This window comes from Shimia aestuarii (genome assembly GCF_900114635.1).
Classification (GTDB): domain Bacteria; phylum Pseudomonadota; class Alphaproteobacteria; order Rhodobacterales; family Rhodobacteraceae; genus Shimia; species Shimia aestuarii.
The window spans coordinates 113,608-169,933 of record NZ_FOTQ01000008.1 but is presented as its reverse complement, the minus strand read 5'-3'; the positions used below and the strand labels follow the sequence as shown (position 1 = coordinate 169,933).

The window sequence follows — 56,326 nt, the reverse complement described above, 5'->3', positions numbered from 1 at the left end:
GTGCCAAACGAGGTCTCGGCTGTGATATCCATCACAGCATCGTTCGGTGCGTCGTCAAGCCCACCCGGTGCATAGGGAGAATGGATCAGGGCCGTGGGCATGCATTCGGAAATATGGGTGCACCACCAATGGGCGACGTCTCCGCATTCCAGCAGCTTGGGAATCGAGACCTGAGACCGCATGCGGTACGCGTAGTCGGCAGATTGGTCAGACATGTCTTTCTCCAGAGGTTAACGCTGCAGCGTGTTTTTGTGGATCACGCCGTTCTTCATGATCAGGTCCAGGGTCTCAGCGGGACGGGTCAGTATCTCGATGTCATCAAGAGGGTTGCCGTCGATCAGCAGGAGGTCGGCAAAGGCCGCTTCCTCAATCACGCCCAGCTTGCCCTTGTAGGGGTTGCGCGGGCCGCTCATCGCCAGCAGTTCGCCCGACAACGCCGTTGCCTGGCGCATCACTTCGAAGGGCGTGAACCATTTTGTGCGGAGCTTGAATTCATCATTCACCCGGGCCAGCAGCTCGGGGTCGGTGATGATGTCCGAACCAAAGGCGATCTTTTCAAAGCCTAATTTCCTGGCGGCGGTCATCATCCGGTCAATGCCGTCATAGGCCTCGTCATGCTTGGCCTTCTGATCGTCGGTGTAACCCAGAGGGTGCTTGGTGTAGACGATGACTTGGGGCGACAGCCAGATGCCTTGTTCCTGCATCATGCGCAGGGTCGCTTCGGTGGCCAGGTTGGCATGCTCGACGCATTGCACCCCATTCTCAACGGCGCGCCGGATGCCTTCATCATGATATGCATGCGTGCAGACATAGGTGCCCCAATCCTTGGCGGCGGCCACGGCGGCCTGCACTTCGGACGGCAGGAACTGGGTCACGTCCAGCGGATCGGCATATGACCCCGTCCCGCCGGTGGTGCAGATCTTGATCTGGGACGCGCCACGGCGGAATGCCTCGCGCACGGCGAGCAAAACGCCGTCATGACCGTCGGCCACGGCAACCATATGGTATTTCATCGGCACTGACGGTTCGTTCAGGATGGCCGCACATTTGTGACAGTCCTGGCGGTGATCTGAATGGCCTGAGGTTTGCGAAATCATCGGGCCCGACGGATAGATGCGAGGACCGGCCAGCACGCCGGCATCAATGTTCTTCTTGAGCGAGAAGGTGTTGCCACCAACATCCCGGATCGTCGTGAATCCATTCATGAGATAGGTTTCGGCGGCCGCAGTCGCCTTGTAAGCCCAGTAAAACTCGTCAGATCCAAATGCCTCGGGAAAGGACATCTGAAACATGACATGAGCGTGCGCATCTATGAAACCGGGGCTGAGCACCCGGCCTTCTGCGTCGATTTCGCGCCACCCGGCATCGGCGCCGATTCCCTTGGCAAGCTTTGCAATCCGGCCTTGCGCAACCAGCACGTCATACCCTTCCAGCAGGGTCTCGTCCTTGCCGTTAAAAATGCGCGCATTGCGAAAAAGTATGGGCGATCCGCTATCTTGCCCTAGTGTCGGACGGACATTTAGGTTCTTTTCAGGCATGACAGTTACCCCAGTTTGTCTTCAGAAAGGCGCGACCATGTTTCAGTCTATTCTTGTTGTGCGCGTTCAGCCCGGGAAGGGCCCGGCGGCCATGCAGGTTTTCCACGACCGGGGTGTTCTGAGCGAATGCGCCGCGGCGATCCCCGGTTTCATCGAAGGCGCTTTGCATGCCGGCGTCGAGGATCCTGATCGCATCTGTGTTCTTGGCACGTGGCGAGACGCCGAAAGCTACCGGGCGTGGGGCATTCACCCGGCACGCGCTGCGCAATTGGCGGATATCGGGCACCTGATTGCCGAGGTCGAGCTGGCCGAAATTTTCGGCCCGGCGTTCCAAGTTTGACACGGCCGCTCCCATCACAGCAGTCCAAGCGAAAGCCATGGCACCAACGCAATGATCGCAAGGCCAACAATCATCACCGCGATATAGGGAAGAACCCCCATGAGGATGTCGCTGAACTTTTCCTTGAATGTCACCATGGCGACCATCAGATTCATGCCCACGGGCGGCGTCAGGTAGCCGATTTCGAGGTTCACGATCATGATGATCCCGAAATGCACCGGATCAAAACCATAGGCCTGCGCCACCGGCATCAGGATCGGGGCAAGGATCAGGATGGCCTCGTTCGTAGTCATGAAGGCCCCTACGGCCAGCAAGAGCAGGTTCACGACCAGAAGCATCGTCCAGGGGTTGGTCAGGTAGGTCTGGGCGATCTCGACCATCTGTGCGGGCACACGATATTCCGTCAGGATCAAGTTCAGCGACAGCGCCACCGCGATCAGCGGGAACAGCGCGCCGCCAAGCTTGGCAGTTTCGGTGACAACGTTGAAATAGTCACGGATCTTCATCTCCTTGTGGACGAAGAACTCGATGATCAGCGCATAGACCAGGGCAACAGCCGCGCTTTCGGTGGGCGAGTAGTATCCAGAATAGATGCCGCCGAGCAGGATCACCGGGAACATCGCGGCCCAGATTCCGGCACGAAGCGCTGCCCAGAGTTCCGCCCAGTCCATCTTTTGCGCCGGGCGATGGCGGTTCGCCCACACCACGTAGGCGATCATGAGCACGATCAGAACCAGTCCGGGCAAGACTCCGGCAAGGAACAGGTCAACGATCGAAGTTTCTGTGACAAGACCATAAAGAATGAGCGGGATCGACGGCGGAATGATGATGCCGAGCGTGCCCCCCGACACCACGGTGCCAAGGGCGAAACGGTTGGTATAACCCGCTTCCTTCATCGCCGGGTAAAGCACCGAGCCGACAGCGATCATGGTCACGATGGACGAGCCGGAAATGGCGGCGAAGACGGCACAGGAAACGATCGCAGCAACGCCCAGACCGCCACGTGTCGGCGCCGTGATGGCGCGCACGATACGCACCAGACGACGGGCCGCCGTGCCCTCGGTCATGACCGCCCCACATAAAAGGAACAGGGGCACGGACAGGATCAGCTCCTTGTTGAGCGACGTCCACATATCCTCGACGATGTAGTCAAGGTAGCCATGCCCCCAGACAAGGTGCACATAGGCAATCGCGGCCAAAAGGATAACGGTCAGGGTCTGGCGCAGGATGAGCAGACCAAGGACAAGTGCAAGAAGACCAAACGCGCTCATTCCGGGATCTCCTCGCGTGCGGGGGCCGAGCCGGGCCAGATGAAAAAGATGACATAGCGCAGGGCCGCCGAGACGAAGCCGATCGGGATTGCCGCCTGAAAAATCCATACCGGGACGTCGAGACCCGGCATCACGGTGCCGATGTCACGCGAGGCGTTGACAAAAACCCAGCCGTAATAGGCGACGGCCAGAAAAACGGCGGCACTCAGCCCGTTGGAGATGCGGTCAACATACGGCCCCCAGCTTGTGGGCACCCATTTGAAGGCGACGCGGGGCACGATCTGGGTACCGGTCGCGACGCTGACGCCGAGCCCGGCAAAGGCCCCGATGACCAGAAGGAACAGCGAGATCTTGCGGGCGCCATATATGCCGGTCGACCCCATGTCGAAACCCAGCGCCCCACCCACGGGACCGATGAATTCACGGCCGGCGACATCGCCAAAGATCAGCACGCCGATCAGGGTAAATGCGATCACGGCGACCCAGCGTTCCAGCAGGTGCCAGACCTGCAAGAGCCGTGTCACGGGCATGGGAACAGATTGATATGTCATGGGATCAGCTTTCCACGTGGCGCATGCGGCGCCCCGTTCACGCGGGGCAGCGCCTGTTTTCGTGCGGGATCAGGGTTGACGGGGTCAGCCCGAGCAGGCGGCCTTGGCCTCTTCCATCAACTGGAAAATGGCTTCGCCATCTGCGCCGTAATCTGCGGCCATGGCCGACCACCAGGGCGCCAGCTTGCCACGAATACCCGCCACCTGATCGTCGGTCAGGGTCACGATCTTGCCGCCCTGGGATGTGTGGAGCGCCCGCATTTTGTCTTCGAAGGCAAAGATCTCGTCCATGATCGCCTTGGACGCAAATGCATCGCGGGCGAACGCCCGTTTGATCGCGGCCTGGTCCTCGTCGCTCAATCGATCCATCACCCGTTGGCTCACGGCAAACATACCGGGGCCGTTCGAATAGTTGTATTCGTTCACGATCGGGAAAATCTTGCTCAGGCCGGAGGGGATGTAGAAGGTGTAGACCGTCGGGTAGACATCAATCAGACCGGTCGACGCCGAGGACGCCGCTTCGCCGGGGCTGAGCGGAACGGGGTTAGCGCCAAAGACTTTCCAGTGTTCCGTGTTGATCCTGTTGACGGAAATACCAATTTTCAGCCCCTTGAGCTGATCGACATCGGTAATTTCGCGGTCCGACATCAGGTAACCATTGCCGACTTCGGCCCATGATCCAAAATACACCCCCTTGGGCGCAAGGCGCGTGCGGATTTCGTCTGTCAGGTACTTGTCCTGAACACAGGCGCGCTGATCATTGTCGTCAAAATATCCATAAAGCTGCATCAGGCCAACTTCGGGCGCCTGCTGACCGGCGGCGCTCACGGTGAAAAGACCCATCTCGATGCGCCCGCGCGCCAACTGCGCAAGCGTGTCGTTTTCCGTACCCAATTGCGAGTTGAAATAGGGCTCGACCTTGAGCCGGCCTTCGCTTTCTTCGGAAATCGCGGCGGCCAGACGATTGACCTGCGCCCCCCACGGAGTTTTCTCGGGGGCGGCGGTGGCCAGTTTCAGAACGGTTTCGGCTTGGGCAGTTGTCGCGGCGATTGCAACGACCCCAGCGATGACGAGAGATTTGAGAATGGTCATGGTGCTCCTCCTGACGCATGTTGCGTTTTCGGTAGAAACATCAGTGTGAAATTACATTCGCGCAAATTTATTTTTTGATATATAAAATTCATGCTATGAATGCTAATGCGTTTCTGCCCAAAATCAGCCACTTGCACCCCGCCCCGGCAGTGAACCGCCGCAGTACGTTGCCCATACGAACGACGAAAAGGATGGAATTTGCAGAATCTGACGCAGCTCCACCACTTCAAGCTGGTGGCACAGGAAGGGAGTTTTGCCCGTGCGGCCGAACTCGCCCACATCACGCAACCTGCCCTGAGCAATTCGATCAGAAGCCTCGAAACCCGACTGGGAATGACCCTCTTCGAGCGGTCCGAACGCCCGGTCAGGCTGACGGCGGCAGGCCGCAACATCATTGCCCGGGTCGAGGCCATCCTGTTTCAGTCACGCAACCTCGAGCAAACGCTTGCCAACCTGAACGCGGGAACCGGAGGGCATATCCGGCTCGGTGTGCCACCGGTGTTTTCCACGGCACTTGCCGGACCCATCATCGCGGAGTGGCACAATGCCTTTCCCAACGTGACCCTGGACATGATCGTGCGCGAAACGGTCGAACTCAAACCGACGCTGCGGGATGAAATGTGCGACGTCATCGTCGGGGACATGCGCGACATGCGAAGCCATGTGGAAGACATGGACCTGGTCGAACTGTCCCCGCAGTCAGGCGGTGCCTATTGCCGACCGGGCCACCCGATCCTGACAATCCGCAATCCCCTTCCGCGCGACCTGTCCCGGTACAAACTCGCAGGTCCCCAGTTTCCTGAAGACGTTTTGCGCGACCTCGCAAAGTTCCTCGGAATCGAATGGAACGGGGCTGAACCGCTGATTGCTGTCACCAGCCACAACATTGCCGCGTTGCGTGATGCGGTCGCCGAGAGTGACCTCGTATTGCTGACAACCGCGGGGACTGTGCGTAACCAGGTTTCGCTTGGAATCCTGAAGAAAATCCCGATCGACATTGGGGTGTCCGGAGTTTGGACCGTGGCGACATTGAAGGGCAAGGTCCATCATCCCGCCGTGCCGAGGTTGATTGACAAGATCGTCGACATCAGTCGCCGTGAACACGAAAACCGGATTGCCGCCACGCGTCTTCCAAGCGCCTGACGGCGGGGATCAAGGCGGATCGTTCCCCCTGCTCGGCTGCGGAAGGCATCAGCCGGCAGCGGGAGATATTGTCAGCAGCGTGCCCCCCAGTTCTCGGAACGCGCGTTGGCGGCAGGACAGGACGATCACCTGAACGTCCTCGGCTTGCAAAGTCAGGGCATCAAACATCTGCATGATGCGATCGTCATCGGTGTAGACGATCGCATCATCGAGGATGACCGGCGCCGCGCGTCCCTCTCGCGCCAGAATACGCGCAAAGGCAAGGCGCACCAACAGCGACAGCTGTTCGCGCGTCCCGCCCGACAGCATATCGACCTCTTCTTCGATTTCGCGGCGGGTGAGCCGGGTGATCATGCCGGTTTCGGCATCTACCACCGGCGATGCGTCCGGCCAGATCAGACGCAGCAGCGGCACGAGTTCCTTGACCACGGGGGCGACATGGCGGTCACGCGCCCCTGCCCGTGCGGTTTCCAGCGCAGACAAGAGACGCTGGTTGACCTTGATGTCGAATTCGATGGCGGCCAGCGCCGCACGCGCCGACAAGAGCCGTTCCGTGGTCAGCGCCAGTTCTTCCTCGATCCCTTCCGAGCCACGTTGCCCAATGGCCGTATCCAACCGGGCCAGCTCGATTTCGAGCGCCTGCGACCGTTCCCGCGTGGTGTCGATCACCGAACGCGCGCGTTTGTCTGCGGCTTCGGCGGCGCGCAGATCCGGCGCCTCGCGCCTCAGCGCGTCCAGCTCGGCGGTGGCCCCGGCAAGCTCGGCTTGCAGCGTTTGGGCCAAGCTCCGCATCTCGTCCAAGGCCGCCGCCGCATCCGAAAAAGCCGACAACTCTGCCTGCGCGCGCGTGTGGCGCCCTTGGGCGGCAGTGAGCGCCGCTTCGCTTCGGCTCAGCGCGTCGCGCGCCTTTGACAGCGCCTGTCGCGCGGCTTCCAGAGCGATCTTGGCGCCGTTCCGGGCCTCCCGCGCCGTGACTTCCTCGGCCTCTGCTGTGACGAGATCCGGCAGATCAGGATCCGGCCCGGCGGGTTCGGGCAAACGGGCAAGTGTCGCACGCAGCGCCTCCAGCCCGTCCGGGGCCAGTGCCTTGAGATCGGCCAAAAGGTCGCGTCTTTGCGCCTCTAGTGTGACGCGACCCGTTGCGTCGGCGCGCGCGGAGGCCAATTCGGCATGCCCCGTCTCGGCCAGCGCCTTGGACAGGGCGGCTTCGGCCCTGGCGAGGCTGTCGGCGCTACCGCCTTCTCCAGGTCGGAACACGAGCTGCCCGACCCCTTCTATGTCAAAAATTGCGCGATCCGGCAGGGGGTGGGGCGTGTCCGGGGGAACGACCTGTCCGCCCCGGGTGATGCGCGCTTCCGCCCCCTTTGCATAGTGAATGGTCAGGGACGCCGCCGCCGCATCCCGGGCGCGCGTTGCAACCGAAACATCCCCGGCCAGCGCATCGAGCCGACGCAGCGCATCTGCAGACAGCAATTGCGCGATCTGCGCGTCAAGCGCCTCGATGTGATAGCGTGTCTCGTCGGCCAACTTGAGCCTCTTCTCAAGCGCGGCACGTTCGGCGCGGGCGGCTTCGGCGCCCTGGGCGCGCAAGACCTGCTGCAGGGCGGCCGATGCCGCACTGGCCGCCTTCGCCGCGCAGGTATCGGCGGCAAGGGCTGTTTCATGGCGCTGATCCGCGACTTCGTATTCTGCGCGATCCTGCGTCACCTGCGTCGTTGCGGCATCAAGCGCCGCTCTCGCCGCGCTGGCCTCGCCCAGCGCCCGGTCCAGACGGTCAATCCTGTCAGCCGCGTTGTCATGCCTGGCTTTCAGGGTGTCGACCGTGCCGGCTGCGGTCCTGATCTTGTCGGCATGGGCCCGCGCGACAGCGAGCGCCTGCGCAGCGGTGGCGGCGGCCTTTTCGTCGGCCTGGCGGATTTCGGGTGCGCTGATTTCGGCCAATTCCGCACGCGCCTTGCGACGGCGTGCCAGATCATCCTCTTGCGCGCGCACCGAAGTTTCGAGCGCGGCCTGTGCCTCTTCAAGGGTCGCGACCTCGTCGATACGTGCCTTGTAGGTGCTGTCCTTCTTGGGGCCACGCGATGTGATTTCCGCGTCCAGCGCCTTGCGCACAGCAGCGAGCGCCGCTTCCATGCGCCGCCCGCCGGTCATCGCCTCGACCTCTCCCGCGACCGAGTCCATGATGCCGCGCCGCGCGACCTGTTCGGCACCGCCCTCGGACATGTCCACAACACCCTGGCGCACCCATAAAAGCCCTGCAGGACCGCCCTGCGCCTGGGCACCGATCACCCCGGCAAGCTGGTCTTCGGCCTCGCCCGCTTGCGCGACAAGCGTTCCATTGCGATAGAGACGCGCGGCCTTTTCCGAAGCTTTGCGGCCCCAGCTTTTCTCAAGCCGCCACACATCCCCTGCGCTTTCGAAATCAACCATGACAGAGGGGCTGCCCCCGGCATTGGGCACCAACCCCTGCACCACCTTGTCAAACGAGCGGTGGCTGGCAAAGAACGCCGCATGCAGCGCGTCAAAGAAGGTGGATTTGCCGGCCTCGTTCGCGGCCGTCAACACGTTCAGCCCGCCACCAATGCCCGAGATCGCAACCGGGTCGATGAACTGTCGCACATTCTGCAGGGTAATCGTGGTGATCTTCATGGCTCAGACCTCGCGCACCAGTGACCACAGACGATTGAGCGCGGCCTGCGCCAGTTCGGCGGTCTCGGTGTCTCCACCTTCTGCCGTGGCTTCGGCAAAGAGCGCGTCCACCGCCTCGCGCAACGCGCCGGACGGGGCTATCTCGTCGATATCCCCGGCCTCGTACTCGGTCGCCAGTTCCCCCTGTTCCACCTCCAGCAGCGCAAAATCCGGGCACGCCTCGGCAATCGCGGTCTCGAGCGCCGCGCGTTCCGAAAGGCGCAGGAACCCCTGCAATCGCGGCTTGAGAAGCTGGTCGCGCCGCGCACCGCGATCGGAAGGCAAAAGCGCCTCAAAGGCGCTGGTCACGTCCTGCCCCGGCGTCAGCGATAACGTGGGAGCGCCCCAGTGAAACCGCCCCGTGACGACCTGCTCGATCCGGGGCAAGACACCGGGGGCATCGAGCGTGACCACGTGGCACGAGCCGCGCCCGGCATGGCGAAAGCGGTCGCGCTCCGGACTGCCGGAAAACTGCGCGCGCGGACCGATGGACAGGGGACCGTGCCAGTCGCCCAGCGCGAGGTAATCCAGCCGCGCGGTCTTGTCCCGGTCGGGCGGGATCGTGGCGGAACTGTCGAAATTATCGCCAAAATCCACCACGCCACCATGCGCCAGGCCAATCCGCAAGTCCTCGGGCGGGGTTGCACAATCGACCATCCACGCGGTCAGGTCGCGCCCCGGAAAGCGATGAGGCCAGGGCGACGGCAGTAGGTGCACACCGGGCGCCATGGCCACGGGCGCCGCCCTGCTAAGCACATGCACGTTATCCCCCGCCTCGTCTTGGAAACGCGCCCAGAGCTCTTCTCCACCCAAGCTGTCGTGGTTGCCCGGCAGAATCCACCAGTGCAGATCATCCGCTGCGCGCATGGCGGTCGCCGCCTGTCGGCGCACCTGCTCGGACGGACCAGTCGTGTCAAACGTATCCCCGGCCAGAAGCACATGCCCGGCGCCGTGTGCCCGCGCCACCTTGGCGAGCGTAGACAAAACCTCGTGGCGGGCCTCGATCAGCCGCCCCCGAAGGTCCTGGGGCATCCGCCCGAAGCCTTTTCCAAGATGCAGGTCGGAACTATGCAGGAAGGTGAAGGCTGTCATTGGCGGTTCAGATCCCGTTCATCAAGGCGCACTCTGGGGCACCCGTCCAAGTGGTACCCGCCCGCGCGCCCCGCCGCAACGCAGGACCCGTTGTTTCAGCCCCCGACATAGCGTTTCGGCGCCGTGCCTCGGATTTTCTCGGTCAGTTCCTCGGGCACTTCCGACCCGTCCACGAGGAACGGCAAGATGCCCTTGCGACCGGACCGGCCGCGCATGGTCTTGATGTCGTCTTCGGAGCGGGTCACGCGTTGCGACAACCGCCGCCCCCATTGGGCAAGATAGCCGTATAGGCGGTCGATCTCGGCCGCGTGCGCCGTGCCCTTGGCCAGATCGTGGAATTCCTGCGGATCTTCCTGAAGATCAAAAAGCATCGGGCGGAAGCCACCCTCGGCATGGATCAGTTTGAAGCGGCCGTCAAACACCATGAAAAGGCGCGCATCACGCGGTTCGACGCCAAGCTTTACTGCCTGCGGGGTGGCGGAATAGTCATATTCTGAAATCGCGAAGTCACGCCATTCGGGTGTCCTGCCTTCGAGCCATGGCAATAACGAGCGCCCCTCGATGATGTGATCGGGCACCCTGCCCCCGGCAAATTCGACAAAGGTCGCGGCGAGGTCGATCGACTCGACCAGCACGTCACAGGTCGTGCCGCGGGTGGCATCGGCTTCGCCGCGCGGGTCGTAAATGATCATCGGGATCTTGACCGAGGGATCGTGAAACAGGTCTTTTTCGCCCAGCCAGTGATCGCCAAGATAGTCACCGTGATCGGAGGTGAGAACGATCATCGTGCTGTCCATGCGCCCCGTGGCTTCGAGGTGATCCAGCAGCACGCCCAGTTGATCGTCGCATTGCTTGATCAACCCCATATAGGCCGGGATCACCTTCTGACGCACATCCTCACGTTGAAAGGCCTGTGCGATCTTGTTCTCCATATAGGCGCCGTAAACCGGTTGCGGGTCTTCCCGCTCGACATCGCTGCGCACCGCCTGCGGCACATGGTTTGCACCGTACATGGCGTGATAGGGCGCGGGCACGATATAGGGCCAGTGCGGCTTGATGAAGCTGACATGGGCGCACCAGCGCCCCTTGGCTTGGTCGATGAACTCGATGGCGCGTTGGGTCAGCCAGGGTGTCTCGCTGTCTTCCTCGCGAATATTGGCGGGCTTGTCGGCATTCTTGAACATCCAGCCCGAGGCGATGTCGCCATTCTCGTCAATCCCGGCATTGGCGAAATCGGACCACGGGTTTTCGGACGGATAGCCCTTGGACTTGAGATATTCGTTATAGGGCGAGCGTTTCTCGTCGTAGAACCCGTCCGGACCTTCACCCCAGAGCCCATCGTCCCGGATCCAGCTGTCAAAGCCGCATTCCGCCTGCCGTGCGCCGATTTCGCTGTCCGGGCTGAGGCCGAGACGGGCCATGCCCTCGGCATCGGCCTTCATGTGGGTCTTGCCCAGAAGCCAGCAATCCATGCCGATCCGGCGCAGGTGATCCCCGAGTGTCTGCTCGCCCACACGCAGGGGAAACCCGTTCCACTGCGCCCCGTGCGACGAGGTATAGCGCCCGGTGTAGAAACTCATGCGCGACGCGCCGCAGATCGGCGACTGGACGTAGGCGTTGGTAAAACGCACGCCCCTAGCCGCGACCCGGTCAAAGTTGGGCGTGTCCAGATGCGGGTGCCCGGCGCAGCTCAGGTAATCGAACCGTAACTGGTCATACATGATGAACAGGATGTTCATGTCCTTGTCGGACGCGCTGGCGGGGTCGGGCATGTCGGTCTCCTTGGTCTTTGGCCAGAGTGCCACAAAGCCCTCCATGATCCAGCGCAATTTTCGCCGCAAGGGCCGGCAGGTCGGCAAATTTATTAATATGTTCATTACTTTTTCGAATCAACTGTCACGGAGAACCTGCCCGGGGAACCCGGGAAGAGTTGGCTCGACAGACTTCAAAACGGCGACGACGGGCCCCGCTGAATTCGGCACACCGACCCTGACCATGCAAATAGGGTGAATCCAATCCAGTTTCGCGCCATGGTTGATTTCAAGAACTGCGCAAGCAGTTTCGAAAAGCGAAACTATCTGGAAGAGTGGTGGAAAACGATTTGTTTCCCCTGCACACTCGTAACATTCTTGTGGCGAATGACGCCACTGGACAAAACCAGTTTATGCGACGGGGAGATACGCGCATGTTATTTTCAGTAAGCCTGAGGCGACCTGTCCTCGCGGCTGCGTTTCTGATCGGGGGCATTGCCTCGGCAGCGCAGGCGCAGGACAAGCCAAATATTCTCGTGATCTGGGGCGACGATGTCGGCCAATCGAACATTTCGGCCTACACCCGTGGGCTCATGGGGTACCAGACCCCCAACATTGACCGGATTGCCGATGAAGGCATGATGTTCACCGACTATTACGGTGAACAATCCTGTACCGCGGGCCGCTCGTCTTTCATCATGGGCCAGTCGGTGTTCCGCACCGGCCTGTCCAAAGTGGGTTTGCCCGGTGCCAAGGAAGGCATGCAGGTCGAAGATCCCACCATTGCCGGCCTTCTCAAGGCCGAAGGCTATGCCACCGGACAGTTCGGCAAGAACCACCTTGGCGACCGGGACGAACACCTGCCGACCAACCACGGCTTTGACGAGTTCTTCGGCAACCTCTATCACCTCAACGCCGAGGAAGAGCCGGAGAATATCGATTATCCGAATGACGCCGTCCTGCCTGACGGATCGACCTTCCGCGAACGCTTCGGCCCGCGCGGCGTGATCAAGTCGTCGGCGGATGGCACGATCGAGGACACCGGCCCTCTGTCCAAGAAGCGCATGGAAACCGTGGATGACGAAACCGTCGCCGCCGCCATCGACTTCATCAAGCGCAACGAGGACCAGGGCAAGCCGTGGTTTGTCTGGTGGTCAGGCACCCGGATGCATTTCCGCACCCATGTTGCCGAGGATAAGTGGGCCAAGGCCAACGAGATCGTCGGCAAGCAGGTGGACGAGTACACCGCTGGCATGATCGAACACGACATGCATATCGGCGAGTTCCTTGCCCTTCTCGATGAGCTTGGCATTGCCGACAACACCATCGTTTTCTACTCGACCGACAACGGCCCGCACATGAACACGTGGCCGGATGCGGCGATGACTCCGTTCTGGGGTGAAAAGAACACCCAATGGGAAGGCGGATGGCGCGTGCCTGCCATGGTCCGCTGGCCCGGAAAGATTGCGGCCGACACCGTTTCCAACGAAATCGTGCACCACATGGACTGGCTGCCGACCTTCCTCGCCGCAGCTGGCAACGAAACCGTCAAGGAAGACCTGCTCGACGGGATTACCGTTGCCGAAGTGGGAGGCGGGCGTGACTATCGCGTGCATCTCGACGGCTACAACATCCTGCCGATGCTGACCGGTGAAACCGACAAGAGCCCGCGCCGCGAGATTTTCTATTTCACGGATGACGGCGACCTTGCAGCGCTCCGCTTCGGCGACTGGAAAATCACCTTCCTCGAACAAAAGGCTTGGGCAACACTGCGTGCCTGGATGGAACCGCTGACGCCGCTGCGCGTGCCCCTTATCACCAACCTGCGCCGCGATCCCTATGAGCGTGCGTACCGGACCTCCAACACCTACTACGACTGGATGCTGGACCGTGCTTACATGCTTGTCCCGGCGCAAGCCTACGTGGCCCAGTTCCTTGAGACCTTCAAGGAATACCCACCACGCCAGGAGGCTGCGAGCTTCAGCCTCGACAAGGTCATGGAGAAGCTGACAGCGCCCCCGGGTACGCCGTAAGCCTCGGCAGGTCGCGATTTGACGAAACCACGGAGGCGGGCGAAAGTGACTTCGCCCGCCTCTCTTTCTCATTCGACCCTTTTCAGGACCGCTTGCCATGAAACAACTGTTTTTTGCCTTGGCGCTTGTCGCAGCGCCCGCGATTGCAGATCCCCTGCCCTCGTGGAACGACACGGCGGCGAAGGCGCGGATCATCTCCTTTGTCGACAGTGTCACCGACCCGAAAAGCGACGCCTATGTCACCCCCGCCGCCCGGATCGCCACGTTTGACAATGACGGCACGCTCTGGGCCGAACAGCCGGTCTACTTCCAACTCATCTACGCAGTGGATCAAGTCGCCAAGATGGGCGCCGCCGATCCCGCGATCCTGACGTCGGACGCGCTCAAGGCAGCGGCCGCCAAGGATTACAAGGCCCTTCTCGCCACCGGTAAGGAAGGGCTGGTCGAGGTGCTGCGCGCCTCGCATGCGGATATGCCGCTGGAGCAGTTCCACGCCGATGTCGCCGCGTGGCTTGACGAGGCGCGCCACCCCACCACGGGGATGCGCTATGACGAGATGATCTATCAGCCCATGCTGGAACTGCTCACATATCTGCGCGATCAGGGTTTCAAGACCTATATCGTGTCGGGCGGCGGCATTCAGTTCATCCGCGCCTTTGCCGAGGACGCCTATGGCATCCCGCCCGAGCAAGTGATCGGCTCTTCCACGACATCGCGCTATGAAGTGATCGACGGCGTGCCCACGATCATCAAGGGAGGTGAGCTGTTCTTTGTCGACGACAAGGCGGGCAAGCCTGTCGGGATCATGCACCATATCGGACGGCGTCCGATCCTTGCCGGGGGCAATTCCGACGGGGATTTCGAGATGCTGGAATTCAGCACCGCCGGAGATGGCGCACGGCTGGGCCTGATCGTCCATCACACCGACGCAGAGCGCGAGTTTGCCTATGACCGCGAGGGACATATCGGCGTGCTGAACCGAGGTCAGGACGAGGCCGACGCGCGCGGCTGGGTGTTGATCGACATGAAAAACGACTGGGCCAAAGTGTTTCCCAAGACGGCGGAGTAAAGCAACGTGGCAGACATGACTCCTTTGCAGCAGATCGACTCCCTGCGCGCGCGGATCGGCGGATCGATTATCGGACAGCGGGACGTGATCGACCGCCTTCTGATCGGCCTGCTGGCCAATGGCAACCTTCTGATCGAAGGCTTGCCCGGCCTTGCCAAGACCCGCGCGATCAAGGCGCTGGCCAAGAACCTTGAATGCGACTTCAGCCGCATTCAGTTCACGCCCGACCTGCTGCCTGCGGACGTGACCGGCACCGAGATGTACCTGCAAACGCCTGACGGTCCGAGTTTCCAGTTTCAGCAAGGGCCGATCTTTGCCAACGTTGTGCTCGCCGACGAGATCAACCGCGCCCCGGCCAAGGTGCAGGCCGCGCTTCTGGAAGCGATGGAGGAGCGTCAGGTCACGGTAGCCGGGACGACACATAAGATGGCGCCGCTATTCATGGTGATGGCCACGCAGAACCCGATTGAACAGGAAGGCACCTATCCCCTGCCCGAGGCCCAGATGGACCGGTTCCTGATGCACGTCATGATCACTTACCCGCCGCTGGCCGACGAGGTCGAGGTGATCCGGCTGGTCCGGAGCGAGGAGCAGGCCGCGACGACAGACACGTCCAAGGCAGGCGCCGAGAAACCCGCCCCCATCCCGCAAGAGTCCGTGTTTGCTGCACGCCGCGAGATTGCCGCGATCCACACCTCGGATGCGATCGAAACCTACATGGCGACGCTGGTGCAGGCGACGCGCACGCCGGGCGATTTCTCTACCGATCTGGCGCGCTGGATCGAGGTCGGGGCCAGCCCGCGCGCCTCGCTGGCGCTCGACCGCTGTGCGCGGGCGCATGCGTGGATGAAGGGGCGCGACTATGTCGATCCCGAGGATATCCGCGCCATCGCCGGGGACGTATTCCGGCATCGCCTGACCCTGACCTATGAAGCGCAGGGCGAAGGTACCAGCGCGGATGCGGTGGTGGCCGAGATGCTGGCACAGGTGGCCCTGCCCTAAAGGAGCGTCAAGGATGGACCGAGCCGCCAGACTGCGCACCGGCACATTGCCCCGGCCCAAGGCGCCGCAGGAGGATCCGCGCATTCACGTCTCGCTTGCGGGGCTGCGTGCGCTGGAACCGCGGGCACGGGCACTGTCTTTCACGTCGAAACAACCCGCGCGCAGCGCTTTGAATGGCCGCCATGCTTCGCGCATTCGCGGGCGGGGGCTCGATTTTCTGGAACTGCGCGATTACCTGCCCTCGGATGATGTGCGCGCGATTGACTGGAAGGTGACAGCGCGCACCGGCAAACCGCATGTGCGCGTCTTTACCGAGGAACGCGACCGCCCCACGCTGATTGTCGTCGATCAGCGCATGTCGATGTTTTATGGCAGCGTCCACAACATGAAATCCGTGACCGCCGCCGAAGCCGCCGCGATCACCGCATTCCGCGTCCTTTCCCAAGGCGACCGGGTGGGCGGGATCATCTTTGGCGACGACCATATTTCGGAAATCCGCCCCCGGCGCGACGCGGCCACGCTGGACCGGTTCCTGATCGCGCTCACGCGGGCCAACGCCATGCTGCATGCCGAGGCCCCGTCCCGCGCCCCACTGGCGATCAATGACGTGTTGCGATCGGTCCAAAAGATCGCGCCACGCAATCACCTGGTCATCGTGCTCAGCGATTTTGACCAGATCGACGACGACACGCGCCTTTTGATGTCGGGCCTGTCTCTGCATAATGATCTGGTGCTGGGCCTTGTGACCGACCCCTCGGCCAGTGTTTTGCCCAAGGGGGCGCGACTGACCGCGTCGGATGGCGTGCTGCAGGCGGAACTTGATCTCCGCGACGACCACGTGCGCCAGAACCTGATCGAGTATTCGCAGGGACGGCTGGCGGAAATCCTCGACTGGCAGATGAAGATGCGCCTTTCGGTGCTGCCGCTGACCAGTGCCGAGGACACCCTGCCCCAGTTGCAGCGCCTGCTCGGAGTGCCGCCACGATGAGCGAGACCGCAGACACCGTCGAATACGTGACGCTGGTCGATCTGATCAACCAGCTGCAGGAGGTGCCGGACCCGGCGCCGGTGTCGATGGTGCCTCAGACACAAGGCTGGATCGTGCTGGCCGGGTTTCTATTGGCCGCGCTGCTGCTTTTGCTGCGCGCCGTGCTGCGCCGCCATCGGGCCAATGCCTATCGCCGCGCGGCATTGGCGGCGTTGCGTGATGCAGGGGATGACCCCGTTGCGGTGTCTGCCATCCTCAAGCGCGCGGCATTGGCGGCCTTTCCGCGTGCGCAGGTTGCGTCGTTGACGGGGAACGGATGGTTGGCCTTTCTCGAAGACACGAGCCAAGCGGCAGGGTTCAGGGATGGCCCCGGACAGGCGCTTGCCGATGCGGCCTATTCCCCCAATCCCCAGCTGGTACATGGCCTGAACGCGCTGGCTTGTGAATGGGTGCGTGGGCATGTGGTGGGGGGTCGCGCATGATCTCGCTCGCCGCGCCTTGGGTGCTTGCCCTTCTGCCCCTGCCCCTGTTGATCCATCGGCTTGTGCCGCCCTATCGCACGCGGACAAGCGCGCTGCGCCTGCCGTTCTTTCGCCGTCTGAGCGATGCGGCGGGAAGCGCCCCGCGCCCCGGTGCCGCCGTGATTGCCCGCAGTCGGGTCCAGATGGCTACGGCAATCGCGGTCTGGTGTCTGCTAATCCTTGCGCTGGCGCAACCACAGCGCCTTGGCGAACCGGTCGAGATCACCAAGGCCGGGCGCGATGTTGTCTTGGGCATCGACATTTCGGGCTCGATGGACACGGTCGATTTTCCCGGTCCCGATGGCAAACCTCAGCAGCGTCTGGCCGCCGTGCGCGACGTGGTGGCGGGCTTCGTCGAAGGGCGCGAGGGCGACCGTATGGCGCTTATCGTGTTTGGCAGCCGCGCTTTCGTGCAAACCCCGCTGACCGCCGATCTTGAAACGGTGCTGGCCCTTCTGGAACAGACGCAGGTGGGCATGGCCGGGCCGCATACGGCTTTGGGCGACGCCATCGGGCTTGCGATCCGCACCTTCGAGGCCAGCGAGATTGACCAGCGCCTGTTGATCCTTTTGTCCGATGGCAATGACACCGCGAGCCGCATGAGCCCGCTGAATGCCGCCGAAATCGCGGCGGATCGCGGCGTGGAAATCTATGCCGTCGGCGTGGGGGATCGCGCCGCCAGCGGCGAGAACCGGCTGGACATGAACCTGCTCAAAGACCTGGCGCGACGCACGGGCGGCGCGGGGTTCTTCGCAGGCGACAGCGAAGCGCTTTCCCGAGTGTATGACCGTATCGACGCGCTGGCACCGCGCGACATCGAGACACTTTCGCACCGCCCGCGTGTTTCCCTGTCACACTGGCCGCTCCTGCTGGCCGCCCTTCTCGGACTGGGGGTGCTGGCGTGGCTGCATCTTGGAGCCACCCGGCGGAGGGCACCCTCATGACCGGCTTTGAAACCGCACTCTCGGCCTTTCATTTCCTGCGTCCGCTGGTGCTTCTCGGGCTTGTGCCGCTGGCGGTGATCTGGTGGCGCGTGCGGCGCCCCGATGCGCCGCAAAGTCAGGCCAGCAATGTGATGGCACCGCATCTTCAGGCGGCGCTGACCATTGGACTGGGCGACAGGGCGCGCTGGCAGCCAATTGATCTCGTCGCACTTGGCCTGACCCTGATCATATTCGCAGGATCGGGCCCGACATGGTCACGCGTTCCCCAGCCCTTCGCCGCCCAGACCGCGCCGATGGTGATCGCACTCAAGGTGACGCCATCGATGACGGAAACCGACGTGGCCCCCTCGCGGCTGGCGCGTGCCAAGCAGAAAATCCAGGACCTTCTTGAGATGCGCGCCGGGGCGCGCACCGCGCTGATCGCCTATTCCGCCACCGCACATTCCGTCGTGCCGATGACCGAGGATGGCGCCGTGATCCAACCCTATCTCGAAGGGCTGGACCCCGAGGTGATGCCCAGCGAAGGCGACGCGCCAAGCGCGGCCATGGCGCTGGCGCTCGACATGCTCGCCCGTGAAGACACACCGGGTGGCGTGTTATTTTTGCTCGACGACATGAGCCTGCCCGAAGCCAACAGCATTGCGGAACTGGCCGGGTCGACCCCGCTGGCGGTGCTCACGCTTTTGCCCGAGGGTCAGGAGATCGCCGCCCTTTCCGGCCTCTCGGCGCGGGTTGTGGGCGTGACCCCGGATACCAGCGACCTGAGGCGGTTGGAGCGTGGATTCGAAGCCGCCTATCGTCAGGCCCAGCTCGAAGACGCGGCCCAGCCGTGGCAGGATCGCGGGGCGTGGCTGGCGTGGCCCGCTGCGCTTCTGCTGTTGCTCTGGTTCCGGCGTGGGGTGAGCATGGTCTGGGGTCTTTTGCTCGCGGTCTGGCTGACCTTGCCCGCGTCCGAGGCTCAAGCCGAGGGCTGGCGCGATTGGTTCCTCACCCCGGACCAACAGGGCTGGCTGGCGTTCCGCGCCAAGGACTATGCCAGCGCCGCTGAGCATTTTGCCGATCCCTACCTCCGAGGGGTCGCGCAATATCGCAGCGGCCAATATGAAGCCGCCGCGCAAACCTTTGCCAGGATCGAGACGGCCGATGCCGCCTTTGCGCAGGGCATGGCCCATATCAAATCGCGCGGTTATCGCGACGGGGTGCGCGCCTTTGAACGGGCGCTGGAAATTGACCCCGATCATGCCGGCGCAAAGGCCAACCTGCCCGTGGCCAAGGCCATCGTGACCTATGTCGAGGAAACCCGCGAACAGTCGGACACTGGCGAAGAGTCGGGGATCGGGGCCGATGACGTGGTGTTCGACAATGAGTCCGGTCGCGGCGCAGACACCCAGATCGACGCGGCGCAAGAAGACACGCCCCAGCACCTATCCACCGAACAGTGGATGAACTCGGTCGACACCCGTACAAGCGATTTCCTGCGCCAGAGGTTCCGGCTCGAAGCGGCGGAGGCCAATCAATGATGCGCCTGTTGCTCGCCTTCGTTTTCTCGTTCTGCACCACGATCGCAATGGCGCAGGGCACACCGGTTCTCGAGATCGAACTCTCGGACACCGAAACCCTGCCGGGCCAGCCGCTCACGTTGCGGATCACGGTTCTGGTGCCGACATGGATGCCCGAACCACCCGTCTGGCCAAGCTTCGAGGCCCCCAACCTCATGGTGCGCCTGCCCGAACGCGCCAGCACCTCGACCAGCCGCAGGATTGATGGGGAAACCTGGTCGGGGATTTCGCGCCGCTACCAGATCACGCCGATGGTGCCGGGAACGGTGCGCCTGCCCGCCCAGACCCTGACCGTTGTCTATGCCGATCCGCCCAATGCCGCGCCGCTGCGCGCGGAGCTTGCCATCGAGGCGCGCAACATTACCGGCATCTTGCCCAAGGGGGCCGAGGGACTTGATCCCTTCATCGCCGCGCGGGCGCTGCGTCTGACACAAACCATTGAAGGCACGAGTGAGGGCCTGCAGGCGGGGGACAGTTTTTCGCGGGTGATCACGGCGGAAACCGAAGGGCTGTCGGGGATATTTTTGCCCGAGCTGACGCCCGACGCGGTGCTGTCGGGGGTACGGGCCTATCCTGAAACGCCCGAGGTCAGCGACAAGGACAATCGCGGCAAGGTAACGGGCACACGGCGCGAAACGACCGTTTACATGGCCGAGGGGGGCGTTGATGGCACACTGCTGGGCGTGTCGCTTGACTGGTACAATATCGCCAGCGGCAAGGTAGAAACCGCCACCACCGATCCGATCCCGGTCTCGGCCACCGCCCCGCCCGCGCCCCCCGAACCGCGCGACTGGCGCCGGATCGGAGCGCTGGGTGTTGTGGCGGCGCTCGCAGGTCTGCTCGTGACATGGCTGATCCGCCGCCTGACCCCGCCTTTGCGCCGCTGGCGTGCAGCGCACCGACAGCGCTATCTCGATAGTGCGCGGTTTGCTTGGCGGCACCTGCAGGAGGCGCGGCGGCAGCGTGATCTGGGGGCAACCCGCGCCGCGTATGATCTGTGGCGGGCGCGCAGCCCCGTTCAGGATGCCGGTCTGCACACCCGGATCGAAGCGGCCTTTGCCGACATCGGCGCCGCGCGCTATGGAGCGCGCCCTGACGCGCGAGAAGAACGCTATTGGCAATCCCTGTCCGGCCTGTTTCACTTGGCCCGGCGGGTTAGCCCCCGCGCGCCCAAAACAGGCGCCCTGCCTGCCCTGAACCCGACGGCACCACGGCACCATTGAAGAAAGACATTCATGCCCATTTTCCCGACCGCCTCGCCCCGGCCTCTTCCTGTCCTGCTCGCCGCCCTGTTCTGGATCCTGCTGTCCCTTGGCGCGATGGCAGAGCAGGACGGGTATGTCGGCTCGACCATCTGCGCCGACTGTCACGTCGAAGAAACGAACGCCTGGCAATCGTCCCATCATGCGTTGGCATGGCGGATGCCGGGGCGGGACATGCTGGTCGGGGCGTTTGAGGGTGAGGTGTTCGAACATGACGGGATGCGCACCGAGTTCTGGCGCGACGGCGACACCCGGATGGTACGGGTGACCGAAAAGGACGGAGTGACGACCGAATACAAGGTGCATTCCGTCGGTGGCGTCGCTCCGCTGGAACAGCTTCTGCTGGAGACGGAGCCGGGGCGCTTGCAGAGCTTTGACGTGGCCTGGGACGTGGATGAGAAACGCTGGTATCACATCTATCCCGACCTTGACCTGCCGCCCGGCGACGGGCTGCACTGGACCGGCCCCTACAAGAACTGGAACGCGCGTTGCGCGGAATGCCACGCCACCGGCTATGTCAAGAATTTTGACCCGCCTTCGGCCCGCTACAACTCGACCCAGGTCGAGATCGGCGTCGGCTGCGAGGCCTGTCACGGCCCCGGCGCGAAACACCTTGAACTGGTCAAAGGCGGCCACAGCGGCGACATGCCCAAATCCTATGGCTTTGCGGTCGACTTTTCGGACACCGAGGCCGGGATGCAGCAATGCGCCGGGTGCCACGCCCGGCGCGAAGCCTTTGGCGGCGGCAGCCCCGCGCCCGGCACCGCCTTTCACGACGCCTATAACCTCGCCCTGCTGCGCCCCGGCACCTATCACCCGGACGGGCAAATCCTGGACGAAGTCTATGTCTATGGCTCGTTCCTGCAATCGCAGATGTACGCCAAGGGCGTTGGCTGCGGCAACTGTCATGACCCGCATAGCAATGAGCGCGTCGCAGAAGGCAACGCCGTTTGCACACAGTGCCATTCCCCCGCCGGGAACCCCGATTTCCCTTCACTGGCACTCAAGGAGTACGACGCCCCGTCCCATCATCGCCATGCCGCCGACAGCGACGGTGCTCAGTGCAAGAACTGCCACATGATCGAGCGCACCTATATGGGCGTCGATGAACGGCGCGACCACAGTTTCCGGATTCCGCGCCCCGACCTTGCAGACAGCACGGGCGCGCCGGATGCCTGCACCGACTGTCATACCGGCCAATCCCCGAAATGGGCCGCCGATGCCATTGCCGACTGGTACCCCGAGGGGCGCTGGACGCAGTCGCACTTTGGGACCGCGCTGGCCAAGGGGCTGGCCGATCCGGTGGCGGGGGCCAAGGGGCTGATTGATCTGGCCGGGGATAGCGAGGTCAACGCGCTGGCCCGCGCCACCGCGCTCTGGGTGCTGTCCAATGCGGGCGATGCTGTGCATATCGACGACATCGCCCCCCTGTTGAAACACGGCGACCCGTTGATCCGCGCCAATGCCGTGAGCGCGCTGCGCGCCATCCCGGCAACGCTGACCGCCCCATATCTGGTCGCAGCACTGGAAGACCCGTCGCGCAATGTGCGCCTCGCGGCGGCGCGCGCCGTTGTGACCATCCCGCCGGACAGCGCGCCTGCCGCCCTGCGCCCAGCCTATGGGCCGGCCTCGCGCGCGATGGTGCAGTTCCTCAAGAACCAGTTCGATTTCCCCGAAGCCCACCTTCAGATCGCGGGCATCGCGCTGACCCAGCGCGAATTCGCTTCGGCAGAACGCGCCTTCCAGACCGTGGTGGCGCTTGATCCACACCACGGCGATGCTTGGGTCATGCTGGTGCGCATCGCCGGGGCCCTGCGCGGCGAAGACGCGGCACGCAAGGTGCTTGCCGAGGCATTGGAACGCCTGCCCGACAACCCGGCACTACTGGACCTCGCCCGCCAGCTTTGAAGCCGCTTCCTCTGCAGGGAAAGTAGGGGCATCCGTCGATATGTTACGCGCGAAACGAAAATACTTAACTTCTGTAACTTCTCTATTGCGCCGAATCAGATTCCGAGATATCCCAACCGTGCGGTCAGCTAATCGAACAGGACCCGTAGGAGGAATTTTCATGGACGCATTCATCTGCGATGCCACGCGCACCCCGATCGGGCGCTATGGCGGCGCCTTGTCATCCATTCGCACTGACGATCTGGCGGCTTTGCCGATCGCGGCCCTGATGGAACGCAACCCGCAAGTGGACTGGGCCAGCATCGATGACGTGATCTATGGCGATGCCAACCAGGCGGGCGAAAGCAACCGGAACGTGGCCCGCATGGCGGCCCTTCTGGCGGGTTTGCCGACCGATGTACCGGGCACCACGATCAACCGTCTTTGCGCTTCGGGCATGGACGCGGTGGGCATGGCCTCGCGCGGTCTGAAGGCTGGCGATTACGACATGGCCATCGCAGGCGGCGTCGAAAGCATGAGCCGCGCGCCCTTCGTGATGCCCAAGGCCACCAGCGCCTTCACCCGCGCCAACGCGGTCTATGACACCACCATCGGCTGGCGTTTCGTGAACAAGAAGATGCATGCGATGTACGGCACCGACTCGATGCCGCAGACGGCCGACAACGTCGCCGCCGACTACAACATTTCCCGCGAAGATCAGGACAAGTTCGCCGCCAACAGCCAGGCCCGCTGGGCCGCAGCGCATGCGGCCGGCATCTTCAAGGACGAGATCACCCCGGTGTCCGTGCCTCAGCGCAAGGGCGACCCGATCGTGGTCGACACAGACGAGCATCCCCGCCCCGGCACCGACGCCGAGAAACTGGGCAAGCTCAAGGGCGTCAACGGCCCCGATCTCTCGGTGACGGCTGGCAACGCCAGCGGCGTGAATGACGGCGCGGCGGCGATCCTGATGGCCACCGGCGCTGCTGCCGAAAAGAACGGTCTCAAGCCGATGGCCCGCGTGGTCGGCATGGCTGCGGCAGGTGTGGAACCCCGCGTGATGGGCATTGGCCCGGTCCCGGCAACCCGCAAGGTTCTGGCACGCACCGGACTCACCATCGAACAGATGGATGTGATAGAATTGAACGAAGCCTTCGCCAGCCAAGGGCTGGCGACGCTGCGGGAGCTTGGCGTGGCCGATGACGCTCCCCATGTTAACCCCAATGGCGGTGCCATCGCGCTTGGCCACCCGCTCGGTATGTCGGGCGCACGGCTGGTTCTGACCGCCGCCTATCAATTGCAACGCACCGGCGGGCGCTATGCGCTCTGCACCATGTGCGTCGGAGTTGGACAGGGCACCGCCCTGATCCTGGAACGTGTGTAACAGTGTAGCCCGAAAAGTGGGTACCGGTTTTCGGAAGAAGCTGCACGAAGTCATAATGGGAGGAGAACCCAATGTATGCACAGATGATTAAGACCGCCTCGAACAGCGTAAAGTCGCGCGATGAAATGTCGCCCGAGGAAGCCGCGTTTCAGGACAAGATCGACAATGACATCAAGATCGAACCGCGCGACTGGATGCCCGAGGATTATCGCCGCACCCTGATCCGCCAGATCGGCCAGCACGCCCACTCGGAAGTGGTTGGCCAGCTGCCCGAGGGCAACTGGATCACCCGCGCGCCGACGCTGGAACGCAAGATGATCCTGCTTGCCAAGGTACAGGACGAAGCCGGCCACGGTCTCTACCTCTACTCGGCCGCCGAAACGCTGGGTGTGAGCCGCGACGAGATGGTCGAGATGCTGCACGAAGGTCGCATGAAGTATTCGTCGATCTTCAACTACCCGACGCTGAACTGGGCCGATATCGGCGCGGTGGGCTGGCTGGTTGATGGCGCGGCCATCGTGAACCAGGTGGCGCTGCAGCGGACCTCTTATGGTCCCTATTCGCGCGCCATGATCCGGATTTGTAAGGAAGAAAGCTTCCACGCACGTCAGGGCTATCACGCGATCATGAAAATGGCCTTTGGCACCCCCGAACAGAAGAAAATGGCTCAGGACGCGGTCAACCGCCTGTGGTTCCCCGCCATCATGATGTTCGGCCCCAATGACAGTGAATCGACCCACTCGGAACAGTCGATGGCATGGAAGATCAAGGTGAAGTCCAACGACGAGCTGCGCCAGCAATTCGTCGACCAGACCGTGCCGCAGATCGAATATCTCGGCCTCGACCTGCCCGATCCGGGCATCAAGTGGAACGAGGAACGCGGTCACTATGACTTCTCCGATCCCGACTGGTCGGAATTCTTCAACGTGATCAAGGGCAACGGCCCCTGCAACGTCGATCGCATGAACGCCCGTGTGAAGGCATGGGAAGACGGCCAATGGGTCCGCGACGGGCTGATGGAACACGCCCGCAAACGCGCCACCCGCAAAGTTGCCGCAGAATAATCAGAGCTAGGAGGAGATCAGCTCATGAAAAACGAATGGCCCCTCTGGGAAATCTTCATCCGCGGTCAGCATGGCATGAGCCACCGTCACGTGGGTAGCCTGCACGCCCCGGACGCCGATATGGCGATCAAGAACGCCCGCGACGTCTACACCCGCCGCAACGAAGGCGTGTCGATCTGGGTGGTGGAAGCCAAGCACATTTCCGCAACCGCACCGGGCGAAAAAGGCCCGCTGTTTGAACCCTCGGAGTCGAAGGTCTACCGTCACCCGACCTTCTTCGACATCCCCGAAGAAGTGGGGCATATGTAATGGCTGTTGATAAGGATAAGCTGCTCCAGTTCCTGCTGCGCATTGGCGACAGCACGCTGGTTCTGAGCCATCGCGTCTCTGAATGGTGCGGCCACTCGCCGATCCTCGAAGAGGATATCGCTCTGGCCAACACCGCGCTGGACCTGATCGGCCAGTCGCAGATGTGGCTGGGCTACGCCGCCGAAGTCCAGGGCGAAGGCAAGAGCGCCGACGATCTCGCGTTCCTGCGCGACGCCTGGGATTTCCGCAATGTACTGCTGACCGAACTGCCCAACGGCGATTTCGGCCGCACGCTTCTGCGCCAGTTCCTGTTCGATGCCTTCCAGTCGGTCCTGATGGGGCGCCTGATCAAGTCTTCGGACGAAACCGTGGCGGGCATTGCGGCGAAGGCCAGCAAGGAAGTCGCCTATCACGTGGAACGCTCGGCGGACACGGTGGTTGGCCTTGGCGACGGCACCGAGGAAAGCCACAAGCGGATGCAGCAAGCGCTCGAATACCTCTGGCCATACGTGGGCGAGATGTTCGAAAGCGACGAAGTCGACGCGGCCATGGCCGAAGCCGGCATCGCCCCCGACCCCGCAAGCCTGCGCGAAGAATATGACGCGCTGGTGGGCCGAGTTCTGGCCGAAGCCACGCTGACTATCCCCGAGGGCAAATTCGCCCACAAGGGCGGTCGCACCGGCTATATGCACACCGAGCATCTCGGGCATCTTCTGGCCCAGATGCAGTGGCTGCAACGCGCCTATCCGGGTTGCGAATGGTAAGCCAAACGGGGCTCTGACCCTCAGAGCCCCACCCGCGCAAGGACAACAAAAATGACCCAGCCAAGTGTGAAACAGGTCTGGGAATGGTTGGAGACCATCCCGGACCCGGAAATCCCGGTGATCACGATTGTCGATCTCGGCATTATCCGGAACGTGGAATTTGACGGCGACACCTGTGTTGTTTCTGTCACCCCGACCTATTCCGGCTGCCCCGCGACCTCGATGATCAACATGGATATCGAGACCTGCCTGCGCGATCACGGGTTGACCAAGATCGAGCTGAAACAGCAGATCAGCCCGGCCTGGACCACTGACTGGATGTCCGACAGCGCGCGTGCCGCGCTGGAGAAATACGGCATCGCCCCGCCGCAACCGGCGGGCGGGCCAAAACGCTGCCCGCGTTGCGGCGGCGATCACCTCGAAAAGCTGAGCCAGTTCGGCTCGACCCCGTGCAAGGCACAATGGCGCTGCCAGGACTGTCTTGAACCATTCGAATACTTCAAGTGTATCTGAGGGAGGAGCCCCATGGCACGTTTTCACGATCTGGAAGTCACCGACATCCACAAGACCATCCGCGACGCTGTTGTCGTGACCCTGAAGCCCGTCAACGGCGCGGCCGAGGAATTTGATTTCACCCAAGGCCAGTACCTGACCTTCCGCCAGGATTTCGACGGCGAGGAACTGCGCCGCTCGTATTCGATTTGCGCCGGGAAAGATGAAGGTATTCTGCAGGTCGGCATCAAGCGTGTTGACGGCGGGGCGTTTTCGACATGGGCCAACGAAGAGCTCAAGGTCGGCGACACGCTGCAGGCCATGCCCCCCATGGGCGGCTTCTTTACCGCCTTGGACGCGGCCAACGAAAAACAGTACCTCGGCTTTGCCGGTGGTTCCGGCATCACGCCTGTCCTGTCGATCCTGAAAACCACGTTGGCGCAGGAACCGAACAGCACCTTCACGCTGGTCTACGCCAACAAGGGTGTGAATACGATCATGTTCCGCGAGGAACTGGAAGATCTCAAGAACACCTACATGGGCCGTTTCAACGTGATCCACGTTCTTGAAGCGGACGCGCAGGAAATCGACCTTTTCACCGGGCTTGTCACCGAAGAGAAATGCGCCCAGCTGTTCAAGACCGGCTGGATCGACATCACATCAGTCGACACCGCCTTCATCTGTGGCCCCGAGCCGATGATGCTGGGCATCGCCAGCGCCCTGCGCGCCCACGGCCTTGATGATGCACAGATCAAGTTCGAGCTTTTCGCCTCGTCCCAGCCCGGTCGCGCCAAGAAGAAGGCCGTCAGCAAGGATGCCGCTTCGGGCGCCAACCAGGCCACCGCGGCGATCACGCTCGATGGCTCGACCCAGACCATCCAGATGCCGAAAGACGAAACCATTCTCGACGCCGCGCTGGCGGGCAACATGGACGCCCCCTATGCCTGCAAGGCCGGTGTCTGTTCGACTTGCCGCTGCCGCGTTCTGGAAGGCGAAGTGGAAATGGTCGCCAACCATGCACTTGAGGATTACGAGGTAGAAAAGGGCTATGTCCTCTCCTGCCAGTCCTATCCCGTGACCGACAACGTCGTTGTCGACTTCGACCAGTAAGGGAGGAAAGACAATGACCGAAGAAATGAGCCTCGACAGCTATCTCGCCCAGGGTGGCGTGCTGACCAACCCGATGAACGTGCCGCCGCGCTATCGTGCCGAGCTGATGAAGCTGATGACCACCTTCGTGGACAGCGAACTGGCCGGTGCCGCAGGCTTTGCCGACGTGATCAATGCCGGTCCCGGCATCAAGGAACGCATCGCCGCCGCCAAGATCGTGCTGGAAAAGACCGACAACGCCAACCGCGTGCTGAAGGTCATGGGGGAATTCGGCGTGGACGGTGACCGCTATGCCAACCACCACCCGTGGACCGCGCGGCTTGACCGCGATGCCGATATCGGCGCCAGCCGCACCGATCACGACATGCGACTTGCGGTGTTTAACTATCCTTTGAACGGCTGGTCCGACGCGGTGGTGATGAACCTCCTGATGGGCCGCGCCGTGGCCGTGCAGATGGCAGAGTTCTCGATGGTGTCCTACCAGCCGCTGGCCGAAGCCTTCCGCGCCATTGCGCCGATCGAAGCACGCCATGCGGAACTGGCCGAAGAGGGGCTGACCAAGCTCGTCGAAGGTGGCAATGCGGACGGCCTGCAGGCGTCGGTAGACTATTGGTGGCCCCGCGTCGCGGCCTCGTTCGGCGCGGCGGATTCGACCAAGGCCGACAGCCTCAAGAAGATGGGCCTGCGCAAGTCGACCAATGCCGAGCTCCGCACACGCTGGGAAGCCGAGGCCAAGACCGTGCTGGACAAGCTGGGCCTCAAGGCGGGCTAAGCGGCTCGCAAAATGACACAATTGCAGAAGGCGGCGTCTCTATCGGGGCGCCGCTTTTTGCATGCACGGCGTCAGGGGTTGTGGCCATCCCACGGATGGTTGAGAAACTTGGCGCTGACATAACCCTGTTTACCCGCCGCGTCTTCCACCCGGTACCAGATCGCGTTGTCCTCGAAACACTGGGACACCGCCTCCCGGTCACGTCGGTACTGGGCCTTGTCGTCATAGTCCCAATAGCGACCCAACGCCTGGCATGCCGTCCGGCATCGGGCGCGGGTTGCATCGGACCCGACCAGCCGGCCACCGCGTTCAAGCGCCCACAAACGGGTGTTTCTGGGCGCTTCAGCCACCACGCGCGCGCTGAAATCCGCTGCATCGCGGATATTGGCAAAGTTTTCGACCCGCGTAACGACCATGCCCTGCCCCTCGCTGACACCACAGCCCCCATAGATCGGCATGTCGAAGGCCGCGTTGATATCCGGCGCCTCGGCAGCCACCTGCGCGGCATAGGATGGAAGTGTGCGCAACGGTGTGTCGGGGGGGAACATGGCGATGGTGGGGTTCGCGCTCATATTGGCAAAACTCACGTCCCTGCCGGTAATGTCGATATCGCAATGTTCCCCAATCGCGCGGGTTTCATGCAGCGTTCCCCCGCAAGCCTGTACCACGCCCCATTCCAACCCGGATGGCGAGAAATCGAACTTCACGCGACATTCCCGGTCGCCCATTCCGTCAACACGCCCAATCACAAAGTAGGTATCCCCCGGATCATCGGCGTGCACGCGTACCCGCGCCACTGCGGATTTGAGGTAGTTGATGCCACCCCGATCCGTCGCGATGGACAGGTCCGCCCCGGGCACCTGCGTCAGCCACTCCGAAAGGTTGTCGCAGGCGATCAGCGCCTCGCGCGGGCTGACTTCGGTTGGCACGGGAAAGCCCGTCACATCAATCTTCCAGCGCCCGGCCTTGCCCACGGTGTCGATATAGAAGAAATCCTCGCCCTCATGCGCGAACATCGCCTCCATAAGGTCCGCCTCGACCATCGGCACCGCCACGTAATTCTGCATCCGGTTGGCCAGTTGCACGAACTGCAGCGTCGCCTCGAGTGCGAGCTGGAACGAGCGGTTCACCACCTCTGCCGAATAGCTGCCGCCCGAAGGCAGGCTGAACTGCGGCCTGTGAAACCCAAGTGTGCCATTCACGTGCAAACTGCGATTGATGGTAAAATCCTCGATCAGCGCCCTTGTGCCCATCATGAAAACCACTGCACAGGCCGACAGGCACTGATCCCCGTCCCCCACTGCGGTTCCCACGTAATTCCGTTCAAGGTAATCCGCGATCTTGACGGCTTCTCCAAGCGATCCGCCGGGACTGTTCAGGCAAAGCACAACGTCGCCGGTGCCTTCCTCATGATTGGACGGCTTCAGATGTTGCATTGCAAAAGACTGAAATCGCTCGAAATCACCACGTTCAATGGTGCCTTCCATACGGGCCATGCACCCGGCCGTGGTGTCGAGTGAAAACGTCGCGGCGGCTGCCGGAAACCCGAAATTGCACAACAGCAGAGCGGCAATAATCCTGAACATGCCCACCATCCTTCTTGCCTGAGTTTACCCACAGGCTAAGTCGAAGATGCGGGAGACCGCAACATGTTCATGGTCTCGCAGGACCGGGCGCCCCCAGCATCAAACGGAACACGGACCGGACTCCTGTCGGGTTCAGATTGTGGGCACACCGCCTAGTGTCAGGTTGCTGACCAGCCGCGCATAGTCTTCTCGGGCCTGCGTACCGGCACCGGTATTCCACATGTAATACCAGTTCAGCATGCCAAAGACCGACATCGTCGCCCCCCGCAACTTGGCGCTGTCCGCGCCAAGCACGTCGGGTGCGGCCTGTTCCAGGATATCGCTCAGGAACGTCACCATATCACGCTGATACCCGCGCAGCACCTTCTGCTGTTCGGGTGGCAGCATCTCGACACCGTTGATCTGGACGCGGTGTTCGTCATCCGCGCCCTGATACGCCATCAGGATTTCGCGGACCACGCGGAACACTTTTTCCTGCGGGTCCAACCCATCAAGGTCGATCCCGCAGATCCGGTCGCGCAGCGCGCTCAGGTAGGTTTCAAGGATGTCATAAAGAATGGCATCCTTGCTGTCGTAGTAGTGATAGATATTGGCCTTCGAAATCCCGCAGTCGCGCGCCAGCATCGACATCGAGGCCCGGTCAAAGCCCTCGTTGGCAAACACCCGGGCCGCAGCCTTGAGAATGTTCTCGCGTTTCTGGTCGTGGTCCTTTGCGATCGTTCTGGCCAAAACTCACTCCTTGTCGCGGTTGTCGACGACGCGCTTGGCTTTGCCCTGACTGCGTTCGACGGCTCCCGGGTCTCCTACGATAATCTCGGTGGAAACGCCAACAATGTCCTTGATCCGCTTGGTCAGCATGCGCGCCGCAGCCGTCTTGGACAGGTTGTCGGTCGAGTCCGCAGCCGCTTCGACAAAGACCCGCATCGCATCCATGCGACCCGACTTGTAAAGTTCGATCTGGAAATGGCTGGACAGCCCGCCGGTTGCCAGAACCTGCTCCTCGATCTGGGTGGGGAACACGTTCACGCCGCGCAGGATGATCATGTCGTCGCTGCGCCCGGTGATCTTTTCCATCCGTCGCATGCTGCGCGCGGTGCCCGGCAGCAGGCGGGTCAGGTCGCGGGTGCGATAGCGGATCATGGGCAGACCTTCTTTGGTCAGCGTGGTAAAGACCAGTTCGCCCATCTCACCATCCGGCAGCACTTCGCCGGTGGCGGGGTCAATGATCTCGGGCAGGAAGTGGTCTTCCCAGATCACCGGACCGTCCTTGGTCTCGACGCATTCATTGGCCACACCTGGCCCCATGATCTCGGAAAGTCCATAGATATCAACCGCATGCATGTCGAACGCCTCTTCGACTTCCTTGCGCATCGCGTCCGTCCAGGGCTCGGCCCCGAACACGCCCACCTTGAGCGAGCAGTCGCGCGGGTCCATGCCGACCTTGTGATACTGCTCAAGGATGTTGAGCATGTAGGACGGCGTCACCATGATCCCGTCGGGTTGGAAATCGGTGATCAGGCCCACCTGTTTCTCGGTCTGCCCGCCCGACATCGGCACCACGGTCGCACCAAGCCGTTCGATACCGTAATGCGCCCCAAGGCCGCCGGTAAAGAGGCCGTAGCCATACGCATTATGCACCATGTCGCCCTTGCGCAAGCCCGCGGCCCGCAAGCTGCGCGCCACAAGGTCAGCCCAGTTCGAAATGTCATTCGCGGTATAGCCCACCACGGTCGGCTTACCGGTCGTCCCCGACGAAGCGTGCAGGCGCATGATCTGCGAACGCGGCACGGCAAACAGGCCAAACGGGTAATTGTCGCGCAGGTCATTCTTGTAGGTGAACGGGAATTTTGCCAGATCGGCCAGCGATTGCAGGTCATCCGGGTGCACGCCGGCATCGTCGAAACGCTGCTTGTACATCGGCACGTTGTCATAGGCATGGCGCACCGACCATTTCAGGCGCTCCAGCTGCAGCGCGCGGATCTCGTCGATCGAGGCAATCTCGATCGGGTCCAGAATATCACGGGGGGGTGTCAAATCCTGCATGTTTCTCCTCCTTTCGACTATTCGTCGAACAAATGGCCCTTGATCTGACGCGAGAACCCACGGAACTCGGCGATCATGGCACCGTCTTGATTGGTGACTTTAACGTCGTAAATGCCGCTACGCCCGGTCTGGCTGACTTCGCGCGCATCGGCGGTCAAAATATCGCCCTCGCGCCCGGGCGCGATGTAGCTGATCATGTTGTGCTGGGCCACGGTGGACAGATTGCGACTGTTGCAGGCAAAGGCAAAAGCGCTGTCGGCCAGCGTAAAGGTCACGCCGCCATGGCAGATGCCGTGCCCGTTGCAATGCTCAGGACGCACCGTCATCGTCAGCACCGCCCGGCCTTCGTCGATCTCGGTGATCGCCATGCCCATGTGCTGGCTGGCGCGGTCGCTGGCCCACATCGCGGCGGCGGCTTTTTCGGCGCGTTCCTTCGGCGTCATGGTCTCAGCGCCCCTGATAGTTCGGTTTGCGCTTGTTCAGAAAGGCGGAAACCCCTTCGGCATAATCCGCGCTGAACCCGCATTGTTTCTGGCACTCGGCTTCCAGTTCAAGCTGATCCTCAAGCGTGTTCATGCTGGCCGCCTGGATCGCCGCCTTGGTCAGGCCCAACCCCACGGTCGGCCCGTTGGCGAGCTTCTCAGTCAGCTTGCGCGCCGCGTCGATCAGCTCATCGTCCGGCAGTGCCTGCCAGATCATGCCCCAATCCGCCGCCTGTGCTGCCGTCACCGGCGCACCGGTCATGGCCAGCGCCTTGGCGCGGGCTTCCCCGAGAAGACGGGTCAGCGCCCAGGTGCCCCCGGCATCCGGCACAAGGCCGACATTTGCGAAAGACTGGATGAATTTCGCGCTTTCCCCGGCCAGCACGATGTCACAAGCGAGCGCGATATTCGCCCCCGCCCCGGCGGCCACGCCATTCACGGCGCAGACAATCGGCATGTCCATCTCGCGCAAAAGCTTGATCAACGGGGAATAGAAGGTCCGGATCGTGACCGACAGATCGGCCGGTTCCTTCATCGCCGACGGGTCCACATCGCCCAGATCCTGTCCGGCACAGAACCCGCGCCCCGCCCCGGTTAGCAAGACCGCCCGCGCACCCGCGTCCCACGCGGTCTCAAGCGCCTTGCGCAGCGCAAGATGCATCTCGTCGTTGAAACTGTTGAGCCGATCCGGGCGGTTCAGAGTCACCTCGACCCAGTTGCCATGCCCTGTCACAAGAATCGTTTCGCTCATGATGCCTCCTCTGCACCCTGTCTGGGCCTCGTCCCGAGTCTTTACTTGCATAAACCGAACGGTTGGTCAATAAATAACGAGAAGATGATTCCGCTCCTTGGGAGGAGAGCGAACCATGTCCGATATCCTGACACTGACGGCCCCGCCTGACGGGTTCCACGAAAACCCCTATCCGTTTTATGCGCGCCTGCGTGAAGAGGCCCCGGTCTGTGCACAGCCTGACGGGTCCTTCATCCTGTCGCGCTACGCCGATCTCGATATGGTCTACCGCGACACGGACACGTTCATCTCGGACAAGAAGGCGGTGTTCGGCCCGAAATACGGCGTTGATTCCCCGCTTTATGAGCATCACACCAACTCTCTCGTGTTCAACGACCCACCGCTGCACACCCGCGTGCGCAAGGTGATGGTCGGTGCGATGAACCCCCGCGCACTGGCGCAGATGGAACCGGGTCTGGTGACTCTGATCGACTCGCTGCTGGACGAGATGGCCGATCAGGCCGAGGTCGAACTGATCGAAGCCTTTGCCGGGGCGATTCCGATCGAGGTGATCGGCAATTTGCTGGGCATTCCGCGCGATGAACGCGATCCTTTGCGCGACTGGTCTCTGGCCATTCTCGGCGCATTGGAACCAGCCTTGAACGACGAACAACTTTCCACCGGCCATCAGGCCGTCACCGATTTCAAGGCCTTCCTGCGCCACATCATCGAAGACCGCCGCGCCCATCCGGGCGATCCCGAAACCGACGTGCTCACCCGCCTGATGCAGACGACCGGGGATCACCTCACCGAGGTCGAGCTTTATCAGAACTGCATCTTCATCCTGAATGCGGGTCACGAAACCACGACCAACCTGATCGGCAATGCCATCGCCCTTTTGGATCAGCATCCGGCCAAACGGGCCGAGCTTCTGGCCAATCCGGAGCTGATCACCACCGCCGTCGATGAATTCCTGCGGCTCGAAAGCCCCAACCAGTTCGGCAACCGCCTGACCACGCGCGACATCACCCTGCACGGCGTCACCATTCCGGCGGGCACCGACCTGCATCTCTGCATGGGTGGCGCCAACCGCGACCCGCGCCAGTTCGATTCTCCCGACGAGATGCAGCTTGACCGCCGCCCCAACAAACACCTCGCCTTTGCGGGCGGCGCACATACCTGCGTCGGCCTGACGCTGGCCCGCATGGAAGGGCGCATTGCCGTGGGTCGCTTCCTGCAACGTTATCCGAATTACCACCTGACACCCGGCGCACAGCGCGGGGGACGCATCCGCTTTCGCGGTTACGCCCGCCTGCCCGCCACACTGACCTGAGGACCAAGACTTATGACCGTACAGAACATCTCCAGCTTTGCCGCCGGCCAATGGATCGCCCCTGGCGCAGGCGCGCGCAACATCGCCAGCGCCATCACGGGCGACGTCATCGCCACCGCCGGCAATGACGCGCTCGACGTACAGGCCATGCTCGACTATGCCCGCAACGTCGGCGGCCCGAACCTGCGCAAGCTGACCTTCCACGACCGCGCCCGCATGCTCAAGGCACTGGCCATGCACCTGCGCGAACATCGTCAGGCGATGTATGACCTCTCCTTTGACACCGGCGCGACCCAGTCGGACCACATGATCGACATCGACGGCGGCATCGGCACCATGCTGGTCTTTGCCTCCAAGGGCCGCAAGGAGATGCCCGACAGCCACGTCTATCTGGACGGTGAGATCGAACAGCTGTCGCGCAACGGCACCTTTCTGGGTCAGCACATCTGCACGCCCCTCCAGGGTGTCGCGATCCATATCAACGCCTTCAACTTCCCGGTCTGGGGCATGCTGGAAAAGCTCGCCCCGACCCTGCTCGCCGGGGTTCCGGCCATCGTGAAACCGGCCACCAACAGCTGCTACGTGACCGAACTCTGCGTCAAGCTGATGATCGATTCCGGCATCCTGCCCGCCGGTGCAGTGCAACTGGTGTCCGGGGGCCTGGGCGACATGCTCGACCACCTCACCTGTCAGGATGCCGTGGCCTTTACCGGCTCGGCCGACACCGCGCTGAAACTGCGCTCCAACCCGCTGATCCTGCAAAACAACACCCGTTTCACATCCGAGGCCGACAGCCTCAACGCCTCCCTCCTTGGCCCCGACGCGATCCCCGGCACGCCCGAGTTTGACCTCTTCGTCAAGGAAGTCAGCCGCGAGATGACCACCAAGGCGGGTCAGAAATGTACCGCCATCCGCCGCATCATCGCCCCGCAAAACAGCGTCGAGGCGCTGATCGAGGCTTTGTCGGCGCGGCTGTCGAAAACCGTGATCGGCGATCCGCGTCTTGAAACCACCCGCATGGGCGCGCTGGTCTCGGGCGGCCAGAAGCGCGACGTTCTGGAAAAGGCCGCGCTGATCGGAACCGAGGCCGAGCGCGTCTTTGGCGACCCCGACAACTTCACCGTCGATGGGGCCGACGCCGAGAAAGGCGCCTTTGTGCCGCCGATGCTGTTCCATTGCGCCGATCCCGACAACGCGCAGCGCGTGCATGACACCGAGGCCTTTGGTCCGGTGAGCACCGTCATGGGCTACCGCGATGTTGATCACGCGATTGCGCTGGCCAACAAAGGGCAAGGCTCGCTTGTGACCTCCTGCATCACCCACGATCCGACCGTGGCGCGCGAAGTTGCCATCGGTGCGGGCGCCTTCCATGGCCGCATCTACTTCAACAACCGCGACTCGATGAAGGAAAGCACCGGCCACGGCTCTCCCCTGCCCCACATGGTACATGGCGGCCCCGGTCGCGCCGGTGGTGGCGAGGAACTCGGCGGCATTCGCGGCGTGAAACATTACATGCAGCGCACCGCGATTCAGGGCTCGCCCGATATCCTGTCGGCCATTGGTGACAAATGGGTGCCGGGCGCAGCAGAGATCACCGAAGAGGCTCACCCCTTCACCCGGAAATTCGGCGAACTGTCGATTGGTGAAACCCTGCACACCGCGCCGCGCACCGTCACCATGGACGACATCGAGCATTTCGCCAACTTCACCGGCGACACGTTCTATGCCCACATGGACGAAGAGGCCGCACGCCGGAACCCGTTCTTCCCGGGCCGCGTTGCGCATGGCTACCTGCTCCTGTCCTTCGCCGCCGGGATGTTCGTGGAACCCAACGAAGGTCCGGTTCTGGCCAATACTGGTCTCGACGGTCTGCGCTTCATGAAGCCGGTGTCCGCTGGGGACAGCATCAAGGTGCGTCTCACGGTCAAGAAAAAGACCAAGCGCAACGACGAATATGGCGAAGTTCGCTGGCACGTGACCCTGACCAACCAGGATGACGAACTGGTGGCAGAATATGAGCTGTTGACCATGAACGCTTACTGAGGAAACGCCGGGCAGCGCCCGTCCGTGGGTGGGCGCTTCTCCGCACAAGTAAGTCACTTTATCTCGCCCAGCTCTGATCACCTCAGAGCATCAAACCACCCTCCCAAAAGCGCCCGCCCATGGGGCGGTCGGGCGCTGCCCGGCGGCGTGCGTGCACGCCTTGATTCCGGGCGAGGTGCTGGCCAACCCCACCACATCACGCTATCACCGGTCTGCCCAACTGACGGACCGCCCTCATGCCCCAAGAGCTGACCCAGCTATCCGACCTCGCCACTCTTCCGTTTGACGAGATCATCGACGTCCGCTCCCCTGCCGAATATGCCGAAGACCACATCCCCGGCGCGATCAACCTACCCGCCCTGTCGAACGAAGAACGCGCCCGTGTCGGCACGATCTATGTGCAGGACGATCCCTTCAAGGCGCGCAAGATCGGCGCCGCGCTGGTCTCGCGCAACGTCGCCGCCCACCTCGAAGGCCCGCTGGCCGACCGTCCAGGCGGCTGGCGCCCGCTGGTCTATTGCTGGCGCGGAGGGCAGCGCTCCGGCTCCGTCGCCATTATCCTCAAACAGATCGGCTGGCGCGCCGACACGGTGGACGGTGGCTATCAGCGCTATCGCCGCCTTGTCGCCAGGGCGCTCTATGACGATCCCATGCCCTGCCCCGTGGTGGTGATCGATGGCGGCACCGGCACGGCCAAGACCCGCCTTCTGGATCACCTCGCAGCTCAAGGCGCGCAGACGCTCGACCTCGAAGCCATGGCCGAACATCGCGGCTCGCTCTTTGGCCCGATGAGCGCGCATCAGCCTAGCCAGAAAACCTTTGAAAGCCGCCTTGCGACGGGGATGGCGCGGCTCGACCCGTTCCGCCCGGTCTATGTCGAGGCCGAAAGTTCCAAGATCGGACGCCTGATCATTCCGCCAACCCTGTGGCAGGCCATGATCGCCGCGCCCAACCTGCGCCTTACCGCGCCGCTGGCCGCGCGCGCTGATCACTTGCTGACCGCCTATCCCGACATGATTGAAGACACTGACAAGCTTGATCAGATCCTGCAGAAACTCGTGCGCTATCATGGGCATGAACAGGTGGCCCAGTGGCGGGAAACCGCGAAATCCGGCGATTTCCGCACCCTCGCCCAACAGCTGATCGAGGTCCATTACGACCCGCGCTACACGCGCATCAGCCGCGCCCATGCGCCGGATTCCACACCAATCGACCTGCCCGACCTGAGCGACGAAACGCTTGCCGCCGCAGCGCGCAAGATCATCACCCTGCAGTAATCGCAGGCGCGCCCGTTTCAAAACGCCCGATCACCGCCGCTTGGTGGCCCTTGGCCCGCAGCGCCTCAACCAGAGCCCCGGCGGCTCCGGCCTCCACCGCCGCCAAAAGCCCGCCTGCCGTCTGCGGATCATGCAACAACGCGCCACGCGCCCCGGTCGCGCCAAAGACCGGCGCGCTGTCGGCATTGGCCTGCCAGATGGTTGAACGATGGCCCGTCTCGGCCAGATCAAGCGCGCCGTCATAGAAAGGCACTGCCCCCAGATCGAGTTCCGCCGCCACACCCGACGCCCGGCACATGGCCATCAGATGCCCGGCCAACCCAAACCCGGTCACATCCGTCATCGCATGCGCACCCTCAAGGATTGCCGCCGCATCCCCCTGCGGGCGCGCCATCTCGGCAAGCACCGCCTGCACATCCGCGCCGCGCGCCTTGCCCTGCATCTCTGCCGCCAGAACGGTGCCTGACCCGATGGGTCGCGTCAGGATCAGCACATCCCCGACCCGCGCCCCGGCATGGGTGATCGCGGCCTCCTCGACCAGCCCGGTCAGCGTCAGCCCGATGGTCAACTCGCTGCCCATGGTCGAATGCCCGCCCACAATCTCGGCCCCGGCCTCGTTCAAAACCGCCCCCGCCTCGCGCAGAATCTCTTCCATGCTGCGCGCCTGCAATGCCGCACTCATCCGGGGGAGTGTCACCGACATCAACGCCCCCTGCGGCGCTGCCCCCATCGCCCAGATATCGCCCAGCGCATGCACCGTCGCAATCCGCGCCATCAGGCCAAAATCCTCGGTAAAGGCGCGCAAATGATCCGTCGTCACCACCTGCTGCACGCCGCCCACCTGCAAGACCGCCGCATCATCCCCGGGACCGGAAAGCACATCCGACCGACCCAGTCGCGGCAGTCTTTCCAGCACTCCGGCCAAAGTCCCCGGCCCCACTTTTGAACCACAGCCCCCGCACAAAGGCTGCTCCGGCACTGCCTCCAGCGCCACCTCACGCGGCGGTTTTGACGCGGTCATCGCGGGCAACTGGCGGAACTTGTCCATGAATTTCTGATCAATGTGGTCCTTCCAGCGCCACAGCGTCGGCCCGGCCAGCGTACGCCCCCATTTCTCGGCCACGGCAGATTTCCCACCCAGCGAGATCAGCTTGAGGTAATCCTTTTGCGGACGGAACGCGCGCGTCTGCCCCCCCGACAGAACCGCGCGCAGATTGCCCTGCAGCACTTTCCCAGCGCGCACCGCAAACACACCGGCTTTGGGGCGTGGCGTGGCCCCCATATGCGCGCAATCGCCTACCGCAAAAAGATCGTCAAACCCCTCGACCTGCAGGCTGTCACGCACCCGCACAAACCCGTCTTCGGTCAGGGGAAGCGCGGTTTCGGCCAGCCAGCCATGGGCAAATGCCCCGGCGGCACCGACTGTGAACCGGCTTGGCACCGATGTGCCGTCCTTGAGCATGACCCGCTCGGCCTCGACCCGCGCCACCTGCGCCTCGGTCATGACCTCAACGCCCAGATCGCCCATTGCGCCCAGCAAATGCCGCTCGGCCGCTGCCGTGCGCCCGGTAATCTTTGGCCCCGCCTCGATCACCGTCACCTTGCCCGCGCATCCCCGCGCCCGCAGCGCATGGGCCATGGCCAGCGCCAGCTCGCTTCCGGCCACGCCACCCCCGATGACCGCCACCTCGGGCGCGACATCGCCCTTGGCGGCTGCGTCGAGAAACGCGGCCCAGCGGCTCGCGTAGACATCCAATGGCTTGGCCCCAAGCCCATGGTCTGCGAAGCCCTCGATCCCCGGCATCTCGGCATGGATCCCGACATCAATCGACGCAACATCATAGCCGATTTCCCCCCGCCCCTGCACGGCGATCGTCCGCGCCACGGGATCAATCCCCTCGGCAGGCGCCATGATCAGCCGCGCCCCGGCAAAACGCGCCAGTTTCACAAGGTCGATATCAAGATCATCGCGCGCATAATGCCCGGCGATATGGCCGGGCAACATGCCCGAATAGGGCGCCGTCGGTCCGGGATTGATCAGCGTCACCCGCACGCCGGGCAAGGGGCGCATCCCCCACATGCGCAGCACAAGCGCATGGGCGTGGCCTCCGCCAATCAGAACAAGATCACGGGTCAACTGAACGGGGGACGACATCATCGGAACAGCTTCCTTTTGCACTCTCCCGTCCGATATCGCATTGGCGCGCGCATGACCACGGGCGCACGCTCCCTTGCACGCGTTTTGCCCCGTTTCAGATCAACCCACGCTCTTCCAGCACTTTGCGCGCCACGCGGAAACACTCCAGCGACTGCGGCACGCCGCAATAGATGCCGACCACGTGAATGATCGCGCGCACCTCTTCCACCGTGACGCCATTGTTGAGCGCGCCATTGAGATGAATTTCCCATTCATGCATCTTGCCCAGCGCACCGAGCATGGCGAGGTTCATCATCGATCGGGTCTTGGGCGCGATCACGTCGTCGCCCCAGCCAAAGCCCCAGCACCACGCCGTCATCGCCTCCTGAAAGGGGCGCGTAAACTCGTCTGCGGCGGCAAGGTTCTTTTCCACGTACTCCGCGCCAAGCGTCCCCTTGCGCTGTTCCAACCCTTTCAGGAACAGGTCTTCGTCAAACAGGCTCATATGTCTTCTTTCCCTTCCAGCATGTCCAAGATGGACGCCTCAATCTCACCCGCGCAATAGCGCGCCGGGCCATCGTCCCACGTGGCAAACAGCGCCGCAACCCGCGACGTCTGCGCAACCCGATCAACAAGGGCCGCAACGGTCGGCGCATGGGCCGCCAGAACCGGGCGCAACCCCGGCAGACAGCGCACCATATTGTGCCAAAGCCCGGTCAGGATCAGCTGCGAGAGGTCAATCTCGCCCGCATCCAGTGCCTCGTCGATCACCAGCCGTTCATGCAAACCCATCCAGCGCGGCAAGCGGACCGCGACAAAATCATCCCACGCCGCCCGGTCCCACATTTGCGCACCATGGCCACGGGTGATTTCTACCAAAATGTCCGACGCATCACAGACTAGCCGCAATTCCGTGTCCGGCACCCTGCTCAGCCCGTGCATGCGCCCAAGATACATGGTGATCGCCGGCAACTGACTGATCCAGCGCCCCGCCTCGCGATCCTCCAGCAGGGGCGGTGCCATGAACGGATAGGGAAGGTCCCCGATCGACCGCTCCTTCAGCGCGCCAACCTCTTCCCAATCCGCCTCACACCAAGCCACATCGGCGTAGGCGAGGATCACGCGAATGATCTGCCCCCGGAACGGGATCGGCCAATAATAAAGAGCATAGGGTGCCGTCATGCATATTCTCCTCAAACCACCATGCAAGCGTATCCGGGGCGCAAAGGATCGCCCAATCGCTCAGGCAACGGGTTCCGCCCCATCCGCTGAGGCAGCAAACTTGGGCAGGTCGTCGGCAATCGCCAGCCAAGGAAGGCGCTCGGCCCAGTGGTAATGCGCCTGCGGGGAAAATTGCGCCGGATCGTCCAGCGTCGCGGCATAAAGGTGTGTCTCCTCAGGCCAGGCCTCGGATTGATAGGTCAACTGGGTGCCACATGCGGGACAAAACTGACGGCGCACCTTTCCACCTGATGTCACGTAGTCGGCCAGCGTCCCGGACCAGCGCACGCTGTCCCGCGCCACACCGAAGAACGAGGTGAATGGGGCCGAGGTCGCCCGCCGGCAACTGTCACAATGACAATGCCCGGCCCAAAGCACCGGCGCGTCGGTTTCCCAACGCACCTGCCCGCAAAAACATTGCCCCCGCATCATCGCCACCCCTTTCTTGCCGCTAGTCCACCGCCGCGCGCATCCACTCCTGCAGCCGCGCAATCGAATGTTCCGAGTGTACGCCGCATTGCGGGTCCAGCACCAGCGGGCCGGGTCGATACCCGCGCGAGGCCAGCCCGCGCTGGACGCTTTCCACCAGCCGGATATCCTCTTCCACGGTGGTTTCGCGATCCTGCACCGCCAACGCCCGGATCACGTCGCTCTCTGCTCCACCCGCCGTGTACCAGCCGCGCCAGACCGTGCAGCGATCCACTGCTTCGGCCCGCCAGTGATAGGTATTGAGCACATTGCCCGGATAGCACTGGAACGAGAACATCGGCCACAGGAACCAGCTCTGATAATCCCCGGCATGGGCCACGGACATATCCACGGGATAGGTCATCTTCTCAAGGCTCTGGCATTCCGTGGTGTGGCGCAGCACGTAACCGCCGCCCGCGTCGGGCTGAATGTCATAGGTCTCGGGTTTGACCACCCCTTCGGCAAAGGTCGGGTGGTTGATCGGGCAATGATAACATTCCGAGTAATTCTCGACCGACACTTTCCAGTTGCAGTTTTCGGGCACCTCCACCCATTCCAGCGGCGCGAGTTCCCTGATCCAGGGCACAAATTCCAACAGCTCGGCGCGCACCCCCGGATACCAGTCATCCATTGGCGCGGCGTCATCGTCGAGATTGACGAACAGGAAGCCAAGGAAATCCTCGCTGCGAACCTCGGTCAGGCAGATCTCGGAGCGATCAAACCCCGGCACTGCCTTGATATTCGGCCCCGCCCGCAGGCCGCCGCTCAATTCATAGGTCCACGCATGATAGGGGCAGACCACCACCCGCGTATTGCCCCGTCCCGACACCATCTCATGCGCCCGGTGCTGGCAGACATTGTAGAACACCCGCACCACCTCGTCCCGCCCGCGAATGGCAAACAGGCTTTCTCCGGCAATCTCGAAGGCGGCGTAATCCCCAACATTGGGAATATCCGACAGGTGCAGCGCAAATTGCCACGTAGACGCCAGAAGCCCCCGCATCTCCTGTGCATAGATTGCCGGATCGGTATAGTAGCGGGCCTCAAGCGAATGGACGGGGCTGTCGCTCATGGCAGGTCCTCCTGATAGATTCCCAACTGGTGGCGGCGCTCATGGAACTTCTCGACCCGCGCCACGATCTCGGGGCTGGCCGAGGCGATCACGAAACTCAGCAAGGTCTCCAGCAGGGCGATGGTCGACACCGAACTGGGAAAGAACTGCGGCGTGTCGGCGGCCACGACAAAGCCATGCGCGGCCCCGCGAATGATCGGTGACGCGGGCGAATCCGAAATCCCGATCACGCACATCCCCTGTTCCCGCGCCACCTCGACCGCCTCAACCACCTCGCGCCGATACGGCGCACAGGTGATGGCAATCAGCACGTCGCGCTCATCTGCCCAGGCAATGTCATCCACCGGCGTCGATCCGGCGCGCGGGATGGCATGAAATTGCACCATGCCGGTGCTGGCAAGATAGGTGAAATTGCGGGCGTTGGAATTGTTGACCCCCACGCCCAGCGTATAGACATTGCGCGAGTTCCAGATCGCTTCTGCCGCCACGCGCAGCGCCTCTTCGCTGATCGTTGCAAAGGTTTCTTCAATGTTGCGCAGGGCCGCACTCACCATATCGGCATAAAGCCCACCCAACTCCCCCTGACGGCGAATATCCTGCAACCACCGCGCCCGATCCGGGAAAGACGCCGCCCCACGCCGAATCGCCTCGCGGAACGGTTCGCGGAAATCATCGTAGCCCTCGAACCCCACCTGCCGCGCCATGCGCACCACGGTATTTGGCTTGACCTTGGCCGCCTCGGCAATCTCTCGCACGGTCGACACCCCCACATCGCGCGGGTTTTCAAGCACATAGCGTGCCACTTTCTGCGCCTCGGGGGTGAGATCATCCCATTCCTGAGACAGGCGGGTCAAAACGGTTTTTGATACATTTGTGTCATTCATGATTGACGATGGTACAAATGATTGCCTAGCCTGTCCACAGGAAACAACCGTGCCAGAGCGAGTCGGCCTCATGTCCTCATCTTCCCTTCCAAGCCACGCCCGCGTTGTCATTGTCGGCGGCGGTGTCATGGGCGTCGGCCTCGCCTATCACCTCGCCCACGAAGGCTGGGGCGGCGACACGGTGCTTCTGGAAAAGGCCGAACTGACCTCCGGCTCCACGTGGCACGCCGCGGGCCAGATCACGCATTCCACCTCGTCTTTCTCGCTCGGCAAATGTGTCGATTACAATATCGGCCTCTATTCCGGCGGGCTGGAGCAGGAAACCGGCCAGCCCGTGACATGGCACGGCTGCGGGTCCTTCCGGCTGGCTTATACCGAAGATGAAATGGACTGGCTGCGTCACACCCTGTCTGTGGGCCGTTCGCTTGGCTTCAATATCGAGCTGGTCAGCCCCGACCGCGTCGGCGCACTGCATCCCTTCTACAATCTCGACGGCGTTCTGGGCGCGCTGCATACCCCTGATGACGGCCATGTCGATCCGACCAACGTCACCATGGCCATGGCCGCAGGGGCCCGCGCCAAGGGTGTGCGCATCATCCGCCGCTGCCGCGCCAGCAACATCACAAAGCGCGGCCATGAATGGGTGGTCGAAACCGATCAGGGCACGATCACATGCGAACACGTGGTCAATGCGGGCGGCACCTATGCCCGCCAGATGGGCGACTGGTCAGGGCTGCAACTGCCCATGACCTCGATGACGCACCACTATTTCGTCACCGACGAAGTGCCGGAATTCCGCGACCTGCCCACCGAACTTCCCGTCATCCGAGATGACAAGAAGGTCTCCGGCTATATCCGCATGGAACAGAAAAAGGGCCTGATCGGCATCTACGAGAAAGCCAATCCCAACGCGGTCTGGCTCGATGAGTGTCCGTGGGAGTATGAAAACTGGCTGTTCGAGGCCGATTACGACCGCGTCATGCCATGGCTCGAAAACGCGCTGGATCGTATGCCGATCTTTGCCGATCTCGGCATAACCCGCGATGTGCACGGCGCCATCTCGCACCCGCCTGACGGCAACCCGCTGATCGGCCCCGCACCCGGCGTGGAAAACTACTGGTGCTGCTGCGGCACCCAGATCGGCATCGGCTGGGGGCCGGGGCTGACCCGCGAACTGGCCCGCTGGATGGTGCATGGCGCCGCCGACATCTCGATGCGCGACTACGACCCACGCCGCTTCGGAGAATACGCCACCCCCGAATGGCAGGTGATCAAGGCCAAGGAAGACTATTGCCTGCGCCACGAGATTCCGTTCCCGCATTTCAACCGGCTCACCGGACGCCCCGTGAAACCCTCACCCCTGCATGATCAGCTGAAAAAGGCGGGCGCCGTACATGAAGAGGTCTATGGCCATGAGCGCCCCCGTTGGTTCGCCCGCAATGGCGTGGAACAGCGTGACCATTACAGCTTCACCCGCAACGTGGTGCACGACATGGTCGCTTTTGAATGCAAGGCCGTGCGTGAACGGGTCGGCCTCATGGACGTGACCGCCTTTACCAAGGTCATTGTGGAAGGCCCCGACGCTTACGCCCTGCTCGACCGTCTCACCGCCAATCGCATGCCGCAAAAAGACGGCTCGATCACCCTGACCCATATGCTCAACCGTCGCGGACGGATCGAGCTTGAAACCACCATCGTGCGCATGGCCGCAGACCGTTTCTATCTCGTCTGCGCCGCCTTCTTTGAGCAACGCCTGCTCGACCACCTGCACCGCCACCAAGGCGATGCCGACGCCACCATCACCTGCCTTTCCAGCGACTGGTCGGCGCTTTCGCTGAACGGCCCCCTGTCCCGCGACGTGCTCTCGCAATGCACCGACGCCGACCTCTCCAACGCCGGTTTCCGATGGCTCTCGGCCCGCGAAATCACCGTTGCGGGCCATAAAATCTGGGCCTTCCGCATGTCCTATGCCGGGGAACTGGGCTGGGAGTTGCACACGCCCAACGCCGCCGCCCCCGCGATCTATGACGCGCTCTGGCAGGCGGGCCAGCCTCACGGCATCGCCAATTACGGCTCTTTCGCCATGAACGCCCTGCGCATGGAAAAGGCCTTCCCCGGCGCAGGCGAACTCACCAACGAAGTCACCCTGCCCGAAGCCAATGTCATGCGTTTCGTGAAACTCGACAAGGACTACCTCGGGGCCGAAGCAACCCGCACCAGCGCCCAATCCAACCTGCCATGGATCTGCACCTATCTCGAGATTGATCCTGACGGGACACATGATGGCCATGGCGGCGAAGCCGTGCTCATGGGCGATACCGTGGTCGGCTCCACCGCCTCGGTCGCCTATGGCCACACGGTCGGCAAAATCCTCGCCTTTGCCTATCTCAAACCCGCTGCTGCCACCCCCGGCATCGACCTCACGGTGATCATCGCGGGCCAGCCCCGCCCCGCCCGTGTCCTGGTCCAAGCCGCCTACGATCCAGGCTCCCTCCTTCCCCGAACCGACGCCACGCAGGAGGCCGCCGAATGACCGTTCCCGCCACCATGCAGGCCATGATCCTCACCGGCCACGGCGATCTTGACGCTTATGACTGGCGCGAGGACTGGCCCACCCCCAGCCCCGCCCCCGGCGAGGTGCTGATCAAGGTCGGCGCCTGCGGCCTCAACAATACCGACGTCAACACAAGGTCGGGCTGGTACTCCAAGGCCGTCGATGATGCGACCACCGGCGGCGCCTTTGACGCGGTCGATGAAGACGACCCGACATGGGGAGGGCGTCCGCTCACCTTCCCGCGAATCCAGGGCGCCGATATCTGCGGCCGGATTGTTGCCGTGGGCGACGGTATTGACCCGGCCCGCATCGGCGAACGTGTCCTCACCGACAACTGGTTGCGCGACCCCGAGGATCTGGAGAACAAGGACAAGACCGGCTATTTCGGCTCCGAGCGCGATGGCGGCTTTGCGCAATATGCCACCATCCCCGCCAGCAATGCCCTCGCCATCTCCTCCCCGCTCAGCGACGCGGAACTGGCCACTTTTTCCTGTTCCTATTCCACCGCCGAAGGCATGCTCACCCGCGCCAACGTGACCAAGGCGGACACCGTGCTAATCCCCGGCGCCTCGGGGGGCGTTGGAGGCGCGCTGGTGCAGCTTGCCAAACGCCGCGGCGCGCGCGTGATCGCCATGGCCTCGGAAACGAAACACGCCGAGGTCGCCCAACTCGGACCGGATCGCATCCTGCCCCGCGCACCCGAAAACCTGCGCGCCGCGCTCGCGAATGAAAAGATCACCGTGGTCGCCGATATCGTCGGCGGCCCCGATTGGCCAAAGCTGATCGACATCCTTGAACGCGGCGGGCGCTACACCTGCTCGGGCGCCATCGCCGGACCGCTTGTTGAGTTGGACCTGCGCACCTTCTACCTGCGCGACCTCACTTTCACCGGCTCGACCGTGATCCCGCCCGAGGTAATGCAGAACATCATCCGCTACATCGAGGCAGGTGAAATCAAACCGGCGCTGGCCGCCACCTACCCGCTCAAGGACCTGCGCACCGCCCAAGCCGCCTTCATCGCCAAGCAACATACCGGAAATATCGTCGTGATCCCCTGACCCAAAGGTTTTCCCATGTCACAACCCGACTCGTCCCTCGCCTTTGCCAATGCTTACCACGCCCTGACCATGCTCGTGGCCGCGACCCCGCCCCTGCTCGGTTTCGCGGGCTGGCCCCTCGCCCTGCCCAACACCAAACCCACCCGCCGCCATGTCCCCGCCGCCGACATCCTCAGGGACTGGGCCGATGGTCATATCGAAGCCACGCTGACCCTGCGCGATGCGGTCCGGGATGTGTGCGATTTCGCCGACTGGCAACAGACCTATACCAAGGACGAGGTCGGCGCAGATTTTCTCGCCCGCTATGGGTATTTCGAGCTTGTCGGGCCCACAGGACATTTCCAGTCCGACACGATCCGCGCCTATATCGCCTACTGGGGCGCGCATCTCTACTATCCATGGCACCAGCACGAAGCCGAGGAACTCTACTACATCATCGCAGGCAAAGCCCTCTTCGAGGCCGAGGGGTGCCCTCCAGAAACCCTGCGCCCCGGCGACACGCGCCATCATCTTTCCAACCAACGCCACGCCATGACCACCACGGACAGCCCTGTGCTGGCACTGGTACTCTGGCGCGGCGCCGGGCTGACCGGCCTGCCAAGGATGAGCGCATGAGTCCGAGACCGACACAAGCCAATCAGGAGGTCCCGGCCCCCGTCCGGAACGCCGTGCCATGAAACTCACCCGCATCACCGTCTATCAACGCGACCTGCCGCTGGAACATCCCTACTGGCTCTCGGGCGGACGGCTGAAATTCGAAACGCTCGATGCCACCTTCGTCAAACTCGAAACCGACGAAGGGCTTGTCGGCTGGGGCGAAGGCACACCATGGGGCCACACCTATGTGCCCGCCCACGGCCCCGGCATCCGCGCCGGGATCGAAACCATGGCCCCCTTCATCCTCGGGCTTGACCCGCGCCACCTGCTTGCGGTCGAGCGCGCCATGGACCTTGCCCTGCCCGGGCATCTCTATGCCAAATCGCCCATCGACATGGCCTGCTGGGATATCGCCGGACAGGCCGCCGGCCTCTCCATTGCTGCCCTGGTGGGCGCGCACACAAACCGCCCAATCCCCATCGCCTCCTCCGTCGGAGCCAAGACCATCGAAGACACCCGCGCCGTCATGGACCGCTACCGGGCGCGCGGCTATATCGCCCATTCGGTCAAGATCGGCGGCGACGTGGCCCGCGACATTGCCCGCATCCGCGATGTGGAAAGCCTGCGCGCCGAAAACGAGATCATCCTCTATGACGTCAACCGCGGCTGGACCCGCCAACAGGCCCTGCGAGTGATGTCCGCCACCGAGGACCTGAACGTCATGTTCGAACAGCCCTGCGAAACGCTGGACGATATCGCCGCCCTGCGCCCCCTGCACAGCGCGCCGGTTTCGGTCGACGAATCCCTCGTTACCCTGCAAGACGCCGCCCGCATCGCCCGCGACGGACTGGCCGAGGTCTTCGGCATCAAGCTCAACCGCGTTGGCGGGCTGACCAAGGCCGTGCGCATGCGCGACATCGCACTGACCCATGGCATGGACATGTTTGTCATGGCCACCGGTGGCTCCGTGCTGGCCGACACCGAGGCGCTGCACCTCGCCGCCACCATCCCCGACGCAAACTGCCGCGCGGTCTGGGCCTGTCAGGACATGATTACCGCCGAAATCGCCCCCGGCCGCGGCCCCCGCGCCACCAACGGTCACCTCACCCTGCCGGACACCCCCGGCCTTGGCGTGCATCCCGACGAGGACATGCTTGGTCCTCCCACCGCAACCTACGAGATGCCCTGATGCTTCATTTTGCCAGAAATACTTCGGGGGTGTGGGGGCAACGCCCCCACGCGTGGCGCCCATGAAACTCACCCGCATCTCGCTCTGGCACCTGCCCCTGACCAGCCACGCGGCCTATTACATGGCAGATGGCAAAACCTGTGACACGGTCGAAACCGTGGTCCTTGCACTGGACACCGACACCGGGCTGACCGGTTGGGGCGAGGTCTGTCCGATCCCGCATTACCTGCCCGCCTATGCGCGCGGCGCCGCGCCCGCGCTGAGCGACCTGGCCCCGATCCTGCTCGGTGCCAACCCGATTGGACCCGAAGCGCTCATGGCCCGCGCCAATGCCCATCTGCAGGGGCATGCCTATGCCAAATCCGCCCTCGACATCGCGCTCTGGGATCTCACCGGACAGGCTGCAAACCTGCCGCTCTTTGCCCTGCTCGGCGGGCAACAGGCCGCGCGCATGCCGCTCTATCACTCCATCACCTGCATCGCGCCCGACGACATGGCCGCCATCGCGCGCGAAGCACAAGCCACTGGGATCACACAGTTTCAGGTCAAACTCGGCGCATCGGGCGACTGGCAAACCGATGTCGAACGCCTGACCAAGGTCCGCGCCGCCGTCGGCCCCGGCCCGCTGGTCTATGGCGACTGGAACTGTGGCGCGACCTCGCTTGAGGCAACGCGCGTGGGCCGCGCCGTGGCGCATCTCGACATCATGCTTGAACAGCCCTGCGCCACGTTGGCCGATTGCGCCCGCGTGCGCGCCGCCACAAACCTGCCGATGAAACTTGACGAAAACGCGCATGACACCGCCTCCCTGCTCGAGGCACACCGGCTTGGCATCATGGACGCCGTTGCCCTCAAGCTGTCCAAGTTCGGCGGCCTCTCCGCCACCCGCGCCGCGCGCGACCTTTGCCTGCATCTGGGCGCAAAACTTTGCATCGAAGACACATGGGGCTCCGACATCACCACCGCTGCGCTCCTGCATCTCGCGGCCAGCACCCCACCCGCGCGCCTGCTCAATACCTGCGATCTCTCGGGCTATGTGGCCCCACGCCTCGCGCCCTACGGGCCCACCCGTGACAATGGCCAGATTGCGCCGCCCAGCGGCCCCGGTTTGGGCATCACCCCCGACCGCGCGGCCCTTGGCGCGCCCGACCTAATCTTGGAGTGACTGACATGCACCCGATTGCCTCCGACACCGATTGGGCCGCCCGCGCCCGCGCCGTCTTTCCCGCAGGCGGGTTAGGCAATTTCGACCCTTCGATCTGTATCGCTTCGGGTCACGGCGCCCGCGTCACCGATACTGACGGCAACACCTATGTCGACTACCTGATCGGCTCCGGCCCGATGCTGCTGGGCCACAATCCCCCCGAAGTAATCGACGCCATCTGCGCCCAACTCCCTCATGGCATGACCTTCTTTGCCAACAACCCCTTTGCCATCGAGCTTGCCGAAGAGATCTGCGCCGCCGTGCCCTGCGCTGAACAGCTCCGCTTTCTTGCCTCGGGTGGCGAGGCCGACATGTACGCCATGCGCCTTGCCCGCGCCTACACCGGGCGCGACCGAATCATCAAGTTCGAGGGCGGCTACCATGGCATGTCCGCCGAAGCGCAAATGAGCCTCGCCCCCGAACAGCGCGCGAATTTCCCCCAGGCCATCCCCGACAGCGCCGGCATCCCCGCCGCCGTTGCGGAACACATGCTGATCGCGCCATTCAATGATATCGACTATATACGCTCGCTTCTTGCCGAATACGGGCCACAGGTTGCCGCGATCATCGTCGAACCCCTGCAACGCATCATCCCGCCCGAACCCGGCTTCCTGCAAACCCTGCGGGATGAGGCCGACAAACATGGCTGCCTGCTGATCTTTGACGAGGTCGTCACTGGCTTTCGCTTTGCCTATGGCGGCGCGCAGGCGCTTTACGGCGCGACCCCCGATCTCTGCACGCTGGGCAAGGTGATCGGCGGCGGCATGCCCCTTGCCGCCATCGCCGGGCGCGCCGACATCATGGCCCATTTCGACAAATCCAAGGTCGGTGCCGAGAATTGGCTGATGATGCTGGGGACGCTCTCGGGCAACCCGGTCGCTGCCGTGGCCGGGCTCAAAACGCTGGAAATCCTGCGCCGCGACGGGGCCTATGACACCCTGCGCCAGCGGGGGGAAGAGGTCATGGCCATGACCCGCACCGCGCTGGATGCCTCCGGACACCCCTACCAGATTGTCGGAGACCCCACCCTGTTCGAAGTGGTTTTCACCGAGACTCCGGTGCGCGATTACCGCGATGTGCAATCCTCCAACACCGCACGCGCCGCCGCCTATAATGCAAGCCTGCGCGCCAACGGCATCTTCAAATCGCCCGGCAAAACCTATCCCTGCCTCGCGCTCACCGATGACGATCTCGCGCGCACGCAATCCGCCATCACCGCCGCGGCACGGGCGCTTTCCTAACGCTGGATGCTCTCAAGATAGGCCAACAGCGCCGCCAGCGGGCGCGGCGTCGGCGTCATCACCCCGTCACCTGTGTCCACCGGCACAAGATCGCCCTCCAGAAGCGCGCCAAATTCCGGCATATCCACTCCGGCAATCGCGTCCCGCTCATAGCCGTCGATCTGGCTCAACACCTCGGCCACGGGAAATGCCCCCCCGGCCCTCCGGGAAATCTGTGTCAGATCGCTGGGCCGGGGGCGCAACCCGGCGGCAATCGCTCCGTCTCCGCGCCCACCCGCGCCATGGCACAGCGCGCAGTTCTCGGCAAAAATCGCTTCCCCTTCAGGGGCTTCGGGCATTTCCGCCTCGGCACAGGCCATCGCCCCGACGCCCAGAGCGGCCGCCATCATCCAGTATTTCATTTCTGTACGCTCTTGAGATATTCCACGAGGTCCGCGACCGGCTTCGAGGTCATGATCGGCTGACCCGCATCGGTCTTCATCGCCACGTCGAACCCTTCGAAAAAGTCGCCGTAAACCGGCATCGGGCTGCCATGGCTGACCAGCGGATCGCGCCCGTCAATGCGCTGGATCACCCGGACCAGCGGAAACGCCCCGCCATTGCCTGCGCTGAGCGCGGTCAGGTCCGCCGGCTTGATCACCATCACCCCGGCCATCGGCCCCTGCCCGGTCAGGTCAATCCCGTGACAGGTGGCGCAATGATCCATGTAAAGCGCGGCCCCGTCCTCAGCATCCCCCGCGATACAGGCCCCGGACATCCCCATGATCAGGAACGAAAAAATCAGTTTCTTCATAGCTATACCCCTGTTGACTGCGTTCGGCTCACCGCTGGAGGGTCTCGAGATAATCCACCAACGGACCAAGCTGCAACTCTTCTCCCCCCAAACCGGGGCCAAATTCAGGCATCGCGCCGCTAAAATCTTCAGACCGCGAATGCCCATCGATGATCTCGGTCACATACATGGCCGGAAACGTGCCGCCATTATTGCGCGCCAGAACCGTCAGATCCGTGGGCGGCTTCAGCAACTTGTCCGCAAACGGCCCATCGCCCAATCCGGTATCCCCGTGACATTGCACGCAATTTCGCTCGTATACGCCGCGCCCCTGCGCCACGTTGATGCCACAGGCCACCACCAAAAGCGGCAGGCCCAATGCCGTGATCCATCCTGTCAGTCCTGCCCGCATGGCATTGTTCCCCATCTTGCGCCCTTTCTCAGGGTCTCATGTTCCCGCTGTACCGACCTTGATCCCGATCATAGCGCGTGACATCCCCGCCCGCGCCCGCCATTCTCGGCATCAACACGCCGCCGCGAAACATCTTGGAGACGCGCATGACCATGACCCCGGCCGACGCCCAGTCGGTGCTCGAACACGCCTTTGCCCCATGGGTCAAGGCGCTTGACCTGACCATAACCGATATCTCGCCCCAAGGTGCAACCCTGACCATGCCGATTACCGACGATCTGGCCCGGATCGGCGGCATCATTTCCGGCCAGGCGCTGGCGGCAATGGCTGACACGTCAATGGTTTTTGCCGCGATGGGGTTCCTTGGCGAACCCAAACCGGTGGCCACCACCAATCTGGACACCGTGTTTCTGCGACCCGGCACGGGTGATCTGATCCGTTGCGACGCCGAGATCGTGCGCGCAGGAAAGGCGCTGATCTTCTGCCGCGCCTCGATGACCGCAATGCCGTCTGACAAACTGGTCGCCACCGCGACGGCCACTTTCTTCCTGCCTTCCTGAGACGAGCCCGCCGATGCCCCCGACAACCACCTACGCCCTCACCATGCTGGCCGCCGGGATCGGCATCCCGGTCCTCGCCGCCCTCAACGCCGCGCTGGGTCAGCGCCTCGGCTCGCCCTTGGCCGCGGGCGTGATCCTCTTCGTGGTCGCCTTCCTGTCGGCCCTCATCGTTGCCGGGGCCAGCGGCCAACTGCCGCGAATGGCGGGCGCCATCGCCGCCCCCAAACACCTGTTCCTCGGCGGCTGCCTCGTGGCGTTTTACGTGCTTTCGATCACATGGGTCGCGCCGAAATTCGGCATCGGCAACGCGGTCTTCTTCGTGCTTCTGGGTCAGTTGATTTCCGCCGCCGCAATCGACCATTTCGGCCTCTTCGGCGCGCAGGTCTCGCCGCTTTCACTGGCCCGCGCCGGAGGGATCGGCCTCATGGCGGCCGGCGTCTGGCTCACGCAGCAGGCCTAGGCGTCGACCAGGACCCCGTCCTGAAGCCGCAAAACACGATCCATACGCGCTGCCAGCTCCATGTTATGCGTTGCAATCAGCGCCGCGAGCCCCGTACCGCGCACCAGTTCCATCAAGGCGCCAAACACTTGGTCGGACGTGCCGGGATCAAGGTTACCCGTCGGCTCATCTGCCAGCAAAACCCGTGGTTTATTGGCCAAAGCTCGACAAAAGGCGACGCGCTGCTGCTCGCCGCCCGACAGGGCCGCAGGCCGATGCGTCGCGCGCTCGGCCACACCGACGCGCCCAAGCAGTTCCATCGCCCGTTTCTCGGCCTCATTGCCCGCCACGCCATTGGCCAGTTGCGGCAGAACCACGTTTTCGAGCGCATTAAACTCGGGCAGCAAGTGGTGGAACTGATAGACAAATCCCACATCACGCCGCCGTGCCACCGTGCGCCGCCGGTCCGAACGCCCGCTCAGGTCCTCGCCGCCAATTTCAACCGCCCCTTCGTCCGGCTGATCAAGCAAACCCGCGATATGCAAAAGCGTGGATTTCCCGGCCCCCGACGGCGCCACAAGCGCCACCATCTCGCCCGACGACAGTTGCAGATCCACCCCGCGCAACACCTGCACTTCGCCCGGCAAGCCCTTATTATAGCGCTTGGTAATCCCTTTGAGAGACAGCACAACATCACTCATAGCGCAGCGCCTCCACCGGGTTCATCCGCGCCGCGCGCCGTGCTGGAAAGATTGTCACCACAAAAGACAGGCCCAGCGACAGGAAAACCGCGCTCAAAACGTCGGCAAGTTCGAGCTTCGCAGGCAGGTGATAGATGCCTCGTATGGCCGGATCCCACGTCCCGCCGCCCATCATCATGTTTACAAATCCGAACACCGTGTCGATGTAGATCGCAAAAAGGCATCCCAGAATGACGCCAAAAATGGTTCCAAGAAGCCCCGTAAACGCCCCACAAATAAAGAATACTCTGAGCACCGATCCTTCGGTCAATCCCATGGTGCGCAGGATGCCGATATCGCGCCCCTTGTTCTTTACCAACATTATGAGCCCCGAGACGATATTCATGGTCGCGATCAGCACAAGGATCGACAGGATGATGAACATCACGTTGTCCTCGACCTCCAGCGCCCTCAGAAAGCCGCCAGAGGCATCCCGCCACGTCCAGACAAGCGCCCGTTCGCCCGCCGCCCGCATCAGCGGCACCGCCATCTGGTCCACCGCCTCCGGCACTTCAACCATCACTTCAATTTCGTCCGCCACCCCATCACGATTGAAAAAGGATTGCGCCTCGGTGAAGGGCAGGTAAACCCGCGTCCGATCGATATCATAGCGCCCGGCAGAGAAGATATAGACCACCTCATAGGCATTCACCCGCGGCGAGGTGCCAAAGGCCGTTTTCACGCCATTGGGCGAGATAATCTTGATCCGGTCGCCCACAGAGGCGCCCAGTTCCCGCGCCACGCCCGAGCCGATCGCAATGCCTTCGCCAAACCGCGCAATGTCGCCATCCCCGGTCTCCGGGTCGGCAATTCGCGGCAGCTCAGCAAGGTTTTCCGCCCGGATTCCAAAAACTTCCACCCCGGCATTACGGTTGCGCAGGTTGGCCATCACCTGCCCCTTCACCAGCGGTGCGGCCCGCGTCACGCCGGGCACCGCGCGCAACCGTTCGGCCATCCCGTCAAAATCGGAAATCGAACGATCGACCTTGCCGCCTTCACTGACCAATCCGCTCTGATAGATCGTCACATGCGCGTTGGCGCCCAGAATGGTATCGACAAATTCGGCCCGAAACCCCGAGCGCACGGACAATGTCGCGATCAACGCAAACACCGCCAAAGTAATGCCGATCAGGCTGATCCACGTCATCACGCTCACGCCGCCCTCGGCGCGCCGCGCGCGCAGGTAACGCCAGGCAATCATCCACTCAAATGGGGCAAAAGGGGCGGTCATGTCTGCTCCGGTTCTTGTTGCGCGCGACCCTAGGCGCGCACCTGACCATGGTCAAGCGCGGCCCATTCACTTCATTTTGCCAGAAATACTCCCGCTGGAAGCGGACGGGGCCGCCAGGCGGCCCCAAAAACCTGCGCGCCCCAACGGGGCGCACAATTTACAAACCGGCGTAGATCGCGGCCACTTTCTCCACCGCCTGCTCGGGCGGCAATTCTTCGCTTTCCCCGGTACGACGACAAGTGAGTTCTACCACCCCGTTCTTCAACCCACGCGGCCCCACCGTGATCCGCCAAGGCAGGCCGATCAGGTCCATGGTGGCAAACTTGCCCCCGGCCCGCTCGTTGCGATCATCATAAAGCGGCTCCAGCCCCAGCGCGGTCAGCGACTTGTAAAGCGCCTCACAGGCCGCATCTGCCTCGTCGTCGCC

At 63.0% G+C, this 56,326-nt stretch carries 54 protein-coding genes (2 of these 54 running past the window's edge); 29 read left to right on the top strand and 25 right to left on the bottom strand.

The features are described 5' to 3' along the window. On the bottom strand, positions 1-215 hold the 5' portion of the coding sequence (locus tag BMZ35_RS17225) for a serine hydrolase domain-containing protein (protein ID WP_093095525.1). 985 nt of this gene lie to the left of the window's left edge; 215 of the gene's 1,200 nt are visible here — the first part of the coding sequence; its start codon is at positions 213-215; its stop codon lies off the left edge, out of view. A 15-nt stretch (positions 216-230) separates the two neighbouring features. Further along, a complete protein-coding gene (locus BMZ35_RS17220) occupies positions 231-1,538 on the bottom strand; it encodes a metal-dependent hydrolase family protein (RefSeq protein WP_093095521.1) in 1,308 nt (435 codons plus the stop codon). A gap of 37 nt (positions 1,539-1,575) precedes the next feature. On the opposite strand from BMZ35_RS17220, the gene BMZ35_RS20995 reads away from it, so the two are divergent. After that, positions 1,576-1,878, top strand: coding sequence for an antibiotic biosynthesis monooxygenase family protein (locus tag BMZ35_RS20995; protein WP_165610113.1), 303 nt, complete (start codon positions 1,576-1,578; stop codon positions 1,876-1,878). 14 nt (positions 1,879-1,892) lie between these two features. Here BMZ35_RS20995 and BMZ35_RS17210 read toward each other — a convergent pair whose 3' ends face one another. The 3 genes from BMZ35_RS17210 to BMZ35_RS17200 form a co-directional block, all read right to left on the bottom strand. Then, positions 1,893-3,149 (bottom strand): TRAP transporter large permease, encoded by a 1,257-nt coding sequence (locus BMZ35_RS17210; RefSeq protein ID WP_093095518.1) that lies wholly within the window; start codon positions 3,147-3,149, stop codon positions 1,893-1,895. Further along, complete coding sequence (locus BMZ35_RS17205; protein ID WP_093095514.1) at positions 3,146-3,700, bottom strand: TRAP transporter small permease; 555 nt, start codon at positions 3,698-3,700, stop codon at positions 3,146-3,148. Before BMZ35_RS17205 ends, BMZ35_RS17210 begins: the two co-directional genes overlap by 4 nt. Before the next feature lie 84 nt (positions 3,701-3,784). Continuing rightward, a complete protein-coding gene (locus BMZ35_RS17200) occupies positions 3,785-4,792 on the bottom strand; it encodes a TRAP transporter substrate-binding protein (protein ID WP_093095512.1) in 1,008 nt (335 codons plus the stop codon). 198 nt (positions 4,793-4,990) lie between these two features. Here BMZ35_RS17200 and BMZ35_RS17195 point away from each other — a divergent pair, with 198 nt between their 5' ends. Next, positions 4,991-5,935 (top strand): LysR family transcriptional regulator, encoded by a 945-nt coding sequence (locus BMZ35_RS17195; protein WP_093095509.1) that lies wholly within the window; start codon positions 4,991-4,993, stop codon positions 5,933-5,935. Between the two features lie 48 nt (positions 5,936-5,983). Here BMZ35_RS17195 and BMZ35_RS17190 read toward each other — a convergent pair whose 3' ends face one another. The 3 genes from BMZ35_RS17190 to BMZ35_RS17180 form a co-directional block, all read right to left on the bottom strand. Continuing rightward, positions 5,984-8,584, bottom strand: a complete 2,601-nt coding sequence (locus BMZ35_RS17190) for an AAA family ATPase (RefSeq protein WP_093095505.1) — start codon at positions 8,582-8,584, stop codon at positions 5,984-5,986. Positions 8,585-8,587: 3 nt separating this feature from the next. Next, entirely contained in the window at positions 8,588-9,715 is a 1,128-nt protein-coding gene (locus BMZ35_RS17185; RefSeq protein ID WP_093095502.1) for a metallophosphoesterase family protein, read from the bottom strand. 95 nt (positions 9,716-9,810) lie between these two features. Then, a complete protein-coding gene (locus BMZ35_RS17180) occupies positions 9,811-11,454 on the bottom strand; it encodes a sulfatase-like hydrolase/transferase (protein WP_093095585.1) in 1,644 nt (547 codons plus the stop codon). 446 nt (positions 11,455-11,900) lie between these two features. Here BMZ35_RS17180 and BMZ35_RS17175 point away from each other — a divergent pair, with 446 nt between their 5' ends. From BMZ35_RS17175 to BMZ35_RS17100, 16 genes are all read left to right on the top strand, one after another. After that, a complete protein-coding gene (locus BMZ35_RS17175; protein WP_093095501.1) occupies positions 11,901-13,499 on the top strand; it encodes an arylsulfatase in 1,599 nt (532 codons plus the stop codon). A 97-nt stretch (positions 13,500-13,596) separates the two neighbouring features. Beyond that, positions 13,597-14,568: an HAD family hydrolase gene (locus tag BMZ35_RS17170; RefSeq protein ID WP_093095498.1), complete on the top strand. Its 972-nt coding sequence runs from the start codon at positions 13,597-13,599 to the stop codon at positions 14,566-14,568. 15 nt (positions 14,569-14,583) lie between these two features. Next, complete coding sequence (locus BMZ35_RS17165; protein WP_093095494.1) at positions 14,584-15,570, top strand: AAA family ATPase; 987 nt, start codon at positions 14,584-14,586, stop codon at positions 15,568-15,570. Positions 15,571-15,583: 13 nt separating this feature from the next. Continuing rightward, entirely contained in the window at positions 15,584-16,558 is a 975-nt protein-coding gene (locus BMZ35_RS17160) for a DUF58 domain-containing protein (protein WP_093095491.1), read from the top strand. Continuing rightward, on the top strand, positions 16,555-17,040 hold the full coding sequence (locus BMZ35_RS17155; protein ID WP_093095487.1) for a DUF4381 domain-containing protein: 486 nt from the start codon (positions 16,555-16,557) through the stop codon (positions 17,038-17,040). The genes BMZ35_RS17160 and BMZ35_RS17155 overlap by 4 nt, the downstream gene beginning before the upstream one ends. After that, positions 17,037-18,023, top strand: coding sequence for a VWA domain-containing protein (locus BMZ35_RS17150; protein ID WP_093095481.1), 987 nt, complete (start codon positions 17,037-17,039; stop codon positions 18,021-18,023). The genes BMZ35_RS17155 and BMZ35_RS17150 overlap by 4 nt, the downstream gene beginning before the upstream one ends. Further along, positions 18,020-19,543, top strand: coding sequence for a VWA domain-containing protein (locus BMZ35_RS17145; protein WP_093095479.1), 1,524 nt, complete (start codon positions 18,020-18,022; stop codon positions 19,541-19,543). Before BMZ35_RS17150 ends, BMZ35_RS17145 begins: the two co-directional genes overlap by 4 nt. Continuing rightward, entirely contained in the window at positions 19,540-20,805 is a 1,266-nt protein-coding gene (locus tag BMZ35_RS17140) for a BatD family protein (RefSeq protein WP_093095476.1), read from the top strand. Before BMZ35_RS17145 ends, BMZ35_RS17140 begins: the two co-directional genes overlap by 4 nt. 12 nt (positions 20,806-20,817) lie before the next feature. Then, on the top strand, positions 20,818-22,752 hold the full coding sequence (locus tag BMZ35_RS17135; protein WP_093095473.1) for a multiheme c-type cytochrome: 1,935 nt from the start codon (positions 20,818-20,820) through the stop codon (positions 22,750-22,752). 160 nt (positions 22,753-22,912) lie between these two features. After that, positions 22,913-24,115: a 3-oxoadipyl-CoA thiolase gene (gene pcaF, locus BMZ35_RS17130; protein WP_093095469.1), complete on the top strand. Its 1,203-nt coding sequence runs from the start codon at positions 22,913-22,915 to the stop codon at positions 24,113-24,115. A 71-nt stretch (positions 24,116-24,186) separates the two neighbouring features. Beyond that, a complete protein-coding gene (gene paaA / locus BMZ35_RS17125) occupies positions 24,187-25,179 on the top strand; it encodes a 1,2-phenylacetyl-CoA epoxidase subunit PaaA (RefSeq protein WP_093095466.1) in 993 nt (330 codons plus the stop codon). Positions 25,180-25,203: 24 nt separating this feature from the next. Continuing rightward, on the top strand, positions 25,204-25,488 hold the full coding sequence (gene paaB / locus BMZ35_RS17120) for a 1,2-phenylacetyl-CoA epoxidase subunit PaaB (protein ID WP_093095465.1): 285 nt from the start codon (positions 25,204-25,206) through the stop codon (positions 25,486-25,488). After that, a complete protein-coding gene (gene paaC / locus BMZ35_RS17115) occupies positions 25,488-26,252 on the top strand; it encodes a 1,2-phenylacetyl-CoA epoxidase subunit PaaC (protein ID WP_093095464.1) in 765 nt (254 codons plus the stop codon). The genes paaB and paaC overlap by 1 nt, the downstream gene beginning before the upstream one ends. A 51-nt stretch (positions 26,253-26,303) precedes the next feature. After that, complete coding sequence (gene paaD, locus BMZ35_RS17110) at positions 26,304-26,765, top strand: 1,2-phenylacetyl-CoA epoxidase subunit PaaD (protein ID WP_093095463.1); 462 nt, start codon at positions 26,304-26,306, stop codon at positions 26,763-26,765. Between the two features lie 12 nt (positions 26,766-26,777). Next, positions 26,778-27,854 carry a 2Fe-2S iron-sulfur cluster-binding protein gene (locus BMZ35_RS17105; protein ID WP_093095462.1) on the top strand — a complete coding sequence of 359 codons (1,077 nt, stop codon included), beginning with the start codon at positions 26,778-26,780 and terminating at the stop codon, positions 27,852-27,854. A gap of 13 nt (positions 27,855-27,867) precedes the next feature. Next, complete coding sequence (locus tag BMZ35_RS17100; protein ID WP_093095461.1) at positions 27,868-28,626, top strand: Phenylacetic acid catabolic protein; 759 nt, start codon at positions 27,868-27,870, stop codon at positions 28,624-28,626. Positions 28,627-28,697: 71 nt separating this feature from the next. Here BMZ35_RS17100 and BMZ35_RS17095 read toward each other — a convergent pair whose 3' ends face one another. The 5 genes from BMZ35_RS17095 to paaG form a co-directional block, all read right to left on the bottom strand. Continuing rightward, complete coding sequence (locus BMZ35_RS17095) at positions 28,698-30,212, bottom strand: hypothetical protein (protein WP_131814397.1); 1,515 nt, start codon at positions 30,210-30,212, stop codon at positions 28,698-28,700. Positions 30,213-30,344: 132 nt separating this feature from the next. Beyond that, complete coding sequence (locus BMZ35_RS17090; RefSeq protein ID WP_093095459.1) at positions 30,345-30,941, bottom strand: TetR/AcrR family transcriptional regulator; 597 nt, start codon at positions 30,939-30,941, stop codon at positions 30,345-30,347. A 3-nt stretch (positions 30,942-30,944) separates the two neighbouring features. Further along, positions 30,945-32,255, bottom strand: a complete 1,311-nt coding sequence (gene paaK / locus BMZ35_RS17085; RefSeq protein WP_093095458.1) for a phenylacetate--CoA ligase PaaK — start codon at positions 32,253-32,255, stop codon at positions 30,945-30,947. A 17-nt stretch (positions 32,256-32,272) separates the two neighbouring features. Continuing rightward, positions 32,273-32,698: a hydroxyphenylacetyl-CoA thioesterase PaaI gene (gene paaI / locus BMZ35_RS17080; RefSeq protein ID WP_093095457.1), complete on the bottom strand. Its 426-nt coding sequence runs from the start codon at positions 32,696-32,698 to the stop codon at positions 32,273-32,275. Positions 32,699-32,702: 4 nt separating this feature from the next. Beyond that, positions 32,703-33,488 carry a 2-(1,2-epoxy-1,2-dihydrophenyl)acetyl-CoA isomerase PaaG gene (paaG, locus tag BMZ35_RS17075; RefSeq protein ID WP_093095456.1) on the bottom strand — a complete coding sequence of 262 codons (786 nt, stop codon included), beginning with the start codon at positions 33,486-33,488 and terminating at the stop codon, positions 32,703-32,705. Positions 33,489-33,603: 115 nt separating this feature from the next. On the opposite strand from paaG, the gene BMZ35_RS17070 reads away from it, so the two are divergent. The 3 genes from BMZ35_RS17070 (at position 33,604) to mnmH (ending at position 38,120) form a co-directional block, all read left to right on the top strand. Then, positions 33,604-34,800: a cytochrome P450 gene (locus tag BMZ35_RS17070; RefSeq protein WP_093095455.1), complete on the top strand. Its 1,197-nt coding sequence runs from the start codon at positions 33,604-33,606 to the stop codon at positions 34,798-34,800. A gap of 12 nt (positions 34,801-34,812) precedes the next feature. Then, positions 34,813-36,843: a phenylacetic acid degradation bifunctional protein PaaZ gene (gene paaZ, locus BMZ35_RS17065; RefSeq protein ID WP_093095454.1), complete on the top strand. Its 2,031-nt coding sequence runs from the start codon at positions 34,813-34,815 to the stop codon at positions 36,841-36,843. A gap of 236 nt (positions 36,844-37,079) precedes the next feature. After that, on the top strand, positions 37,080-38,120 hold the full coding sequence (mnmH, locus tag BMZ35_RS17060) for a tRNA 2-selenouridine(34) synthase MnmH (protein WP_093095453.1): 1,041 nt from the start codon (positions 37,080-37,082) through the stop codon (positions 38,118-38,120). Here mnmH and selD read toward each other — a convergent pair. The 6 genes from selD to BMZ35_RS17030 all read right to left on the bottom strand — a co-directional run bounded on the left by selD (position 38,107) and on the right by BMZ35_RS17030 (position 43,902). Beyond that, a complete protein-coding gene (gene selD / locus BMZ35_RS17055; RefSeq protein ID WP_093095452.1) occupies positions 38,107-40,278 on the bottom strand; it encodes a selenide, water dikinase SelD in 2,172 nt (723 codons plus the stop codon). The genes mnmH and selD overlap by 14 nt on opposite strands. A 94-nt stretch (positions 40,279-40,372) precedes the next feature. Continuing rightward, the gene (locus tag BMZ35_RS17050) at positions 40,373-40,762 is read right to left on the bottom strand and encodes a carboxymuconolactone decarboxylase family protein (RefSeq protein WP_093095451.1); all 390 of its coding nucleotides are present in this window, start codon (positions 40,760-40,762) and stop codon (positions 40,373-40,375) included. Then, on the bottom strand, positions 40,759-41,439 hold the full coding sequence (locus tag BMZ35_RS17045) for a glutathione S-transferase (RefSeq protein WP_093095450.1): 681 nt from the start codon (positions 41,437-41,439) through the stop codon (positions 40,759-40,761). The genes BMZ35_RS17050 and BMZ35_RS17045 overlap by 4 nt, the downstream gene beginning before the upstream one ends. Positions 41,440-41,499: 60 nt before the next feature. Then, positions 41,500-41,907, bottom strand: coding sequence for a GFA family protein (locus tag BMZ35_RS17040; RefSeq protein ID WP_479725469.1), 408 nt, complete (start codon positions 41,905-41,907; stop codon positions 41,500-41,502). A gap of 22 nt (positions 41,908-41,929) precedes the next feature. Further along, positions 41,930-43,018, bottom strand: coding sequence for an aromatic ring-hydroxylating oxygenase subunit alpha (locus BMZ35_RS17035; RefSeq protein ID WP_093095447.1), 1,089 nt, complete (start codon positions 43,016-43,018; stop codon positions 41,930-41,932). Further along, complete coding sequence (locus BMZ35_RS17030; protein WP_093095443.1) at positions 43,015-43,902, bottom strand: MurR/RpiR family transcriptional regulator; 888 nt, start codon at positions 43,900-43,902, stop codon at positions 43,015-43,017. Before BMZ35_RS17030 ends, BMZ35_RS17035 begins: the two co-directional genes overlap by 4 nt. Before the next feature lie 70 nt (positions 43,903-43,972). On the opposite strand from BMZ35_RS17030, the gene BMZ35_RS17025 reads away from it, so the two are divergent. The 6 genes from BMZ35_RS17025 (at position 43,973) to BMZ35_RS17000 (ending at position 51,745) form a co-directional block, all read left to right on the top strand. Beyond that, positions 43,973-46,435 (top strand): FAD-dependent oxidoreductase, encoded by a 2,463-nt coding sequence (locus tag BMZ35_RS17025; protein WP_093095440.1) that lies wholly within the window; start codon positions 43,973-43,975, stop codon positions 46,433-46,435. After that, entirely contained in the window at positions 46,432-47,514 is a 1,083-nt protein-coding gene (locus BMZ35_RS17020) for an alcohol dehydrogenase family protein (RefSeq protein WP_165610111.1), read from the top strand. Before BMZ35_RS17025 ends, BMZ35_RS17020 begins: the two co-directional genes overlap by 4 nt. 15 nt (positions 47,515-47,529) lie before the next feature. After that, on the top strand, positions 47,530-48,129 hold the full coding sequence (locus tag BMZ35_RS17015) for a dimethylsulfonioproprionate lyase family protein (RefSeq protein WP_242654837.1): 600 nt from the start codon (positions 47,530-47,532) through the stop codon (positions 48,127-48,129). Between the two features lie 58 nt (positions 48,130-48,187). Next, entirely contained in the window at positions 48,188-49,300 is a 1,113-nt protein-coding gene (locus BMZ35_RS17010) for a mandelate racemase/muconate lactonizing enzyme family protein (RefSeq protein WP_093095436.1), read from the top strand. Positions 49,301-49,361: 61 nt separating this feature from the next. Then, on the top strand, positions 49,362-50,465 hold the full coding sequence (locus BMZ35_RS17005; RefSeq protein WP_093095432.1) for a mandelate racemase/muconate lactonizing enzyme family protein: 1,104 nt from the start codon (positions 49,362-49,364) through the stop codon (positions 50,463-50,465). A 5-nt stretch (positions 50,466-50,470) separates the two neighbouring features. Continuing rightward, positions 50,471-51,745, top strand: a complete 1,275-nt coding sequence (locus tag BMZ35_RS17000; protein ID WP_093095429.1) for an aspartate aminotransferase family protein — start codon at positions 50,471-50,473, stop codon at positions 51,743-51,745. On the opposite strand, the gene BMZ35_RS16995 is transcribed toward BMZ35_RS17000, so the two are convergent. The 3 genes from BMZ35_RS16995 to BMZ35_RS16985 are packed head-to-tail and all read right to left on the bottom strand — an operon-like array spanning position 51,742 to position 52,929. Further along, a complete protein-coding gene (locus BMZ35_RS16995) occupies positions 51,742-52,146 on the bottom strand; it encodes a c-type cytochrome (protein ID WP_093095427.1) in 405 nt (134 codons plus the stop codon). The genes BMZ35_RS17000 and BMZ35_RS16995 overlap by 4 nt on opposite strands. Beyond that, positions 52,143-52,538: a cytochrome c gene (locus tag BMZ35_RS16990; protein ID WP_093095426.1), complete on the bottom strand. Its 396-nt coding sequence runs from the start codon at positions 52,536-52,538 to the stop codon at positions 52,143-52,145. The genes BMZ35_RS16995 and BMZ35_RS16990 overlap by 4 nt, the downstream gene beginning before the upstream one ends. Before the next feature lie 28 nt (positions 52,539-52,566). Continuing rightward, entirely contained in the window at positions 52,567-52,929 is a 363-nt protein-coding gene (locus tag BMZ35_RS16985) for a c-type cytochrome (protein ID WP_093095580.1), read from the bottom strand. A gap of 146 nt (positions 52,930-53,075) precedes the next feature. Here BMZ35_RS16985 and BMZ35_RS16980 point away from each other — a divergent pair, with 146 nt between their 5' ends. Then, on the top strand, positions 53,076-53,489 hold the full coding sequence (locus BMZ35_RS16980) for a PaaI family thioesterase (protein WP_341350642.1): 414 nt from the start codon (positions 53,076-53,078) through the stop codon (positions 53,487-53,489). Between the two features lie 13 nt (positions 53,490-53,502). Further along, positions 53,503-53,949, top strand: a complete 447-nt coding sequence (locus BMZ35_RS16975; RefSeq protein WP_093095423.1) for a DMT family transporter — start codon at positions 53,503-53,505, stop codon at positions 53,947-53,949. Here BMZ35_RS16975 and BMZ35_RS16970 read toward each other — a convergent pair. The 3 genes from BMZ35_RS16970 to proS form a co-directional block, all read right to left on the bottom strand. After that, the gene (locus tag BMZ35_RS16970) at positions 53,946-54,629 is read right to left on the bottom strand and encodes an ABC transporter ATP-binding protein (protein WP_093095421.1); all 684 of its coding nucleotides are present in this window, start codon (positions 54,627-54,629) and stop codon (positions 53,946-53,948) included. The genes BMZ35_RS16975 and BMZ35_RS16970 overlap by 4 nt on opposite strands. Continuing rightward, positions 54,622-55,899, bottom strand: a complete 1,278-nt coding sequence (locus BMZ35_RS16965; protein WP_093095417.1) for a lipoprotein-releasing ABC transporter permease subunit — start codon at positions 55,897-55,899, stop codon at positions 54,622-54,624. The genes BMZ35_RS16970 and BMZ35_RS16965 overlap by 8 nt, the downstream gene beginning before the upstream one ends. Before the next feature lie 157 nt (positions 55,900-56,056). Continuing rightward, on the bottom strand, positions 56,057-56,326 hold the 3' portion of the coding sequence (gene proS / locus BMZ35_RS16960) for a proline--tRNA ligase (protein WP_093095414.1). The gene runs 1,068 nt beyond the window's last position; the window shows 270 of its 1,338 coding nt (coding positions 1,069-1,338); its start codon lies beyond the right edge, outside the window — the gene reads right to left on this strand; the stop codon is at positions 56,057-56,059.

What these genes read in the sequence shown, in the direction of transcription:
- BMZ35_RS17145 (WP_093095479.1), top strand. Translation starts at nt 18,020, where the DNA reads ATGACCGGCTTTGAAACCGCACTCTCGGCCTTTCATTTCCTGCGTCCG.
- BMZ35_RS17165 (WP_093095494.1), top strand. Translation starts at nt 14,584, where the DNA reads ATGACTCCTTTGCAGCAGATCGACTCCCTGCGCGCGCGGATCGGCGGA.
- paaD (WP_093095463.1), top strand. Translation starts at nt 26,304, where the DNA reads ATGACCCAGCCAAGTGTGAAACAGGTCTGGGAATGGTTGGAGACCATC.
- BMZ35_RS16980 (WP_341350642.1), top strand. Translation starts at nt 53,076, where the DNA reads ATGACCATGACCCCGGCCGACGCCCAGTCGGTGCTCGAACACGCCTTT.
- BMZ35_RS17140 (WP_093095476.1), top strand. Translation starts at nt 19,540, where the DNA reads ATGATGCGCCTGTTGCTCGCCTTCGTTTTCTCGTTCTGCACCACGATC.
- BMZ35_RS17105 (WP_093095462.1), top strand. Translation starts at nt 26,778, where the DNA reads ATGGCACGTTTTCACGATCTGGAAGTCACCGACATCCACAAGACCATC.
- BMZ35_RS17175 (WP_093095501.1), top strand. Translation starts at nt 11,901, where the DNA reads ATGTTATTTTCAGTAAGCCTGAGGCGACCTGTCCTCGCGGCTGCGTTT.
- BMZ35_RS17015 (WP_242654837.1), top strand. Translation starts at nt 47,530, where the DNA reads ATGTCACAACCCGACTCGTCCCTCGCCTTTGCCAATGCTTACCACGCC.
- pcaF (WP_093095469.1), top strand. Translation starts at nt 22,913, where the DNA reads ATGGACGCATTCATCTGCGATGCCACGCGCACCCCGATCGGGCGCTAT.
- BMZ35_RS17005 (WP_093095432.1), top strand. Translation starts at nt 49,362, where the DNA reads ATGAAACTCACCCGCATCTCGCTCTGGCACCTGCCCCTGACCAGCCAC.
- BMZ35_RS17070 (WP_093095455.1), top strand. Translation starts at nt 33,604, where the DNA reads ATGTCCGATATCCTGACACTGACGGCCCCGCCTGACGGGTTCCACGAA.
- BMZ35_RS17000 (WP_093095429.1), top strand. Translation starts at nt 50,471, where the DNA reads ATGCACCCGATTGCCTCCGACACCGATTGGGCCGCCCGCGCCCGCGCC.
- BMZ35_RS17190 (WP_093095505.1), bottom strand. Translation starts at nt 8,584, where the DNA reads ATGAAGATCACCACGATTACCCTGCAGAATGTGCGACAGTTCATCGAC.
- BMZ35_RS16990 (WP_093095426.1), bottom strand. Translation starts at nt 52,538, where the DNA reads ATGAAGAAACTGATTTTTTCGTTCCTGATCATGGGGATGTCCGGGGCC.
- BMZ35_RS17160 (WP_093095491.1), top strand. Translation starts at nt 15,584, where the DNA reads ATGGACCGAGCCGCCAGACTGCGCACCGGCACATTGCCCCGGCCCAAG.
- BMZ35_RS17210 (WP_093095518.1), bottom strand. Translation starts at nt 3,149, where the DNA reads ATGAGCGCGTTTGGTCTTCTTGCACTTGTCCTTGGTCTGCTCATCCTG.
- BMZ35_RS17035 (WP_093095447.1), bottom strand. Translation starts at nt 43,018, where the DNA reads ATGAGCGACAGCCCCGTCCATTCGCTTGAGGCCCGCTACTATACCGAT.
- BMZ35_RS17180 (WP_093095585.1), bottom strand. Translation starts at nt 11,454, where the DNA reads ATGAACATCCTGTTCATCATGTATGACCAGTTACGGTTCGATTACCTG.
- BMZ35_RS17150 (WP_093095481.1), top strand. Translation starts at nt 17,037, where the DNA reads ATGATCTCGCTCGCCGCGCCTTGGGTGCTTGCCCTTCTGCCCCTGCCC.
- BMZ35_RS16985 (WP_093095580.1), bottom strand. Translation starts at nt 52,929, where the DNA reads ATGCGGGCAGGACTGACAGGATGGATCACGGCATTGGGCCTGCCGCTT.
- BMZ35_RS17045 (WP_093095450.1), bottom strand. Translation starts at nt 41,439, where the DNA reads ATGACGGCACCCTATGCTCTTTATTATTGGCCGATCCCGTTCCGGGGG.
- BMZ35_RS17095 (WP_131814397.1), bottom strand. Translation starts at nt 30,212, where the DNA reads ATGTTCAGGATTATTGCCGCTCTGCTGTTGTGCAATTTCGGGTTTCCG.
- BMZ35_RS16975 (WP_093095423.1), top strand. Translation starts at nt 53,503, where the DNA reads ATGCCCCCGACAACCACCTACGCCCTCACCATGCTGGCCGCCGGGATC.
- paaZ (WP_093095454.1), top strand. Translation starts at nt 34,813, where the DNA reads ATGACCGTACAGAACATCTCCAGCTTTGCCGCCGGCCAATGGATCGCC.
- BMZ35_RS16995 (WP_093095427.1), bottom strand. Translation starts at nt 52,146, where the DNA reads ATGAAATACTGGATGATGGCGGCCGCTCTGGGCGTCGGGGCGATGGCC.
- paaI (WP_093095457.1), bottom strand. Translation starts at nt 32,698, where the DNA reads ATGACGCCGAAGGAACGCGCCGAAAAAGCCGCCGCCGCGATGTGGGCC.
- BMZ35_RS17155 (WP_093095487.1), top strand. Translation starts at nt 16,555, where the DNA reads ATGAGCGAGACCGCAGACACCGTCGAATACGTGACGCTGGTCGATCTG.
- BMZ35_RS17030 (WP_093095443.1), bottom strand. Translation starts at nt 43,902, where the DNA reads ATGAATGACACAAATGTATCAAAAACCGTTTTGACCCGCCTGTCTCAG.
- BMZ35_RS17220 (WP_093095521.1), bottom strand. Translation starts at nt 1,538, where the DNA reads ATGCCTGAAAAGAACCTAAATGTCCGTCCGACACTAGGGCAAGATAGC.
- BMZ35_RS16970 (WP_093095421.1), bottom strand. Translation starts at nt 54,629, where the DNA reads ATGAGTGATGTTGTGCTGTCTCTCAAAGGGATTACCAAGCGCTATAAT.
- paaG (WP_093095456.1), bottom strand. Translation starts at nt 33,488, where the DNA reads ATGAGCGAAACGATTCTTGTGACAGGGCATGGCAACTGGGTCGAGGTG.
- BMZ35_RS17020 (WP_165610111.1), top strand. Translation starts at nt 46,432, where the DNA reads ATGACCGTTCCCGCCACCATGCAGGCCATGATCCTCACCGGCCACGGC.
- BMZ35_RS17050 (WP_093095451.1), bottom strand. Translation starts at nt 40,762, where the DNA reads ATGAGCCTGTTTGACGAAGACCTGTTCCTGAAAGGGTTGGAACAGCGC.
- paaC (WP_093095464.1), top strand. Translation starts at nt 25,488, where the DNA reads ATGGCTGTTGATAAGGATAAGCTGCTCCAGTTCCTGCTGCGCATTGGC.
- BMZ35_RS17135 (WP_093095473.1), top strand. Translation starts at nt 20,818, where the DNA reads ATGCCCATTTTCCCGACCGCCTCGCCCCGGCCTCTTCCTGTCCTGCTC.
- BMZ35_RS17200 (WP_093095512.1), bottom strand. Translation starts at nt 4,792, where the DNA reads ATGACCATTCTCAAATCTCTCGTCATCGCTGGGGTCGTTGCAATCGCC.
- BMZ35_RS17100 (WP_093095461.1), top strand. Translation starts at nt 27,868, where the DNA reads ATGACCGAAGAAATGAGCCTCGACAGCTATCTCGCCCAGGGTGGCGTG.
- BMZ35_RS17040 (WP_479725469.1), bottom strand. Translation starts at nt 41,907, where the DNA reads ATGCGGGGGCAATGTTTTTGCGGGCAGGTGCGTTGGGAAACCGACGCG.
- selD (WP_093095452.1), bottom strand. Translation starts at nt 40,278, where the DNA reads ATGATGTCGTCCCCCGTTCAGTTGACCCGTGATCTTGTTCTGATTGGC.
- BMZ35_RS17185 (WP_093095502.1), bottom strand. Translation starts at nt 9,715, where the DNA reads ATGACAGCCTTCACCTTCCTGCATAGTTCCGACCTGCATCTTGGAAAA.
- BMZ35_RS17205 (WP_093095514.1), bottom strand. Translation starts at nt 3,700, where the DNA reads ATGACATATCAATCTGTTCCCATGCCCGTGACACGGCTCTTGCAGGTC.
- BMZ35_RS16965 (WP_093095417.1), bottom strand. Translation starts at nt 55,899, where the DNA reads ATGACCGCCCCTTTTGCCCCATTTGAGTGGATGATTGCCTGGCGTTAC.
- paaK (WP_093095458.1), bottom strand. Translation starts at nt 32,255, where the DNA reads ATGCAGGATTTGACACCCCCCCGTGATATTCTGGACCCGATCGAGATT.
- BMZ35_RS17010 (WP_093095436.1), top strand. Translation starts at nt 48,188, where the DNA reads ATGAAACTCACCCGCATCACCGTCTATCAACGCGACCTGCCGCTGGAA.
- mnmH (WP_093095453.1), top strand. Translation starts at nt 37,080, where the DNA reads ATGCCCCAAGAGCTGACCCAGCTATCCGACCTCGCCACTCTTCCGTTT.
- BMZ35_RS20995 (WP_165610113.1), top strand. Translation starts at nt 1,576, where the DNA reads ATGTTTCAGTCTATTCTTGTTGTGCGCGTTCAGCCCGGGAAGGGCCCG.
- paaB (WP_093095465.1), top strand. Translation starts at nt 25,204, where the DNA reads ATGAAAAACGAATGGCCCCTCTGGGAAATCTTCATCCGCGGTCAGCAT.
- BMZ35_RS17025 (WP_093095440.1), top strand. Translation starts at nt 43,973, where the DNA reads ATGTCCTCATCTTCCCTTCCAAGCCACGCCCGCGTTGTCATTGTCGGC.
- BMZ35_RS17170 (WP_093095498.1), top strand. Translation starts at nt 13,597, where the DNA reads ATGAAACAACTGTTTTTTGCCTTGGCGCTTGTCGCAGCGCCCGCGATT.
- paaA (WP_093095466.1), top strand. Translation starts at nt 24,187, where the DNA reads ATGTATGCACAGATGATTAAGACCGCCTCGAACAGCGTAAAGTCGCGC.